This window comes from Ottowia flava (assembly GCF_008017535.1).
Taxonomy (GTDB): domain Bacteria; phylum Pseudomonadota; class Gammaproteobacteria; order Burkholderiales; family Burkholderiaceae_C; genus Ottowia; species Ottowia flava.
In genome coordinates, this window is sequence record NZ_VRUA01000013.1 from 56,751 (window position 1) to 106,552 (window position 49,802).

Consider the following 49,802-nt stretch of genomic DNA (forward strand, 5'->3'; position numbering starts at 1 on the left):
ATGGCTTCGCTCGATAGCGGGCATCCGGCGGACGAGGTATCACGGTTTGCCGAGCCAGAGCCGGCACCTGCTGCGGTAGGTGATTTCGTCCCGCTCGACCAGCCCGAGCCGGCGTTGCTGGGCGCCCCGCGTATCAGTGATGCTGCGCATGTGCCAGTTCCTGATGCGCCTCCGGATGACGCTGAACTGGCGCGCCAGCGCGCCATTCTTGAGCGTCTGCGCACTGGCGACTGGGTGGATTTGCGCGTGCGCGGTCAGTGGCGCCGTGCGCAGCTGAGCTGGAGCAGCGAAAACGGGTCGCTCTTCATGTTCGTCAGCCGTGGCGGGCGCCCGCACAGCATGACCCGGCGTACCTGCGAGAAGCTGATCCGCACACGCCACCTGCGACCCGTGGATGCGGCGGCCGTGGTCGACAAGGCGCTGCGCCGACTGTCCGACAGTCCCTCTGCGGAGCACGAGCACGTTACGGTCTGAGGCGGTGCAGTTCCGCTGGCCGTCACACCGTGACCGCCGCCTCAGCTCTTGTCGGGGCAATGCCAAACGCCCTGGACTGGCTCTGCCAGCAAGGAAGCACGCGATTTTGAAGTCAGGCGCCGAGAGGGCTTTTTTTACTCTTAAAAGAGTAGCTTGTTGCGGCGTATCGGCTTGGGCCGAGCGGTGATTTGATTCATATTTCGGGCGTCACTTTCGCAGCCGCTACCATGGACGCATGAGCACACTGCCCGACACCATCGACATTGAAACCGGCGCCGATCCGCGCGCCAGCATCATCGTGCTGCACGGCCTGGGCGCCAGCGGGCACGACTTCGAGCCCTTCGCGCAAGAGATCGACCTCGCCGCCGTCGGCCCGGTGCGCTGGGTGTTTCCGCACGCGCCGCAGATTCCCGTGACGCTCAACGGCGGCTACGTGATGCCAGCCTGGTACGACATCCACACCGACTGGTCGCAGGAAGACGAAGCGGGCCTGCGCCGATCACAAGCGCTGGTCGACGGCCTACTGGCGCGCGAACAGGCGCGCGGCGTGCCAGCACGTCGCACCGTCCTGGCGGGCTTCTCGCAAGGCTGCGCGATGGCTTTGCTGACGGGCTTGCGCTATGGCCAGCGTCTGGCCGGCGTGGCGGGCATGTCCGGCTACCTGCCGCTGGCGCGCCAGCTGGCGACGGAGCGCAGCGCCGCCAATGCCGACGTACCGATCTGGCTGGCCCATGGCACGCAGGACGAGATGATCGCGCTGCCGCGCGCCGAGGCCTCGCGCGACGCCCTGCAGGTGCTGGGCTACGCCGTCGAATGGCACAGCTACCCCATGGGCCATTCGGTCTGCATGGAAGAGGTGGTCGACTTGCAGCGCTGGCTGCTGAAAGTGCTGGCGGCCGGAAGCCGAACCCGGGGCGCCGCTGCCGCCGCTGTCTGACAGACACGGCACGGGCGCTGGGCCATCATGCGGCCCCATGCGCACGCTCTGGAAATACCTCAAACCCCAATCCCGCCTGGTCGCGTTGGCCCTGCTGCTGGCGGCGATCAGCCAGGTGCTGGCGCTGGTAGACCCGATCATCTTCGGCAAGCTGATCGACGAGTACGCGACGAAGAAGGGCATACGGCCTGACGACGAGCTGGTGCGCGGCGCGTTGGGCCTGCTGGGCATTGCGGTTGCGGTGGCGCTGGGTTCGCGCGCGGCGCGGGCGCTGCAGGACTACGTCACGCGCATGGTCGTGCAGCGCTTTGGCACGCAGCTGTTCAACGACGGCCTGCGCCAGACCATGCGCCTGAACTTTCAGGAGTACGAGGACGCGCGTACCGGGGAAACCCTGGCGCTGCTGATGCGCCTGCGCACCGACACCGAGCGGCTGATCAACTCGATGATCAACGTGCTGTTCGCGTCCGTCATCGGCCTGGCGTTTCTGCTGTGGTACGCGGTGACCAAAAGCTGGTTGCTGGTGCCGGTATTCCTGATCGGGCTGGTGGTGCTGGGCGGGCTCTCGGGGCTGCTCAGCCGGCAGATTCGCAGCCAGCAGCGCTCCATCAACCGCGAAACCACGCGCAACGCCGGCTTCATCACCGAATCGCTGCGCAACGTGGCGCTGATCAAGAGCCTGGGCCTCACCTTCCGCGAAGTGCGGCGCATGCACGCCAAGACCGAGGAGATCTTTGCGCTGGAGATGGCCAAGGTCAAACGCATCCGCTGGCTGAGCTTCTTGCAGGGCGCGACGCTCAGCCTGCTCAAGCTGTCGGTGCTGTTCGTGCTGCTGTGGTTGATTTTCCGCAACGTGCTGAGCACAGGCGAACTGATTGCCATGCAGTTCATCTCGGTCGCCATCCTCGGGCCGCTGCAGGAGTTGGGCACCATCATCCTCGCCTGGCGCGAAGCCAGCGCTTCACTGACCAATTACGACGAATTGATGGCCAAGCCGGTTGAGCGCCGCCCGTCCGACGCCGTGCCGTTGGGGCCGATTGAGACGCTGCGCTTCGACAACGTGGTGTTTCGCCACCGCGGTGCGACGGAAAACTCCATCGACGGCGTGAGTTTTTCAGCGAAGCTGGGCGACACGCTGGCTTTCGTCGGCCCGTCGGGTTCGGGCAAATCGACGCTGGTCAAGCTGTTGCTGGGGCTGTACCGGCCCGATGCCGGCGCCATCCTGTTCAACGACATCGACGCGCGCCGCATTCGCTACAACGAGGCGCGGCGCCAGGTCGGATACGTGACGCAGGAGACTACGCTTTTCGCCGGCACGGTGCGTGAAAACCTGCTTTTCGTACGACCGGATGCCACCGACGCCGAAATGCAAGCCGCGCTGGCGCAGGCCCAGGCCGCTGGCCTGGTGGCGCGCCTGCCGCAGGGGCTGGAGACGATGATTGGGGAGTCGGGCTACAAGCTGTCGGGCGGCGAGCGCCAGCGCCTGTCCATCGCGCGGGCGCTGCTGCGACAGCCCCGGCTGCTCATTTTTGACGAAGCGACGTCGGCGCTGGATTCGCTGACCGAGCAGCAGGTGACCGACACCGTGCGCGAGGTGTCGCGCGGCAGCCAGCAGATCGGCATCCTGATCGCGCACCGGTTATCGACCATCCTGCACGCCAGCGTCATCTACGTGCTGGAGCGCGGGCGCATCGTGGAGCAGGGCACGCACGACGCGCTGCTGGCGCACAAGGGCCTGTACTACGCCATGTGGCGCCAGCAGATCGGTGAACGCGAAAGCGGCGCCATGCTGGAAGAGCGCCAGCGCAAGGCTGAAAAGGCGCAACTGCAGGAAGCGCAGGCAGCGTTGGGCGGGGCCGACCCGCTGCCATGACCGCGGCTCGCGCGGGCAGTTAGTGCGCCGGCTTCACCGGTGCTTCACGCACCAGACGGAAGCCGACCAGCACGTAGCGTGTGCTGGTGCTGTTCCAGTTGCGAAAGGCGGTGCGCGCATACAGCGGCCAGCTGTGCCAGGACCCGCCACGGCGCACCTTGACGTCGCCATCATCGGGGCCGGTGGGGTCGCTGGCTGGCGACTGGGCATAGTAGTCGTCCCCATACCAGTCGGAACACCACTCCCATACGTTGCCAATCATGTCGTACAGCCCCCAGGCGTTGGGCTGGAAGCTGCCAACCGGCGCGGTGAAGGCGAAGCCGTCGCTTCCCGAGCCAGCCTGTTCGCGCCACCGTGGCCAGCGCAGCGCGGTCTCGCTGTCGAAAGTGTTGGCGGTGCGCAGCACCTCCGCGGGATCGTCGCCCCCCTGGAACCGGGTGCGGGTGCCGGCGCGGGCCGCGTATTCCCATTCGGCTTCGGTCGGCAGGCGGTAGGTCACGCCTTCCTGCTGGCTCAGCCAGCGCGCCATGGCCACGGCGTCGTTCCAGCTGACGTTCACCACCGGATGTTGGTCGGTCTGCGCAAAGCCCGGGTTTTCCCACGAGTACCGTGGGTCGCGCCCCTCGAACAGGTCGGCACGTTCGGTGTTGGGCGGGTTGTAGTCGGGGTTAAAGCCGTAGCCGCCGGTGCCGTCGCGCACCGATTCGGGCACGTAGCCCGATTGGCGCAAGAACTCGCGGAACTGGCCCACGGTGACCTCGTGGGTGCCCATCCAGAAATCGCGCGTGATGCGCACGCTATGCACCGGTGCCTCGTCCTTGAACTCGCCCAGGCGCTTGGCATCCGCGTGCGGGAAGGCCTTGGACAGGGCCGAGGGAGATTCGTCGCTGCCCATCAGGAATTCGCCCGCCGGAATATGCGCGAACGCGATGCCGACGCGGTCGGTCGCGGTGCGCTGCGAAGGGGCAGCCTCAGGCGCGGCCGTTGGCGTTGATGTGCCACAGGCCGCCAGCAAGGTCGCGCTGAGCAGCGCAGCGGCCCAGGCACGACGGTGGGCAAGTTGGGTAGCGCGAGGTCGGCGCACGGAATCAGTGACGGTGGTCGGCATAGCGGGCGATGCTCTCAGGGGCAAGGGTAGGGTGTCAACGCGTTCGTGCCTCCAGGTCACGGGACAAGGCGCGCGCTGACCATGGTGCGCTTCATCAGCTGGCGAGGAACAGCGCCGGGTCGACCGACGCGCGGTTGAGGGTGATGGTCCAGTGCAGGTGCGGGCCAGTCACGCGGCCGGTCGCGCCCACGTCGCCCACGCGGTCGCCCACGGCCAGGCGGTCGCCGTTCTTCACGCGGATGCGGCTCAGGTGGCACATCATCGACAGCAGGCCGCCGCCGTGGTCCAGCCAGACGGTGTTGCCGTTGAAGAAGTAGTTGCCGGCGTCGATGACGGTGGCGGGCATGGGCGCGATGACGGCGGTGCCGGTCGGCGCGGCAATGTCCATGCCACTGTGTGGGTTGCGCGGCTGGCCGTTGAAAAAGCGCCGCAGCCCGAACGAGCTGGAACGCCGTCCCGGCGTCGGTTGGCGCATCTGCAGCGGCACGGTGGGTGGCGCGCTCAGCGTGGCGATGACGCCTTGCTGGTGGGCGCGCTCGCGTTCGTGGCGCGCCAGGTCTTCGGGAGACAGATCCACCGTGCGCGGGGATACCTTCAGGTGTTGTTCGGTATAGCGCTTGGGCTCAATGGTGTAGGCGAGTTCGCGTTCGCGACCATCGGCGCTGCGCAGGCGGATGCGTCCCGTGCCGGGTTCAGCCGAGAGCGCGATGCCCACCAGCGCGGTCCATCCGGCGGGGCCGCCCAGCACCAGCACGGGAACGTCGCCATTGAATGCGGCAGGGCGCTCGGGCGCGGCGCCCAAGGCGACATGCGCGACGCCGCCCGGCACGGCGGATTCGCGCGGCCAAGGTAAGTCGGTAGAAGCAGCCGGCTGCGCGACGGCCCAGCGCGGCGCCAGCGTCGCCAGACCCGGGACGAAGATCATGAGGCGACGGCTCAAGTGATGCGCGACAGGCTGTGGATCAGGCATGAAAAGTGAAGTTGACGCATGCCAGACCAGCGCAGGCAGCTACCAATAGTGTAGTGAATTGCGGGCCGAGCGCCACCCTTTGCAGCACTTTCGAACAGGGGGTGGAGTTTGTTACCCCCGTTGATGTGAGTCAAATAGTACACAGCGACATCGGTCGATACTGTGGCCAACATCTGAAAACCTTGGACTACAGCATTGCCATGGACTACCTGCACTGGGTGCCCGAATTGGACACCGGCATCTCCGAGATCGACACGCAGCACCGACGCATCGTCGACTACATCAACAAGTTGCAGGAGCTGCGCCAGTCGCACGACCGCGAAGGCCTGTCCGAAGTGATCGCCGAGATGGTGGACTACACCATGTCGCATTTCGCCTTCGAAGAAGCGCTGATCGAAAACGCGGGTTACATGTTTGCCGGGCCGCATAAGAAGGTGCACGAGCTGTTCACCCGCAAGGTGGCCGAGATGCAAAGCCGCTTCGATGGTGGCGAGGACGTGGCGGCAGAACTGCACGGCATGCTTTCGCGCTGGCTGTTCAACCACATCCGCAACGAAGACCACGGCTACATCGACTCGGTCAAGGCGTACCAGCGCATGGCCGCGGGCCCTGGCTCGGCGCAGGAGCGCCTCAAGGCCGAGGTGCTGGCCCAATTGCGTGAGGAGCAAGGGCGGCGCAAGGGCTGGCTCGCGCGCCTGTTTGGCTGACATGTGGTTGCACGGCGCGGTTCTTCGGCGCCTGGGAAGGGCGGTCGGGCGCTTCGGCACGCCAGGCGCGGCCGGCATCTTGCTCAGCTGGCCGCTTCCAGCCCGCTGACGAAATGCCGCGCCATGCAGGCCGCCGCGCGTTCCGCATCACGCGAAGACAGCGCCTGCATCAGTTCCTCGTGTTCGGCCAGCGAGGCCTCCAGTCGGCCATCCTTCTGCAGGGAATGCTGGCGGTGCAGCTTCATCACCTTGCGCAGGTCCTGCACGATCTGCAGGCGCCATCTGTTGTCGGACAGCTCCAGCAAGCGCAAATGAAAGGCCTCATTCAGCGGAAAGAAACGCGCGGCGTCGCCCACCGCTGAGCGCAGTTCCGCGTGCAGCGTGGCCAATTCGGCCAGCTCGGCGTCGCTGGCGCGCTGGGCCACCACGCGCGCGGCGTCGGTTTCCAGCAGCGCCAGCAAATGGTAGACATCGGCCAGGTCCTTGGCCGAGCTTTCGGCAACATAGGCACCACGGCGCACTTTCATGGTCACCAGGCCCTCGGTCGCCAGCACCTTCAGTGCCTCGCGCAGCGGCGTGCGGCTGATGCCCAGTTGCTCGGCGATCTTCAGCTCGTCGATCCAGTCGCCGGGCAACAGCTCGCGGCTGTAAATGCGCTGGCGAAGGCGCTCGGCCACGGCTTCGTAGAGCGGGCGCGGGGCGAGCTGAGCGGCAAGGGTCATCGATCCGAACGAGAAAATTTTTGGGAATTGTAAGTCTGTTGCGTGATTTTAAATTAATAATTACAGACATTGAGTTGGTGCGCCGCTGTGCGTGCTTGTCCGTGTTCCGGTAGCTTGTCGGAAAGCCCCGAGTGTGGTGTGCGCCGATGCGCTACCTGTGCAGGGCGGCCGGATCGCCGGGCGCACAATCTCCGCTAGGCTGGCGCCGCGCACCCTCTCACCTTGATCACTGTCAGAAAGACCAGACACCATGAGCCAAGAGCACCCGTCATTCCGTCCCGCTACCCTGGCCGACTGGGACAAGGCCGCGCAGAAGTCGGCGCCGGGCGGCAACGTCGAAGCGCTCAACTGGGTCACGCCGGACGGCATCACGGTCAAGCCGCTGTACACGGCGGCGGACACCGAAAACCTGCCTTACGCCAACACGCTGCCGGGTTTCGAGCCCTTCCTGCGCGGCCCGCAAGCCACCATGTACGCGGTGCGGCCGTGGACGATTCGCCAGTACGCGGGCTTCTCCACGGCGGAAGAATCCAACGCCTTCTACCGCAAGGCGCTGGCCGCGGGCGGGCAGGGCGTGTCGGTCGCGTTCGATTTGGCGACGCACCGTGGCTACGACAGCGACCACCCGCGAGTGACGGGCGACGTGGGCAAGGCCGGCGTGGCGATCGACAGCGTGGAGGACATGAAGATCCTGTTCGACGGCATCCCGCTGGACAAGGTCAGTGTGTCGATGACCATGAACGGCGCCGTGCTGCCGATCCTGGCGGGCTACGTGGTCGCGGCCGAAGAGCAGGGCGTGAAGCAGGACCAGCTGAGCGGGACCATCCAGAACGACATCCTCAAGGAGTTCATGGTCCGCAACACCTACATCTACCCGCCCGAGCCGTCGATGAAGATCATCGGCGACATCATCGAGTACACGTCGCAGCACATGCCGAAGTTCAACTCGATCAGCATCAGCGGCTACCACATGCAGGAAGCCGGCGCCAACCAGGCGCTGGAGATGGCCTTCACCCTGGCCGACGGCAAGGAGTACGTGAAGACCGCGCTAGCCAAGGGCATGGACGTGGACGCCTTCGCCGGCCGCCTGTCCTTCTTCTGGGCGGTGGGCATGAACTTCTACCTGGAGATCGCCAAGATGCGCGCCGCGCGCCTGCTGTGGTGCCGGATCATGAAGGAGTTCAACCCCAAGAACCCCAAGAGCCTGATGCTGCGCACGCACAGCCAGACCAGCGGCTGGAGCCTGACCGAGCAGGACCCCTACAACAACGTGGTGCGCACCACCATCGAGGCCATGGCGGCGGTGTTTGGCGGCACCCAATCGCTGCACACCAACTCGCTGGACGAAGCGATTGCGCTGCCGACCGAGTTCAGCGCGCGCATCGCCCGCAACACGCAGCTGATCATCCAGGAAGAGACGCACATCACCAACGTGGTTGACCCGTGGGCCGGCAGCTACATGATGGAAAAGCTGACGCAGGACATGGCCGACGCGGCCTGGGCCATCATTGAAGAAGTCGACGCCATGGGCGGCATGACCAAGGCCGTGGACAGCGGCTGGGCCAAGCTGAAGATCGAAGCCGCCGCGGCCGAAAAGCAGGCGCGCATCGATTCGGGCAAGGACGTGATCGTCGGCGTCAACAAGTACAAGCTGGCCAAGGAAGAACCGGTTGAAATCCTGGAAGTCGATAACGTCAAGGTGCGCGAATCGCAGATCGCGCGCCTGGGCGCCATCAAGCAAAAACGCGATCAAGCCAAGGTGGACAAAGCGCTGGCAGCTATCGGAAAGATAGCTTCCGGCGAGCAGGACGGCAATCTGCTCGGCGCTGCCATCGAGGCCATTCGTGCCCGCGCCACCGTGGGCGAGGTGAGTGACGCCATGGAAAAGAGTTTTGGCCGCCATCGCGCGGATACGCAGAAAGTCACCGGCGTCTACGCCGCGGCCTACGACTCGGCCGAAGGCTGGGAAAAGCTGAAGGGTGAGATCAACGCCTTTGCCGAAGCCGAAGGCCGCCGCCCGCGCGTGATGATCGCCAAGCTGGGCCAGGACGGCCACGACCGCGGCGCCAAGGTTGTCGCCACGGCGTTTGCCGACCTGGGCTTTGACGTGGACATCGGCAGCCTGTTCCAGACGCCCGAAGAATGCGCGCGCCAGGCGATCGAAAACGACGTGCACGCCGTCGGCGTCAGCACCCTGGCCGCCGGCCACAAAACGCTGGTGCCCGCCATCATTGCCGAGCTGAAGAAGCAGGGCGCCGACGACATCGTCGTGTTCGTCGGTGGCGTGATTCCGCGTCAGGATTACGACTATTTGTACGAAGCCGGGGTCAAAGGCATCTACGGCCCCGGCACGCCGATCCCCGAATCGGCCAAGGACGTGCTGACGCAGATTCAGAAGTCGCAAGGCGTGAAGGCTTGAGCGCGGGATCAACGCCATGTGGACACGGGCCGTCGTGATCGGTTGGCTGGTGCTGGTGGGGCTGATGTTGTTCACCCCACTGGGCAGCTTCTGGCTGTACGCCGTGCTGTCGCCGAACCTGCTGGCCAATGTGATCGCCTGGGGCTTCGCGCTCGTGCCCTTCATTCTTTTGCTCAGGCACATCGCGGCCAAGCTTTGCGCCCTGCGCCAACTTGGCCGCAGCATCCGCGTCTGAGCGGCTCGTTTCACCTATGGACATTCAAGAACGCATCCAGGCCCTGGTTGCGCCCGATTCCCCCGCCCAGCAACGCCGCGCCATGGCCAAGGCCATCACGCTGCTGGAATCGACCCGTGCCGACCACCGCGCGCAGGCCGATGCGCTGCTGAACGCGCTTTTGCCGCACACCGGTAAGTGCCTGCGCCTCGGCATCAGCGGCGTGCCGGGTGTGGGCAAATCCACCTTCATCGAGTCGCTGGGCGTGTTCCTGATCGAGCAAGGCCTGCGCGTGGCCGTGCTGGCGATCGACCCGTCCAGCACGCTGTCGGGCGGCTCCATTCTGGGCGACAAGACGCGCATGGAGCGCCTGTCGGTGCTGGACGGCGCCTACATCCGCCCCAGCCCCAGCAGCGGCAACCTGGGCGGCGTGGCCGAGAAGACGCGCGAGGCCATGCTGGTGTGCGAGGCCGCGGGCTACGACGTGGTGATCGTCGAAACCGTGGGCGTCGGCCAGAGCGAGATCGCCGTGCACGGCATGACCGACATGTTCGTGCTGCTGCAGCTGCCCAACGCCGGCGACGACTTGCAGGCCATCAAGAAAGGCGTGATGGAAATCGCCGACCTGGTGGTGATCAACAAGGCCGACATCGACCCCGACGCCGCCACGCGCGCGCGCGCGCAAATCCATTCCGCGCTGCGCCTGCTCGGCATGCACGGGCACCCGGATCACGCGACGCTGGACACGGTGTGGCAGCCCAAGGTGATCCAGATCAGCGGCCTCTTGGGGCAGGGGCTGGACCAGTTCTGGGCCGCCGTCACCGAGTTCGAACGCCTGGGCCGCGCCAACGGCCGCTTGGAAGCGCGCCGCCAGCAGCAGGCCATCCGCTGGATGTGGGAGCGCATTGAGGCGGGCTTGAAAGCCGCCTTCCGTCACCACCCGGCGGTGCGCGACGCGCTGCCGGCCACCACGCAGGCCGTACTAGGCGGCCAACTGGCGCCGTCCAGCGCGGCGCGCCAGTTGCTCGGCCTGGCCGGCACGCTGACGGCGGAGCCCAGCGCGTGACGGACATGGCACTATCGCTACAGGATCAGGAGCGCGTTGCGCAGTCCCAGGGCTGGCGCGAGCGTCGAATCGAGGTCCTGGATACCGCGGCGGGCAAGGTCGTCGTCAAGGGCCAGCGCGCGCCGCGCCACCCTGCGCGCTACCGCGTGCTGAACGCGCTGGCCGGCCTGCTGCGTGCGCCCTGGCTCAAGGCCGCACCGATGCACGGCGGTGCCCGTGCCCAAGCGGTCGAAGCGTCCCGCCTGCGCGCGCTGCGTGCCGCCGGTGCACCGGTGCCCGAGCTGCTGCACGTGGCGGGCGACCACCTCGTCATGCAATGGCTGGGCGACGAACACCTGGGGCTGCTGCTGCAGCACCAGCATCCGCACGCGTTGGCGCTGTGGCGCGACGCTGCCGACGCACTGCTGCGCCTCCACGCGGCCGGGCAATACCTGAGCCAAGGCTTTGCGCGCAACATGATCGTGGACGCCCGCGCCGATCCGCCGCGCCTGGCCGGCGTGATCGACTTCGAGGACGACCCGCTGGAAGTGATGACGCTGCCCGAAGCGCAGGCGCGCGACTGGCTGGCGTTTTTGCAAAGCACGCTGTGGACGCTGCCGCTTGCGCCCGCGCAGATCGACGCCTGGCTGGCGGACGTGATGCGCGCCGAGCGGCCTGAGGTCCGCGCCGAATTCCTTCATGCCTGCCGCCAGCTGGGCGGCCTGCGCCACCTGCCGTCCAGCCGCCGCTTTGGGCGCGACACCGTGGCGCTGCAGGCCGTGGCGGCCGCGGCGCACCGTCACGCGCGGCTGGCCCACACCGATTCAACCGTTTAACGAGCGAAATGAGAGACCATGAAACCCATTCTTGAACAACTGGAACAGAAGCGCGCTGCGGCGCGCCTGGGCGGCGGTGAAAAGCGCATCGAGGCGCAGCACAGCAAGGGCAAGCTCACGGCGCGCGAGCGCATCGAGGTGCTGCTGGACGTGGGCAGCTTTGAAGAGTGGGACATGTTCGTGGAACACCGCTGCCACGACTTCGGCATGGACAAGACGCATATCCCGGGCGACGGCGTGGTCACCGGCTACGGCACGATCAACGGGCGTCTGGTGTTCGTGTTCAGCCAGGACTTCACCGTGTTCGGCGGCGCGCTGTCCGAAGCGCACGCCGAGAAGATCTGCAAAGTGATGGACCAGGCCATGAAGGTCGGCGCGCCCGTGATCGGCCTGAACGATTCGGGCGGCGCGCGCATCCAGGAAGGCGTGGCCAGCCTGGGCGGTTACGCCGACGTGTTCCAGAAGAACGTGCTGGCCAGCGGCGTGATCCCGCAGATCAGCATGATTATGGGCCCTTGCGCGGGGGGCGCCGTGTATTCGCCCGCCATGACCGACTTCATCTTCATGGTCAAGGACACGAGCTACATGTTCGTGACCGGCCCCGAAGTGGTGAAGACCGTGACGCACGAAACCGTGACGGCCGAAGAACTCGGCGGCGCGCTGACCCACACCGGCCGCAGCGGCGTGGCCGACCTGGCGTTTGAAAACGACGTCGAAGCGCTGCTGATGCTGCGCCGCTTTTTTAACTATGTGCCCGCCAGCAACCGCGAAAAAGCGCCGCACCGCCCCACGCAAGACCCGGCCGACCGCGCCGACATGAGCCTGGACACACTGGTGCCAGACAACCCCAACCTGCCGTACGACATCAAGGAGGCCATCCTGAAGGTGGTGGACGACGCCGAGTTCTTCGAGCTGCAGCCCGACTACGCCGCCAACATCGTGATCGGCATGGCGCGCATGGACGGCCAGGTGGTCGGCGTGGTCGCCAACCAGCCGCTGGTGTTGGCCGGTTGTCTGGACATCAAGAGCAGCATCAAGGCCGCGCGCTTCGTGCGCTTCTGCGACGCCTTCAACATCCCGCTGATCACCTTCGTCGACGTGCCCGGCTTCATGCCCGGCACCAGCCAGGAATACGGGGGCATCATCAAGCACGGCGCCAAGCTGCTGTACGCGTACGCCGAAGCCACGGTGCCCAAGGTCACCGTCATCACGCGCAAGGCCTACGGCGGCGCGTACGACGTGATGAGCTCCAAGCACTTGCGCGGCGACGTCAACCTGGCCTGGCCCAACGCCGAAATCGCCGTGATGGGCGCCAAGGGCGCGGTGGAGATCATCTTCCGCGAAGAAAAGAAAGACCCCGAAAAGCTCGCCGCGCGCGAAGCCGAATACAAGGCCCGCTTCGCCAATCCCTTCGTCGCCGGCGCGCGTGGCTTCATCGACGACGTGGTGCTGCCGCACGAAACGCGCAAGCGCATCTGCCGCAGCCTGGCCATGCTCAAAGACAAGAAGCTGGACAACCCGTGGCGCAAGCACGGGAACATTCCGCTGTGAAGCACATCGTCAGCCGGGACTTCGTTGCCCCGCGCGCGTGGGGCAGCCTGCCGATTGCCATTCTGAATGGCACCACCGTCAAGCTGCACTGGACCGACCAGCCCTACCGGTGGCATGTCAACGATGGCGAGGAAGTGTTTGCCGTAATGGACGGCCAGGTGCGTATGCACTACCGCGAAGGCGGACGCGAGCATTCGATCCTGCTCCAAGCAGGCGACATTTTTTATGCAGATACAGGGACCGAGCATGTGGCGCACCCGGTAGGAGAGGCGCGCATCCTCGTCATTGAAAAAGAAGGAAGTGTGTGATGTTTACCAAGATCCCGGTTGCCAACCGCGGCGAAAGCGGCCGCGCAGCGGGCGTTTCGACAATTCGCCTGCCTCAGCCCGCGCAACGCGCTGCAACACGCAACCCCCACGCTTAAGGAGCCAGAAAATGTTCACCAAAATCCTGATTGCGAACCGGGGTGAGATTGCGTGTAGGGTCATCGCCACCGCCAAGAAAATGGGCATTGCCACCGTGGCGGTGTATTCCGACGCCGACCGCGATGCGCGTTTCGTGCAGATGGCCGACGAGGCCGTGCGCCTGGGGCCGCCGCCTTCGCGCGAGTCCTACCTGTTGGCCGACAAGATCATCGAAGCGGCCAAGCAGACCGGCGCGCAGGCGATCCACCCCGGCTACGGCTTTCTCTCCGAAAACGAAGCCTTCGCCAAACGCTGCGAAGACGAAGGCATCGCCTTCATCGGCCCCAAGGCGCATTCGATCGCCGCCATGGGCGACAAGATCGCGTCCAAGAAGCTGGCGAACGAGGCCAAGGTCAACACCATCCCCGGTTACAACGACCCGATCCCCGACGCCGATAAGGCCGTGGCCATCGCCAAGGACATCGGCTACCCGGTCATGATCAAGGCCAGCGCCGGCGGCGGCGGCAAGGGCCTGCGCGTGGCCTTCAACGACAAGGAAGCGTTCGAAGGCTTCACCGCCTGCCAGAACGAGGCGCGCAACAGCTTTGGTGACGACCGCATCTTCATCGAGAAGTTTGTCGAGCAGCCGCGCCACATCGAGATCCAGGTGCTGGGCGACAGCCACGGCAACGTGGTCTACCTGAACGAGCGCGAATGCTCGATCCAGCGCCGTCACCAGAAGGTGATTGAAGAAGCGCCGTCGCCCTTCATCAGCGACGCCACGCGCAAGGCCATGGGCGAGCAGGCCGTCGCCCTGGCCAAGGCGGTGAAGTACCAGTCCGCCGGCACCGTCGAATTCGTGGTCGGCAAGGACCAGGACTTCTACTTCCTCGAGATGAACACCCGCCTGCAGGTCGAGCACCCGGTGACCGAGCTGATCACCGGGCTGGACCTGGTCGAGCAGATGATCCGCGTGGCTGCGGGCGAAAAGCTGGCCTTCACGCAGGCCGACGTCCAGCGCGAGGGCTGGGCCATCGAGTGCCGCATCAACGCCGAAGACCCGTTCCGCAACTTCCTGCCGTCCACCGGCCGCCTGGTGCGCTTTGAGCCGCCCGAGCAGAACCTGTTCCAGGGTCAGGCGACCACCGACGTCGGCGTGCGCGTCGACACCGGCGTGGTCGACGGCGGCGAGATCCCGATGTACTACGACTCGATGATCGCCAAGCTCATCGTGCACGGCAAGGACCGCAACGACGCTATTGCTCGCATGCGCGAAGCGCTCAACGGCTTCGTCATCCGCGGCGTGCAAAGCAACATCCCGTTCCAGGCCGCGCTGCTGGCGCACCCCAAGTTCGTCAGCGGCGACTTCAACACCGGCTTCATTGCCGAGCACTACGCCGACGGCTTCCGCGCCGAAGACGTGCCACACGACGATCCGGACTTTTTGGTCGCGCTGGTGGCGCGCCTGCACATGTGGTACCGCAACCGGGCGCAGGGCTTGCAAGGCCAGTTCTGGGAAGGCTTCAAGCGCTTGCCCCGACGCGACTTCAGCGTCTGCGTGCTGGGCACGCAGGGTGCCAACCGCTACGTCAATGTGACACTGGGCGAGGTGGCGCTGGGTCAACCCACCGACATCACTGTGCACCGCGAACAGGGCGATCGCGCCTACGCGATCAGCATCGACCGCTTCGTGGGCGACGCGCGCGTGACGGGCACCGTCAACGGCCAGCCCTTCACCGTCCAGATGGAGCGCGGCCACACCCGCAATCCGCTGGTCACCCGCGTCATTCACAACGGCACGCAGCTGGACGCCATCGTCATGCACCCGCGCACGGCCGAGCTGCACCAGCTCATGCCCTACAAGGCGCCGCCCGACATGAGCAAGTACGTCCTGTCGCCCATGCCCGGCCTGCTGGTGCAGGTCGCCGTCAAGCCCGGCCAGGAAGTCAAGGCTGGCGAACGCGTCGCCGTGATCGAAGCCATGAAGATGGAAAACGTGCTGTTCGCCAGCGCCGACGGCGTGGTGAAAGACGTGAAGGCCGAGCAGGGCGCCAGCCTGACGGTGGATCAGCCGATCGTGGAGTTCGAGTAATGCGGCGGCGGCCTTCCCTGCTGGCTGGGGCCGGCCGTGCGCGTGCGCTCGTGTGCGCTGTGGTCTGCGCGGCGGGCGGCGCTTCATCGACCGTGGCGCAGGCACAGGCTGGCGGGTCGCTGCCGCTGTACCGCTGCACGTCGCCTGACGGTCAGTCCAGCCGGCTTAGCCGTAAGCCGTGCGCGGACAGTGACCGGAGCGTGGTGCGGCACGCCGTTGCCGGACGGGCAGCGCCGGCGCCGGAAGCCCGACCCGCCGCGGCACCGTTGAACGCCGGCCCGTCCGAGTCCGCCGATGCATCGCACTCGGCCCGCACACGCGTGCGGGCGCGCGCAGGTCGGCGACGCTGACGAGCCGTTTGTGCTCGTCGTGCTGACGGATTTCGCTTCTCGATTCCTTGGTCCACTGGCTCAAACTCCCCATCCACGCCACCCCCGGCGCCAAGCGCACCGAGGCGGCGGGCGCGCATGGCGACGCATTGCGCGTGCGCCTGGGCGCGCCGCCGGTGGACGGCAAGGCCAATGCAGCGCTGATCGCCTGGGCGGCCCAAGCCTTTGGCGTGTCCAAGGCGCGGGTCGAGCTGCTGCACGGCGCGGCCGGGCGGCAAAAAGTGCTGGCGATCGCTTTCGATTCCCATGCCGATCTGGCCTGTGCGCAGGCGCTGGTGGCGGTGTGGATGGCGTCAGAAGGCTAAGGCGTTTGCTATGAATAGAGAAGCTGGTTGCGCAGGTGGTTGCAAGGCTGGAGGCCAAAAATGCTTGGAATGTGCGTGGCGCGCTGTCGCACCCTTGCGTCACGCCGCTGCCCAGGCGACACACCCAACCGCGCCCACCGTATCGCCTGCGCATGCGCTGCGCCGCCGCGCGCTGGCGCAGGCCACGGTCGGCATCGGCGGGTGGGCTGCGCTGGGCGCGACCGGGTTGGGCACAACGCCCGCCTGGGCACAGCGCATGCCCGCGCCTAGTGCTCCAGCCACGCCGATCACCTGGCCCGCCGCCGACCCCGTCCTCGCCGCGCGCCACCAGCGCGCCTTTGCCGGCATGGCCGCGCGCATCGACGCGCAGCTGGCCGACGTGCAAAGCGTGGTCGCCGTGCAGCGCGGCCATCTGGCATTCGAGTACTACCGTCGCCCTGGCGTGGCGGCGGACAGCCTGCAGGACACGCAGTCCGTCACCAAAAGCGTGCTGGCCTTGCTGTTCGGCTGCGCGCTGGCCGATGGCGCGGTGCGCGGCACGAACGAGCTGGTGGCGCCGCGCCTGCCCGACATGCTGCGCATCAGCGACGAGCCGCGCCTGCGCCAGTTGCGGTTTGAACACCTCTTGACCATGACGGCCGGTTGGGCGGGCGACCAGACCGCGCAGCGCGACCGCGACGACGACCTGCGCCAGATCGTGCGCCGCCCCTTTGTTGCCGCGCCTGGCGCGCGCTTTGCGTACGACAACGGCACGGCCAACCTGTTGGCGTTGGCGCTGGCCCGCGCTGTGGGCCGCCCGCTGGCCGACTACGCGCGCGACCGGCTGTTCGCGCCCCTGGGCATCAACCGATTTGATTGGCGCCGCGGCGCGCAGGGCCACGCGCTGGGCGCTTTGGGCCTGTGGCTGCCCACGCGCGCCATGGCCCGCCTGGGCGAGCTGGTCCAGGCCGAAGGCCGCTGGGCCGGGCGCGCGCTGCTGCCCGCCGACTACGTGCGCCGAGCGACCGAGCGGCGCAACGCCGGCGGCGCGCCGCTGTTCGCTGCCTACGGCTACCTGTGGTGGGTGGCCAGCACCGCCGCGCCGCGCGGCGCCAGCGGCCGCACCGCCATGGCCAACGGCTACGGCGGTCAATGGATCTACGTCTACCCGCCGCTGCAACTGGTCGTGGCCGCCACTTCGCGCCGCACGCCCGAGAGCATGGCGCGCGGCCAGGCCGCCACGCTGATCCGCAGTGACATCCTCAACGCGGTGCGCAGGAGCGGTGCGTGATGGTTCAGGGTGCTATGTATTCGGTAGCTGTCTGCGCAGGTGGTTGTAGGTATGCGGGCCAATTTTTCTTGAAACTCCATCCACCGAAGCCCTGCGCCACAATGCCCTGATGCACACCCCGCCAGCCGCTGCAGCGACTAGCCCGCAAGCGCCGAGCGCCCCCGCACCGATCGCCATGACTGCCCCCACCCCCAACGCACCGCCCCCGACCATGCCCGCCCACACCGCGCTGCTCGTCATCGACGTGCAGTACGGCTTCATGCCCGGCGGCGGCCTGCCCGTGGCCGACGGCGACGCCGTCGTGCCCGTCATCAACCGGCTGGTGCCGCACTTTGCCAACGTCGTCATCACGCAGGACTGGCACCCGGCCGACCACATTTCGTTCGCCGCCAACCACCCGGGCCGACAGCCCTTCGACACCGTCACGCTGCCCTACGGCCCGCAGGTGCTGTGGCCCACGCACTGCGTGCAAGGCACGCGCGACGCCGCGTTGCATGACGAGCTGCGCGCGCCCCACGCCCAGCTCGTCATCCGCAAGGGTTTTCACCGCGACGTCGACAGCTATTCCACCTTCACCGAAGCCGACCGCACCACCACCACGGGCCTCGCCGCCTACCTGCACGCGCGCGGCATCACCCACGTCGTGCTGTGCGGCCTGGCCACCGACTTCTGCGTTGCCTGGTCCGCGCTGGACGCGCGCGCCGCTGGCCTGCACGCCACCGTGGTCGAAGACGCCTGCCGCGCCATCGAGCTGAACGGCTCGCTGGCCCAGGCTTGGGCCGACATGGGCGCCGCCGGCGTGGTGCGCACCACGTCAGCCGCGTTGTTGAAGATTTGAACTGAATCGGCCGCCAGCCCTACAACCACCAGCGCACCCAGCTCCTGTTTTTGTAGTTTTCACTCGCTTCCAAGGAACCCCATGACCCGCCCCTTCAAAGTCCTCGGCATCCAGCAAATCGCCATCGGCGGCCCCGACAAACTCAAGCTGCAAACGCTGTGGGTCGACATGCTCGGCCTGGAAAAAACCGGCACCTTCCAGAGCGAGCGCGAAAACGTCGACGAAGACATCTGCGCCATCGGCACCGGCCCCTTCAAGGTCGAAGTGGACTTGATGCAACCCATCGACCCCGACAAGAAACCCGCCGTCCACACCACCCCGCTCAACCACATCGGCCTGTGGATCGACGATCTGCCCAAGGCCGTCGAATGGCTGACGTCAAAAGGCGTGCGCTTCGCCCCCGGCGGCATCCGCAAAGGCGCGGCGGGTTACGACATCACCTTCCTGCACCCCAAGGCCAACGACGAGTTTCCGATTGCGGGGGAGGGGGTGCTGATTGAGTTGGTGCAGGCGCCGGCCGAAGTGGTGGAGGCGTTTGGGAAGTTGGTGAACGGCGGCTGATTCGGAATCACGGATTCGCAGCGACCACGCACATCCCACCGGAGCGCGCAGCCGTGTCGCAGCAGCCCTTCAGCGCGATGTACGCCCCGGCGCTGGCGGGATGGGTCACATGGCACTGCGTTGAGCTAGCGCGGCTGTCGCCAGGGCTTGTCCGCTCCCGCATTCTTGTCTAAGGTGCGTTGACCGACGAACGAAATCACCTATGAAACTCGCGACCATCCTTGCCGTTGCCGGAACCCTCGGAGCCCTGGTACTTTTGATCGCAGGTCATGCCGCAGCGGCTGGCTTGCTCGTTGCAGCGTCCTGCCTGATTGAACTGATCTACGGAGCGGTCACGGGCAAGCAACGCAACGAGTAAGCGCCTATGGGCAACTGCGTCCAAGGCCACGGCGTCGCCCCTGGACGTTAGTGCGGTAGCGCACGTAGGGTGGCTCGGTGTCTGCTACAAAGAATATAGCTGTCAGCGCAATACCCACTTGGGCCCTCGCCTGATTTGTCTTGAAATTGAGGGCCGCCGTCAGCTCACGTTGCGCCCGGCGGTCGCACCCAATGTTTCGTACATGAGCTAGTAAAACTACCTATGCTCGGTGCGCCCATCACGCATGAGATAGGTAGCAGTACCAGCTTACCTAACAATGGTCAAACAGCTTTAATGAAACTGTCATCTTTTTGTGTTGGACCCCGCATGACTGTCTCTGAAACTGTTTCCACGATTCAAACCCGCACGCGCGACGATGGCTTCCTCGGCACCTCGCGCAACGGCAACTTGAAGGACACCGTTCAGGATCTGAAGAACCTGTCGCCCGCCGAGCGCGGTGAAGCGCTCAGCATGTTCACGGACGATGACCTGAAGGAAATTGCCAACGACGTGAATGCCGGCGGCATTTTCGGCGCCAGCGGCTTGTCCAATGACGAGAAGCGCGATCTGTTCGACACCATGGCGGACGGGGCCAGCGGTAAGGACCTGGCCCATCTCGCCAGCGCTTTTGATAGCCGTGAGGACACGCAACTGCTGGCCGAATCCGTGGCGAGCAAAGGCAGCAACGAGGCCAAGCAGGCCTACATCCAGGAGATGTCGGCGCGGACGGCGGATAACGATTCCGGCTTTTCGTCGCAGTTCCTCAGCGGCTCAACAACGGATAACAGCGACAAGGACGCGAAGGCGGTGTTGACTGTGCTCAACAGCTTTGACACGGCTACGCCGGAAGGTCGCGCCGCGTTTGACCAGGCCATCAAAGACATGCCCCAGGACGCGCTGAAGAGCGTGGCCAAGGCGGGTGTGAACGAGACGACGTTTACCGCCATTGATTACAGCGGTGGTGCAAACGGGTCTCCCGGGGTGGCGCACACTACCGTCAGCTATAGGACAGATGGTCTCAATGCCTTGTTGGACAAGGTGGCGGGCAGCAGCGACCCGCAAGTGAAGGGCAAGGTATTCGAGGCGGCAGCCGACGCGGTGTCAGGCATGCGTGAGAACGCGGGCGTTCACCTGGGCATGTCGTCGATCGGCACGGACCAGAAGATCGCCGATGTGGTTGGTCGAATGACCACCGTCATGAACAGCGATCCACGCGGGATTACCGATCAACTGAACAAGTCTGACGCCTATGGCCTTGGCCTCAGCACCTACGTGGCCGAGGTCATGCGTTCGGACCCGAAGGCGGGCGCGGAAATCCTGGGCAAGCAACTTGCGCAACTGCAGGGCGCTGGCACAGGCCTGTCGCCGACCGAGTTCTTCGAGCAGCAGTCACCCGGCACCAACGGCACCCCGTACTACAAGAACGCTGAAACCCTGGGTTACTACGCAGGTGCACTGCGTGCGGGTATCGATTCGTTGAACAAGGACACGACCGAAACCGGGACCATGGTCAAGGGGGTGCTGGGTGCCGCCATCAGCGCGGCCAGCTTGGGTCGGGCTGGCGGTACGGTTTCTGGTTTGACCGGCGCAGTGGTGGATCAGGTTGTGGCGCAAGCGAACGGCAGCCGCACCGAAACCGCCCGTGTGCTGGAACAATTGGCGATCCCAGTGGACGCCAATGGCGACCGGTACCAAGGCCCGGCGACGGCGACATTTGACAGCAAGGCTGCCAAGGTTCGTGCGCAATGAGTCTGACGCGACGAGACACTGCCGCCACCATGGCGGCCATCATGCTCAGCCCGACGGCAGCCTTTTCCCGAACCATGAAAGATTTGAAATTGCTTCGGATTCCCGGCGTTCAGGCCTTTACCTACCGAGACGAAAGCACGCTGCCTTTGAATCAGGCAACGACCCAACTGGCGGACGCGTTCCGCGCCAGAGGCGCGGGTCAGAGCGTGGATGGTGAGACGCTGGCCGCGGACGCGACGACCAGTGACGATGCGATCGCGCGATCCGTCGACGCGGCGCTGGGCAAAGAGTGGAAGCGCAGCACGGGCTTCACCAGCGCCAACCCTCATATCCACCTGATGGTGTGGGAGCGGACCACGGCACCCAGGCGCTTTTACGCAATTGCCGCCTTCGACGCCGTGCACACGGCAACTGCGGACGGGCGCAAGTACCGGCCTCTGGAATCGGTGTTCACGCGCGAGCGCTGACGCCGTCGGGGGCCGAATCGAGCCACGCAGCAGCGCGCGCTTGATGGCGATGCCGCCGCCGCCACGTCGCCAAGCCCGCTAACGCGGCGCGCGAGGTGCCGCCGCCCTGTTGGCCACCAAAGTGGCCGTTTCGCTCGCGCCCACCTCTTTCAAGAATCCCCACACCGCCTGCATGCGTGCCAAGTGCTTCGCCTCGGCCGGCATGCTCATCCAGAAGGTGCGGGTGAATTCGGCCTCGCCAGGCAGCACGCGGGCCAGGATGGGGTCGCGGTCGGCCAGAAAGGCGGGCAGCACGGCCAGGCCGGCGCCGGCGCGCACGGCTTCGTACTGCGCGGTGACGCTGGTGCTGCGCAGGGCAAAGCGCTCGGGCGGGTAAAGCTGATCCAGAAACTGCAACTCCTTGGTGAAGAGCAGGTCGTCCACGTAGCTGATGAAGGCGTGGTGGCGCAAGTCCTCGCGCTTGGCGACGAGGGGGCGGCGGGCCAGGTATTCGCGCTGGCCGTACAGGCGCAGGGTGTAGTCGGCCAGTTTGGTGACGATGACGGAGCCGCGCTTGGGCCGCTCCAGCGAGATGACGATGTCGGCTTCGCGCCGGCTCAGGTGCAGCATGCGGGGCAGGGCGAGCAGGTCGATCGACAGGCCGGGGTGTTGCAGCGTCAGCCGCGCCAGGTGCGGCGCCAATATCTGGGTGCCAAAGCCCTCGGTGGCGCCCACGCGCACCAGGCCGGACGGGCCGCTGGCGGCGGCGTTGGCAGGGGCCGCGCGTTCCACACCCTGCACGGCGCCGGCCATGGCTTCGACGGCGGGCAGCAGCTGGCGGCCGGCTTCGGTCAGGCGGTGGCCGGTGGCTTCGCGGGCGAACAGGGGTGTGCCCATCTGCTTTTCCAGCGCATGGATGCGGCGCGCGACGGTGGTGTGTTCCACGCCGGTGCGGCGTGCGGCGGCGGCCAGGGTGCCGGTGTGGGCCAGTTCCAGAAAGTAGCGCAGGTTGTCCCAGTCCATGGCAAGCGTCCTTGATGTGCAAATTTGCAAAGCCAACGTGCGTCATTGTCTATTGCCCTGTGAATTTTGCACGGCTACCATGGGGCATTCGTTGACCACCCACTGACAGGAGACAAATTCGCCATGGACGCATCCACCACCAACGTACAGGCCCCCACCGTCAAGCTGCTGATCGGCGGCAAGATGGTCGAATCCAAGACCACGCAATGGCGCGACGTGGTCAACCCCGCCACGCAGCAAGTGCTGGCGCGCGTGCCCTTTGCCACGGCGGACGAGATCAACGCCGCTGTCGCTTCCGCCAAGGAAGCCTTCAAGACCTGGAAGAAAACGCCCATCGGCACCCGCGCGCGCATCTTCCTGAAGCTCCAGCAGCTGATCCGCGAAAACATGGGCGAGTTGGCCGCGCTGCTGACGGCCGAGCAGGGCAAGACGCTGCCCGACGCCGAAGGCGATGTGTTCCGCGGCCTTGAAGTCGTGGAGCACGCCGCCAACATCGGCACGCTGCAGCTGGGCGACCTGGCCAACAACGTGGCCAACGGCGTCGACACCTATTCGATCATGCAGCCGCTGGGCGTATGCGCAGGCATCACGCCGTTCAACTTCCCGGCCATGATTCCGCTGTGGATGTTCCCGATGGCCATCGCTACCGGCAACACTTTCGTGCTGAAGCCGTCCGAGCAGGACCCGATGGTCACCATGCGCCTGTGCGAACTGGCGCTGGAAGCGGGCATCCCCGCTGGCGTGCTGAATGTGATCCACGGCGGTGAAGACGCCGTGAACGCGATTTGTGACCACGCCGACATCAAGGCGATCAGCTTCGTCGGCTCGACCAAGGTCGGCACCCACGTCTACAACCGAGCCAGCCTGAACGGCAAGCGCGTGCAATGCATGATGGGCGCGAAGAACCACGCCATCGTCATGCCCGACTCCAACAAGGAGCAGACGCTGAACGCCTTGGCCGGTGCCGCTTTCGGCGCGGCCGGTCAGCGCTGCATGGCGCTGTCGGTGGTGGTGCTGGTGGGCGAGGCGCAGAAGTGGATTCCCGAACTGGTCGAGAAGGCCAAGACGCTCAAGGTGAGCGCTGGCACCGAAGCCGGCACCGACGTGGGCCCGCTGGTCAGCTGCGCGGCGCTGGACCGCGTGACCGGCTTGATCGAGCGCGGCGTGGCCGAAGGCGCCAAGCTGGAGCTGGACGGCCGCCAACCGACGGTGAAGGGCTTCGAGAAAGGCAACTTCGTCGGCCCGACGATCTTCAGCGGTGTGAAGCCCGGCATGAGCGTGTACGAGCAGGAGATCTTCGGCCCGGTGCTGTGCATCGTGGCGGCCGACGACATCGACCAGGCGATCGAATTCATCAACGCCAACCCCAACGGCAACGGCACAGCGATCTTCACGCAGTCGGGCGCCGCGGCACGCAAGTTCCAGGAAGACATCGACGTGGGCCAGGTCGGCATCAACGTGCCGATCCCGGTGCCGGTCCCGCTGTTCTCGTTCACAGGCAGCCGCGCGTCCAAGCTGGGCGACCTGGGCCCTTACGGCAAGCAGGTCGTGCTGTTCTACACGCAGACCAAGACCGTCACGGCGCGCTGGTTTGACGACAGCACGACCAGCCACGGCGTGAACACCACTATCAGCCTGAAGTAAGTGACACCCCCTGAGTCGCCTGTGGCGCCTTCCCCCTCTCTCTGTGCGCTGCGCACTTCGGGAGGGGGACGCAGCCAGCGCGGCGGGGCGGCCCTTGCGCGGCCGCCTGAGTTGGCGTTGCGCCAGTGCTTGGCACAGCACGCTGGCCAACGCAAGGCAGAGCGCTCGCAGTGACTGGCCGTTACCTCGTCGTTGCCTTGGCACTGTACGGAAGCGCCGTTGCTTGGGCGCAGGCGGGTGCCGATTGCCGCCCCGGCGGCAGCGTGGCCGAGTCCAACGCCTGCGCGGTACGCGACTACCAGCAGGCCGACACGGACCTGCAAATTCTGTACGGCGACGTGATGCGCGCACTGTCGGCCCACGAGCGGCCCGCGCTGCGACAGGGCCAGTCGGCCTGGCAGCGCACGCGCGTGGCACAGTGCAAGACCGCGCAGCGCGCGGCCGAAGCTCTACCCGAATGGCCACGGCTTTACCACGAGTGCCTGACCACGCAGACGAGGGGCCGCCGCGCCGGGCTGATGCATTGGCTGCAGCACGGTGAGGCGCCGCCATCCTGACCACAACCAAGACGATTTCGAGGAGACACCAGCATGGACTTTGAACTGAGCGAAGACCAGCGCGCCTTTGCCGACACCGCGCGCGCCTTTGCCGAGGCCGAGCTGGCGCCGCACGCTGCGAAGTGGGACGCCGAAAGCATCTTCCCGCGCGAAGCGATCGCCAAGGCGGGCGAGTTGGGCTTTTGTGGCCTGTACGCGCCCGAGAGCGCAGGCGGCCTGGCGCTGCCGAGGCTGGACGCCACGCTGGTCTTTGAAGAGCTGGCGGCGGTCGATCCGAGCACCACCGCCTTCATCACCATCCACAACATGGCGACCTGGATGCTGGGCACCTGGGCCACCGATGAAGTGCGCGCCGAGTGGGGCGAGCCACTCATCAGCGGCCAGAAGCTGGCCAGCTACTGCCTGACGGAGCCCGGCAGCGGCTCCGACGCCGCGTCCATCAAGACGCGCGCCGAGTTGGTGGGCCACGAATACGTGATCAACGGCGGCAAGGCCTTCATCAGCGGCGCGGGCAGCACCGACGTGCTGGTGCTGATGGCCCGCACGGGCGACGCTGGCTCGGGCGCGGGCGGCATTAGCGCCTTCGCCGTGCCGGCCAACCTGCCGGGCATTCACTACGGCAAGAAAGAAGAAAAAATGGGCTGGAACAGCCAGCCCACGCGCCAGATCAGCTTTGACAACGTGCGCATCCCCGCCAACCACCTGCTGGGCAACGAGGGCGAGGGCTTTCGCATCGCCATGAAGGGGCTGGACGGCGGGCGCATCAACATCGCCACCTGCTCGGTGGGCGCGGCGCAGGGCGCGCTGGGCCACGCGCAGCGCTACATGCAGGAGCGCAAACAGTTCGGCAAGACGCTGGCCAGCTTTCAGGCGCTGCAGTTCAAGCTTGCCGACATGGCAACCGAACTGGTCGCTGCCCGCCAGATGGTGCGGCTGGCCGCCAGCAAGCTGGACGCCGGCCACCCCGACGCGGCCACGTACTGCGCCATGGCCAAGCGGTTTGCCACCGACGCGGGCTTCAACGTCATCAACGACGCGCTGCAGCTGCACGGCGGTTACGGCTACATCCGCGAATACCCGCTAGAGCGCCTGTTGCGCGATGCGCGCGTGCACCAGATCCTCGAGGGAACGAACGAAATCATGCGTGTCATTGTGGCGCGCAAGCTGCTGGAACTGGACACCGCAGGCACGATCCGCTGAGTCGGCGCCTTTCCAACAGACCTACAAACCAAGGAGAAAAGAGATGAAAGTGGCATTCATTGGCCTGGGCAACATGGGCGGCCCGATGGCGCTGAACCTGCACAAGGCTGGATTCGAGGTGCGAGCGTTCGACCTGTCCAGCGCCGCGTGCGACGCCCTGCGGAAGGATGGGGTGGCGATTGCGTCGTCGGCCGAAGACGCGGTGACTGGCGCCCAAGTGGTGGTCAGTATGCTGCCCGCCAGCCAGCACGTGGAAGGGCTGTACCTGGGCAGCGACGGCAAAGCCGGCCTGCTTGAAATGCTGCCGACCGGCACGCTGGTGATCGACAGCAGCACCATCGCTGCCGCCACTTCGCGCAAGGTCGCGCAAGCCGCCGCGAAGCGTGGTGTGGTGGTCATCGACGCGCCGGTATCTGGTGGTACGGGCGGCGCCATTGCCGGCACGCTGACCTTTATGGTGGGCGGTGGGGCGGCCGACCTGGAGCGCGCCCGTCCGGTACTGGACAAGATGGGCAGCAACATCTTTCACGCCGGTGATGCCGGTGCGGGCCAGACCGCCAAGATCTGCAACAACATGCTGCTCGGGATTTTGATGATCGGCACGTCCGAGGCCATCGCGCTGGGCATCGCCAATGGGCTCGACCCCAAGGTGCTGTCCGAGATCATGCGTCGCAGCTCCGGCGGCAACTGGGCGCTCGAGAAGTACAACCCGCTGCCCGGTGTGATGGAGACGGCACCGGCCTCCAAAGGCTACGCAGGCGGCTTCGGTACCGACCTGATGCTGAAGGACCTCGGCCTGTCGCAGGAGAATGCCGCGGCCGTGCGCGCCTCCACCCCGCTGGGCGGTATGGCTCGCAACCTCTACGCCGCACACAGTCTGGCGGGGCAGGGCGGGCTCGATTTCTCCAGCGTCATTCAGATGTTTCAGAAGAAGCCTTGATGCTGCAACCCGCAGAAGCGGCCCTCGGTCGATGAGGGAGCGCGGCGCTTCTGCGGCGTGTGGTACGCCGCCCCTGCGCCGGGACGGCGCCGTGGCGCTGACGATTAGAGGAATGTACGGATGAACGACACCACCGGGCGCGAGCCCGACACACGCGGCTGCAAGGCCTTTTTAGCGGTGGGGTGCCATGTCTGAGCGCCCGGATCCCCAGACGCAGGATGTCATGCAGGATTGCGTGCTGTTCAGCGAGATCATCACCGCTTGCGGGCGGCGCTTTGGCCACGCCACGCTCAATTCGCTGCCCACGCTCAACGCGCTGTCGCTCCCGATGATCGACAAACTTGGGCCCAAGCTCGCGGATTGGGCCAAGGACCGGGGCATCGTCGGCGTGGTGCTCGACGCAGTCGGCAACAAGGCCTTCTGTGCGGGTGGCGATCTGCAGTTACTGTACGCGTCGATGCGCGAAACGCCGCCGGGTCAGATCCCGCTAAACGCCGCGCGCTTTTTCGAGCGCGAATACCGGCTCGACTACCAAATCCACACCTACCCGAAACCCGTGCTGTGCTGGGGCAACGGCATCGTGATGGGTGGCGGCATCGGCCTACTGGCCGGCGCGTCGCACCGCGTGGGCACCTTGTCGACGCGCCTGGCGATGCCGGAGATTTCCATCGGCCTGTACCCCGACGTGGGCGGCAGCTGGTTCCTGCGACGCTCGCCCGGACGCACCGGCCTGTTTCTGGCGCTGACCGGTGCGTCTATCAACGCGGCCGATGCGCGCTTTGCTGGCCTGGTCGATTTTGTGGTCGCGCAGGACGACAAGGCACAGGTGCTGGCCGATCTCGCTAAGGCGCAATGGTCCGATGTTGCCGACGTCAACTCCGCGCGCCTCAGCCACGTGCTGGTGCGCCATTCTGTCCCCGAAGCGGCCTTGCCGCCGTCCAACCTGCGCAAGCACTTTGACGCGATCGAAGCCATCATTGGCCACGACCAGCTGGCCGACATTGCGCGGCGTCTGCAGGCGTTGACAGCGCACGAAGATCCGTGGCTGTCCAATGCGGCCAAGACCTTCGTCAAGGGTTCGCCCACCTCGGCGGGGCTGTCCTTCGCGCTGTGGCGGCGCGTGCTGCACCTATCGATGGCCGATGTCTTGCGGCTGGAATACCATGTCTCCGTCGCTTGTGCACGGTTTGGCGACTTTGCTGAAGGCATCCGCGCCCTCATCATCGACAAGGATCGCAATCCTCAATGGCGCCCTGCCACCCTGGCCGAGGTGAGCGACGACTACATTCAATCCTTCCTGCAGCCGCCACATCCGCTGGCCGACCTACTGTAAGCCGGAGCCCATTGCCCATGACACCCGACTCATTGCAACGCCTGTTCGAAGACTGGACCCGCCACTGGATGCTACCGCAGCAGACGCCTGGCGAGGGCGCCGCGCCTGGCGCGCTGGCGAGCGACCCGCGCTTCAAGGACCCGGCCTGGACGGCCACACCTTACGGCCGTTTCCTGCTGAAGTGGTACGAGGCCGCTGGCCAGACTGCGCAGCATGTCGGTGAGTTGGGCAACCAGTTGCCTGCGCACCAGAAGAACTTGTGGAACTTCTACGTGCAGTATGCGGTGGACGCGCTGTCGCCGTCCAACTACTTCCTGACCAACCCGCAAGCCTTGCAGAAGGCGCTGGACACGCAGGGCAAGAGCGTGCTGACCGGCCTGACGCGCGCGCTGGAAGACCTGCAGAACAACGCGCTGCCCGCGTCGACCGACGCATCGGCCTTCACGGTCGGCGGCAACCTGGCCAACACGGCCGGCGCCGTGGTGTTCCAGAACGAGGTGTTCCAGCTGCTCCAGTACCAGCCGCTCACGGCGAAGGTCAGCGCCGTGCCGGTGGTGGTTGTGCCGCCTTGCGTGAACAAGTACTACGCGTTCGATCTGAACGAGCAGAAGTCCTTCGTCAAGTACCTGGTGGAGCAGGGCATGCAAGTCTTCATGGTGTCCTGGCGCAACCCGCACGCTGGCACCACCCAGGCGGGCTGGGAAGAGTACATCTACGACGGTGTGCACAAGGCGATCAAGGTGACCTGCGACGTCGCCAGCTCGCCCAGAACCAACCTGCTGGCCTGGTGCATCGGTGGCGCGTTGTCATTCTCGGCGCTGTCCGTGATGACGGCGGCCGAGAAGAAGCGCATTGCCTCGGCCACCTTCCTCACCACGCTGGTCGACTATTCGGACCACGGCGACGTGGGCATCTTCATCGATCCACCGCAGGTCGCCGCCATGGAGCCGCGCCTGCGCATGAAGGGCGTGATGCCCGGCCAGGATTTGGCCAAGGCCATGGCCATGCTGCACGCCAAGGATTCGATCTGGCACTTCTACGTGTCCAACTACCTTCTGGGCGACAACATCCCGCCTTTCGACGTGCTGTACTGGAACAGCGACACGGCCAACGTGCCAGCCAACCTGTACCAGTACTACGTTGAGAACATGTACCTCAAGAACCTGATGCGCGAGCCCGGCGCGCTGCAACTGCGCGGCCGCAAGTCCGACCCTGGCAACCTTGATATGCCGTGCTGCTTCGTGTCGGCGACCGAGGACCACATCGTCCCCTGGAAGACTACGCTGCTCGGGTTGGACCTGGTGTCGGGCCCCGCCGAATTCCTGCTGACCGAAGGCGGCCACGTCTCCGGCACCGTGATCAACCACCCGGCCAAGTCGCGCAAGAGCTACTGGTTCAACGGCCCGCGCACGACCGACCCTGAGGCCTGGCAGGCCGGCGCTGAAAAGCACCAGGGCAGCTGGTGGCCAGAATGGCAGCGCTGGGTCGCCCAGTTCAGCGGCAAGCAGGTGGCCGCACCCCAGGCGCTGGGCAGCGCCGACTGGCCGGTGATTGAAGCCGCGCCTGGTTCCTACGTGCTGGAAATAGTGCCGCAAGGCTGAGTGCGGAACGATGCGCCGCGACCCTGATAACGCCACCGATTCCGTTCCCCGCACGGCCATCGAGATCGCGTCCAGCACTGCGTCCCGCGAGGGCCTGCCCGACATTGCCGTCTGCGATTTCGCGCTGCCCGTTCCCGGCGCGCCCGAGGTATCCATCCACGTGCGCAACAAGCGCCTACCGGGTAAACCGGTCAATGACCAGAAGGTGGTGGTCTTCGTGCACGGCGCCAGCTACGCCGGCAGCGTGGTGTTTGACCATCCGATGTTCGGCGGCGGCTCGTGGCTGGACTACATGGCCGTGCACGGTTTTGACGCCTATGTGTTCGACATCCGCGGCTACGGCCGCTCGTCGCGCCCGCCCGAATTCACCAGCGGCGCCGGCGCACGCAGTCCCTACGCCAAGACCGCGGATGCCTTGCATGACCTCGCGGCTGTGGTCGACTTCGTGCGCCAGCGCAGCGGTGCGGCCCAGGTCAACCTGATCGGTTGGTCCTGGGGTACGTCGATCGCCGGCGGCTTCGCGGCCGAGTACGGGGAACTGGTTCGAAATCTGGTCATGGTGGCGCCGCTGTGGACGATCCGTAACACGCCGGTGGTGGCTTTGTCGCGCTGGATGATGGCGGCTATGCCCACACCCGCGCTGGGCACGGTCGATTTCCTGGGCGCCTTCCGCAATGTGCCCAAGGCCGAGGCGCGCAAGCGCTGGGTGCGCGGCCTGGAGGACACGTTGGCTGAGCAAATCATGCCCGCGGCCGAGTTTGACGCCTGGTGGCAGGCCTTGTCCGCGGTGCAGTGCACGCCAGGAGCCGAGAACGATACCGTGCGCGTGCCCAACGGTGTGATGGCCGACCTGATCGATATCTGGGGCGCCGGAGGCGCGACCTACACCCCTGAACGTATTCGCGCGCCCACGCAACTGCTATGGGGCGAGTGGGACGTGGACACGCCTTTGTCCATGGCGCAGGACGTGTTCGACCGGCTGCGCGGCGCGTCGTACAAGCGTCTGGAGGTGCTGGCGCGCGGTACCCATTCGATGGCGCTGGAGCTCAATCGCGTCGACTTGTACCGGCGCGCGCGCGAGTTCTTGGAGACGCGCTTCAACTGAAACCGGCCTGCGTCGACCGCGCGCGGCGACCGCCAGGTGCGTCGAGTGACCTTTTGCTTCCAAAAGAGGAGCTGGTCTCTCAATATCCACTAGGGCCAGGGCCCGATTTCTTTTGGAATTCACCAATTGGCCCTGCGCACCGCGTGACGCATCCAACCCAGCGCGTGCGCGAGCGCGAGCATACCTGCAGCACGCGACTAGCAAACAACAAAGAGCCACGACCTCAGGCCGTGGCGGGCGGTCGGAGTGAGTCATGCTAGGGGCGCGAGCGGCCTGATGGCTGGGCTGCTCACCATGCTCAGGCAGCGGTCGCTACCTCATTGCGCAACGTTTTGGCTGCGGCCACCATCTGCTCCAACGCGGGGATCACTTCGTGCCAATTTCGCGTCTTCAGCCCGCAGTCGGGGTTGACCCACAGCCGCTCGGGCGGAATGCGTTCGGCCGCCTTTTTCATCAGCCCGACGATGTGCTGTTGCGTGGGGATGTTGGGCGAATGGATGTCGTACACGCCCGGGCCGATCTGGTTCGGGTATTTGAAGTCGTTGAATGCGTCCAACAGCTCCATGTCCGAACGCGAGGTCTCGATGGTGATCACGTCCGCGTCCATGTCGGCGATCGACGCGATGATGTCGTTGAACTCGGAATAGCACATGTGCGTGTGGATCTGCGTCTCGTCGCGCACGCCGTTCGCCGTGATGCGGAAGCACTCGATTGCCCAGTCCAGGTAGGTTTTCCAGTCGGCTCGGCGCAGGGGCAGGCCCTCACGCAGCGCTGCTTCGTCGATCTGGATCACGCGGACGCCGGCGCGCTCCAGGTCCAGCACCTCATCGCGGATCGCCAGCGCCAGCTGCTTGCACGATGCCGCGCGCGGCTGATCGTCGCGCACGAAGGACCAGTTCAGGATCGTCACCGGGCCCGTCAGCATGCCCTTCATGGGTTTGGACGTCAGCGACTGTGCAAAGGTGGTCCACGCCACCGTCATCGGCTGCGGGCGGCTGATGTCACCGAACAGGATCGGCGGCTTCACGCAGCGCGAGCCGTACGACTGCACCCAGCCGAACTGGCTGAAGGCATAGCCTTCGAGCTGCTCACCGAAGTACTCGACCATGTCGTTGCGCTCGGCCTCGCCGTGCACCAGCACGTCCAGGCCCAGCGTTTCCTGCTCGCGCACGCTGCGTTCGATCTCGGCGTGCATGGCGCGCTGGTAGCCCGCAGCGTCCAGCCGCCCCGCCTTGAATTCGCTGCGCGCCTGGCGGATCTCGCTGGTTTGCGGGAAGGAGCCGATGGTGGTGGTCGGGAAGGCCGGCAGCTTCAACAGTGCGGCCTGCTTGGCGGCGCGCTGCGCGTAGGCACTTTCGCGAAGGCCCAGCTGAGCGTCGATGCGCGCGACGGCGGCTTTCACGGCCGGGTTGTGCACGCGCGGCGAGGCGCGGCGCGCGGCCAGCGCGGCCTGGTTGGTGGCCAGTTCCTGGGCGACGGCGTCGCGGCCTTCGTTGATGGCGCGCGCCAGCACGGCCAGCTCGTCCAGCTTCTGTCGGGCAAAGGCCAGCCAGGAGCGCACATTGGCGTCCAGCCGCTCTTCGCTGGCCAGATCGACCGGCACGTGCAGCAGCGAGCACGACGGCGCCAGCCACAGCCGATCACCCAGACGCTCGGCCAGCGGCTCCAGCCAGTCCAGCGTGGCGGCGAGGTCGGTCTTCCAGATGTTGCGGCCGTTGACCACGCCTAGGGACAACACCTTGTGCGCGGGCAGCAGGCCCAGCAGCGGCAGCACGTCTTCGCGGCCATTGATGGCGTCCACGTGCAGGCCTGCCACCGGCAGGTTGGCGGCAAGGTGGGCGTTGTCCTTCAGTTGCCCGAAATAGGTGGCGAGCAGCAGCTTGGGCTTGCAGATCTTGAGGTGGTGGTAGGCCGTGTTGAAGGCGTGGCGCCAGTCGGCGTCCAGCTCGGTGACGAGCAGCGGCTCGTCGATCTGCACCCATTCCACGCCTTCGGCGGCCAGGCGGTCCAGCAGCTGCGCGTACACCGGCAGCAGCTGCTCCAGCAGAGCCAGCTTCTCGGCGCCATCCTTGGCCTTGCCCAGCGCCAGGTAGGTCACCGGCCCGACGATGACGGGCTTGGCCTTCACGCCCTGGGCGCGCGCTTCGGCCAGCTGCGCCAGCAGCCGCTCGGGGTTCAGCGCAAAGCGCGTCTGCGCGGTGAATTCGGGGACGATGTAGTGGTAGTTGGTGTCGAACCACTTGGTCATCTCGCCAGCGGCCACGCCGCCGTCGCCGTGCTTCTCGGCGTGAGCGCCGCCGCAGCAGGCGGCTTCTGCGACGGCCGCCGAGCGTCCGCGCGCCACGCGGAAGTAGTTGTCCAGCTCGGCGCCCTGAAAGCCCTGCACCCGCTCCGGCAGGTTGCCCAGCGTGAAGCTCATGTCGAGCACCTGGTCGTAGTACGAGAAATCGCCCACCGGCACCAGGCCCAGCGCGGCCTGATCGGCCCAGTGGCGCGCCCGCAGATCGGCGCCGGTGGCCAGCAGATCGGCCTGCGAGCTTTGGCCCCTCCAGTAGGCTTCCAGGGCGAATTTGAGTTCACGGCGCGCGCCGATGCGCGGGTAGCCGAGGTTGTGCGTGATGACCATGAAATGCTCTGCGTATAGGAGGAAAGACAGGCATGGTAGGCAGCGCAATGCGTGAAGTAAAATGGTCAATTCTCAACATTCAATGAATTTGGCTCATACATGATCGAGCGCATGCACCTGGCCATCGTGCAGGAGGTCGACCGGTGCGGCTCGCTCACCGCCGCGGCCGAAGTGCTGTGTCTCACGCAATCGGCGCTCAGCCACTCGATCCGCAAACTTGAAGATCAGCTGGGCACGCCGATCTGGACGCGCGACGGCCGCAGCCTGCGGCTGACCCAGGGCGGGCAGTACCTGCTGGGCGTGGCCAAGCGCGTGCTGCCCCAGCTCGCGCTGGCCGAGGAGCGGCTCGCGCAGTTTGCGCAGGGCGCGCGCGGCACGCTGCGCATCGGCATGGAATGCCATCCCTGCTACCAGTGGCTGCTGAAAGTGGTGGCGCCGTACCTGGCGGCGTGGCCCGACGTCGACGTGGACGTCAAGCAGAAGTTCCAGTTTGGCGGCATTGGCGCGCTGATCGGCTACGAGATCGACCTGCTGGTCACGCCCGATCCGCTGTACAAGCCCGGTCTGCATTTCGAGCCGGTGTTCGACTACGAGCAGGTGCTGGTCGTGGGCGCGAACCATCGCCTGGCGCGGGTGGCGTACGTCAAGCCGCGGCAGCTGCAGGACGAGGTGCTGATCACCTACCCGGTTGAGGCGGATCGGCTCGACGTGTTCAACCAGTTCCTCACGCCTGCGGGGGTGGCGCCGCGGCGCCACAAGACGATTGAGACCACTGACATCATGTTGCAGATGGTGGCCAGCGGGCGCGGCGTGGCGGCGCTGCCGCGCTGGCTGGTGCAGGAATACGCCGCCCAACTGGGCGTGGTGCCTGTGCGCCTGGGCGCGCGCGGCGTGGCCAAGCAGATCCACCTGGGCGCGCGTGAGGGCGAGCTGGACATCGACTACCTGCGTGCCTTCATCGCACTGGCGCGCGCGCTGCCTGCCGTGCCCGCTTGAAAAAGCATAGCTGGCGGCGCCGATTCCGCGCCAATTTCAGATTAAAACCGCCTGAAATCGCCGCCAATCCGGCGCGGCCAGCTCACTTTTTGGAAGTAGGAGCGAACGCGTAGGGCACGAACCGGCTCTGGTTCTCGTCCACTTCGAGTGCGCGTCCGATGAACGGAAACGCGCGCTGCGGGCAGTCGGTGCGTTCGCACACCTTGCAGCCCATGCCGATCGGCGTGGCGGCGTCCGGGTCGCGCAGATCCAGCCCCTTGGAATAGACCAGGCGCGGCGCATGGCGGATGTCGCAGCCCAGGCCCACCGAGAACGTCTTGCCGCGTGCGCCGTAGCCCGGCCGCCCCTGAGCCACCGTGCGCGCAATCCACAGGTAGGTGCGCCCGTCGGGCATGCGCGCCATCTGCGGCACGATGCGCCCGGGCTGCGCGAAGGCTTCGTACACGTTCCACAGCGGGCAGGTGCCGCCCACGCGCGAGAAGTGAAAGTGCGTGGCCGACTGGCGCTTGGAGATGTTGCCCGCGCGGTCCACCCGCACGAAGAAGAACGGCACGCCGGGCGCGCCCGGCCGCTGCAGCGTGGACAGCCGGTGGCACACGGTTTCAAACCCCACGCCGAAGCGCTGCGCGAGCAGCTCGATGTCGTAGCGCAGCGCCTCGGCCGCCTGCCAGAAATCGCCGTAGGGCAGCAGCAGCGCGCCCGCCACGTAGTTCGCCAGGCCCACGCGGGCCAGATGGCGCGAAGCCGCGTCCTCGTCGAAGGGCGGCACGTCGATCAGCGCGTCGATCGGCTCGCGCATCTCCAGCAGCGCGAGCTGCGTGGCCAGCTGGAAGGCGCGCTGGCCTTCATTGAGCTCACCCGACAGTGCCAGCGTGCGCGCGGAGGCGTCGAACTGGCGCTTGCCGGTGTCGGCGTCGGTGGTGTGCAGCAGCGTGACGCCGTGGCGCGTGCGCAGGCGCTCCGCCAGCCACGCGGCCAACGGCCCATGGCCGCGTGCTTGCAGGGCGAGCGCCTCCGCCGCGCGATCAAGCCCGTCGAAGTGGTTCTGGTAGGCAAAGAAAAAGTCGCGCACCGCTTCAAACGGCATCGCTGCGGGCGCCGCGGCGTCGGAGCGCTCGTCGCCCAGCTTCAGCGCCATGGCTTCGACCCGCGCGGCCGTCGCCACGTTGCGCCGATGCAGTTGCACCAGCGCGCGCGCCAGCGTGGGCATTTGCGTGGCGACTTCCTTCAGCTCGGGCAGGGTGACGGGTTCGGCGGCGTCGGCCAGCGCCTCCTGCATGGCCGCAACCAGGCGCGCTTCTTCGTCTTCCGAGAACTGCTGCACGTCCACGCCGAGCGCGCGGCTGATCTTGAGCAGCACCGCCACCGTGAGCGGGCGCTGGTTCTGCTCGATCTGGTTCAGGTAGCTCGGCGACAGACCCAGCGCCTGCGCCATGGCGATCTGCGACAGGCCGCGCTCGGCGCGCAGGCGGCGCAGTTTGACGCCCATGAACGTCTTCTTCATGGCGTGCTGCGCTTGTGGGGGTGATTCGCAAAATTTGCAAATTCGCGGCAATGGGTTCGCAAGGATTCGCCCTTTCAGTCCTTCTCTGGGGTGGGTATTTTGCGTAAATTGCGAATCATGATAAGCCCCCGCGGAACCACCGAATTGCACGAACTCGTGCTGCCCGCCATGGCCAATCACCACGGCACGCTGTTCGCGGGCGAAGGCCTGCAACGAATGGCCAAGGCCGCGTTTCTGGCCGCCCGCAGCCTGGCGCAGTGCGAGGTGGTGATGGCCGGCGTGACCGGCATCGACTTCACCTCGCCCGTGCCGGTGGGCCACCGGCTGACGCTGCGCGCGTGGGTCAGCCGCGTCGGCCGCAGTTCGATGACGGTGTGCGTCACCGGGCTGGCCGATGCGCCCGGCGTGCCGTGCGAAGAAGTGTTCAAGGGGGTGTTCGACATGGTCGCCGTGAATGGCCACGGCCGCCCCCAAGCCATCGATCCACGTTATCTGAATCAGAAGACCCGCTCATGACCACCGCCACTGCCAACCCTGTTGCGGCCGATGCCGCGCCCGCCTTCCAACCCAAGAAATCCGTGGCCTTATCCGGCGTCACCGCCGGTAACACCGCGCTGTGCACCGTGGGCCGCACCGGCAACGATCTGCACTACCGCGGCTACGACATCCTCGACATGGCCGAGGTATGCGAGTTTGAGGAAATCGCTCACCTGCTGGTGCACGGCAAGCTGCCCACGCGCGCCGAGCTAAAGGCCTACAAGGCCAAGCTCAAGGCCTTGCGCGGCCTGCCCGGCAGCGTCAAGGCGGCGCTGGAGCACCTGCCGGCCGCCAGCCACCCGATGGACGTGATGCGCACGGGGGTGTCGGCCCTGGGCTGCGCGCTGCCCGAGAAGGACGACCACAACCTGCCCGGCGCGCGCGACATCGCCGACCGGCTGATGGCCAGCCTGGGCAGCATGCTGCTGTACTGGTACCACTTCAGCAATTCGGGCCGCCGCATCGAGGTGGAGACAGACGACGACACCATCGGCGGCCACTTCCTGCACCTGTTGCACGGTGCGGCGCCCTCGCACAGCTGGGTGCGCGCCATGCACACCTCGCTGAACCTCTACGCCGAGCATGAATTCAACGCCAGCACCTTCACCGCGCGCGTGATCGCCGGCACCGGCAGCGACATGTATTCGAGCATCGCCGGCGCCATCGGCGCGCTGCGCGGGCCCAAGCACGGCGGCGCGAACGAGGTCGCCTTCGAGATCCAGAAGCGCTACGACAACCCGGCCGAGGCCGAAGCCGACATCCGTCGCCGCGTCGACGCCAAGGAGGTGGTGATCGGCTTTGGCCACCCCGTCTACACCGTGAGCGACCCGCGCAACGTGGTGATCAAAGGCGTGGCCAAGCAGCTGTCGGATGAAGCCGGCAGCACCAAGATGTACGACATTGCCGAGCGGCTGGAGAGCGTGATGTGGGAAGTGAAGAAGATGTTCCCCAACCTCGACTGGTTCAGCGCCGTCAGCTACCACATGATGGGCGTGCCCACGGCCATGTTCACGCCGTTGTTCGTGATCGCGCGCACCAGCGGCTGGGCCGCGCACGTGATCGAGCAGCGCCAGGACAACAAGATCATCCGACCCAGCGCCAACTACACCGGGCCGGAAGACCAGCAGTTCGTGCCCATCGACGCGCGCGCCTGAAGAAAATCATAGCTGGCCGCGCCCGTTCCACGCCGATTTCAGGTCGAATGTGCTTGAAACCTGCGGTGGACAATCTCGGCCGGCTATTCAAAGCATAGCTCCCGTGATGACGAACACCGCCCACCGCAAACCCCTTCCCGGCACGTCCCTGCAGTACTTCGACGCGCGCGAGGCCGTCGATGCCCTTCAACCCGGGGCCTGGGCGAAGCTGCCCTACACAGCGCGTGTGCACGCCGAAAACCTGGTGCGCCGCGCCGACCCGGCGCAACTGAGCGCCTACCTGGGCCAGCTCATCGAGCGCAAGCGCGAGATCGACTTTCCGTGGTTCCCCGTGCGCGTGGTGTGCCACGACATCCTGGGCCAGACCGCGCTGGTGGACTTGGCCGGGTTGCGCGACGCGATTGCGAAGGAGGGTGGCGACCCGGCCGCCGTGAACCCTGTCGTTCCGGTGCAGCTCATCGTGGACCATTCGCTGGCCGTGGAGTGCGGCGGCTTCGACCCCGATGCCTTTCGCAAGAACCGCGCCATCGAGGACCGCCGCAACGAGGACCGCTTCCACTTCATCGAATGGACCAAGAAGGCGTTTGCCAACGTCGACGTGATCCCCGCGGGCAACGGGATCATGCACCAGATCAACCTGGAAAAAATGTCGCCTGTCGTGAACGTGCAGGACGATGAACACGGAAAGTTGGCCTTCCCCGACACCTGCGTCGGCACCGACAGCCACACGCCGCACGTCGATGCGCTGGGTGTCATCGCCGTGGGCGTGGGAGGCCTGGAGGCCGAAAACGTGATGCTGGGCCGCGCCTCGTGGATGCGCCTGCCCGACATCGTGGGCGTCGAGCTCACGGGCCGCCGCCAGGCCGGCATCACCGCCACCGACATCGTGCTGGCGCTGACCGAATTCCTGCGCAAGGAAAAGGTGGTCGGCGCGTACGTCGAGTTCTTCGGCGAAGGCGCGAGCAGCCTGTCGATCGGCGACCGCGCCACCATCTCCAACATGTGTCCCGAGTACGGCGCCACCGCGGCGCTGTTCTACATCGACGAGCAGACCACCGCCTACCTGCGCCTCACCGGCCGCGAGGAAGCGCAGGTGCAACTGGTCGAAACCTATGCCAAGACCGCCGGCTTCTGGGCCGACGACCTGCGCAGCGCGCAGTACGAGCGCGTGTTGACGTTCGACCTCTACAGCGTGGTGCGCAACATGGCCGGCCCGAGCAACCCGCACCGTCGCCTGCCGACCTCGGCCCTGGTCGACCGCGGCATCGCCGGCGCCGTCCAACTCGAAATGGCCCGCGCCGAAGAGGCCGAAGGCCTGCTGCCCGATGGCGCCGTGATTATCGCGGCCATCACCAGCTGCACCAACACTTCCAACCCGCGCAACGTGATCGCCGCCGCGCTGCTGGCGCGCAACGCCAATGCGCGCGGCCTCATGCGCAAGCCCTGGGTGAAATCGTCGCTGGCGCCCGGCTCGAAGGCGGTGGAGCTGTACCTGGAAGAAGCCGAGCTGCTGTGCGATCTGGAAAAGCTGGGCTTTGGCATAGTGGGCTTCGCCTGCACCACCTGCAACGGCATGAGCGGCGCGCTCGACCCGAAGATCCAGCAGGAGATCATCGACCGCGGTCTGTACGCGACGGCGGTGCTCTCGGGCAACCGCAACTTCGACGGCCGTATCCACCCCTACGCCAAGCAGACTTTCCTGGCGTCGCCGCCGCTGGTGGTGGCCTACGCCATCGCTGGCACGGTGCGCTTCGATATCGAGCAGGATGTGCTGGGCATCGACCTGCAGGGCAACCCAGTGCGGCTGAAGGACATCTGGCCCAGTGACGAGGAAATCGACGCCATCGTGGCCAAAGCGGTGAAGCCCGAGCAGTTCCGCGCCGTCTACGAGCCGATGTTCGCCCTTCGCGCGGACAACGGCGAGCGCGTGGCGCCGCAGTACGACTGGCGCCCGCAGTCCACCTACATCCGCCGACCGCCCTACTGGGACACTGAGGGCGTGGGCGCACTGGCCGCCAACCCGCGCACGCTCAAGGGCATGCGCCCGCTGGCGCTGCTGCCGGACAACATCACGACCGATCACCTGTCGCCCTCCAATGCCATTCTGGCCAACAGCGCCGCGGGCGAGTACCTGGCCAAGATGGGCCTGCCGGAAGAAGACTTCAACTCCTACGCCACGCACCGCGGCGACCACCTGACGGCCATGCGTGCCACCTTTGCCAACCCGCAGCTCGTCAACGAAATGGCCGTGGTCGATGGGCAGGTGAAGAAGGGCTCGCTGACCCGCATCGAGCCCGAGCGGCAGGTCGTGCGCATGTGGGAGGCCATCGAGACCTACCTGAACCGCAATCAGCCGCTGATCATCATTGCTGGCGCCGACTACGGCCAGGGGTCGAGTCGCGACTGGGCCGCCAAGGGCGTGCGCCTGGCCGGAGTGGAAGTGGTGGTGGCCGAAGGCTTCGAGCGCATCCACCGCACCAACCTGATCGGCATGGGCGTGCTGCCGCTGGAGTTCCCGATGGGTGTGAACCGCAAGACCTTGGCACTCGACGGCAGCGAGACCTACGACGTCAGCGGCACGCCCACGCCGGGCGGCATGCTGAACCTGGTGGTGCACCGCAAGAACGGCGAGACATTCGAGGTGTCCGTGCGCTGCCGCCTGGACACCGCCGAAGAAGTGCAGGTCTATGAAGCTGGCGGCGTGCTGCAACGCTTTGCGCAGGATTTTCTGGCCGCCAATGCGCCGGTCGCCGCGTAAGGAATACCATAGATATCCGCCTGTGGCCCTAGAGCACCTTGCGCAGACAGCTAGCAAAACATGAGCAAAGCACCGCAGATCAAGATTCCCGCCACCTACCTGCGTGGCGGCACCAGCAAGGGCGTGTTCTTCCGCCTGCAAGACCTGCCCGAAGCCGCGCAGCAACCCGGCGCGGCGCGCGACGCGCTGCTGATGCGCGTGATCGGCAGCCCCGACCCCTACGGCAAACAGATTGACGGCATGGGCGCCGCCACGTCCAGCACCAGCAAGACCGTGATCATTGCCCAGAGCAGCCAGCCCGACCACGACGTCGATTACCTCTTTGGCCAAGTCGCCGTCGACAAGCCGTTCGTGGACTGGTCGGGCAACTGCGGCAACCTGTCGGCCGCGGTCGGCCCCTTCGCCATCAGCAACGGCTTCATCCCGGCCGATCGCATCCCGCAGAACGGCCACTGCACGGTGCGCATCTGGCAGGCCAACATCGGCAAGACCATCGTGTCGCATGTGCCGATCACCGATGGGCAGGTGCAGGAGACCGGCGACTTTGAGCTCGACGGCGTGACGTTCCCCGCGGCCGAGGTGCAACTGGAATTTCTCGACCCCGCGGATGAAGGTGAAGGCGATGGCGGGGGCACCATGTTCCCTACCGGGCATGTGGTCGACACCCTGGACGTGCCCGGCGTCGGCAGCTTCCAGGCCACGCTGATCAACGCCGGCATTCCCACCATCTTCCTGAACGCCAAGGACATCGGCTACACCGGGACCGAACTGCAACCCGTCATCAACGGCGACAAGGCGGCGCTGGAGCGCTTCGAGACCATCCGCGCCTGGGGCGCCGTGAAGATGGGTCTGATCCAGGACACTGCCGAAGCCGCGACGCGCCAGCACACGCCAAAAATCGCTTTCGTCGCGCCGCCGCAGGACTATGTGGCCTCCAGCGGCAAGCCGGTGAAGGCGGCTGACGTCGACCTGCTGGTGCGCGCGCTCTCCATGGGCCAACTGCACCACGCCATGATGGGCACGGCGGCCGTGGCCATCGGCACGGCAGCAGCCATACCCGGCACGCTGGTCAATCTGGCGGCCGGCGGTGGTGAACGCCAGGCGGTGCGCTTCGGCCACCCCTCGGGCACCCTGCGCGTGGGCGCGGAAGCCTCGCAGGAAGGCGGCCAGTGGGTGGTGAAGAAAGCACTGATGAGCCGCAGCGCGCGCGTGCTGATGGAAGGCGCGGTGCGCGTCCCGGGCGACGTGCTGCGCTGAAGATTTCAAGCGAAAACACGCGCTGGTCCTAGTACCACTTGCGCGGACAGCTAGCAATTTGAGAGTACACGGATATGAACACCAAGCAAACTCTGAAGACCCTGGTCGAGGCCCGCAGCGGCCTGCTCGTTCCGGGCGCGTTCAACGCGCTGTCGGCCAAGGTGATCGCCGACCTGGGCTTTCAGGCCATCTACATCACCGGCGCGGGCGTGACCAACATGTGGTTTGGCATACCGGACCAGGGCTTCATGGGCCTGGCCGAGATCGCCGACCACACGGCCCGGATCCGCGACGCGGTGGACGTGCCGCTGATCGTTGACGCCGACACCGGCTTTGGCAACGCGCTGAACGTGGTGCACACCGTGCGCACGCTGGAGCGCGCCGGCGCCGACTGCATCCAGCTCGAAGACCAGGTCGCGCCCAAGCGCTGTGGCCACTTCAACGGCAAGGAAGTCATTGGCACCGACGAGGCCGTAAGCAAGATCAAGGCCGCAGTCGACGCGCGGCGCGACAGCGGCCTGATGATCATGGCGCGCACCGACGCCGCCGCCGCGCTGGGTTTTGAAGCCGCGGTGGAGCGTGCGCAGAGATTCGCCGAAGCCGGCGCCGACATCCTGTTTGTCGAAGCCGTGACCAAGGCCGAAGAAGTGTGCGCCCTGCCGCAGCGCCTGAAGCAGCCGCAGCTGATGAACATGGTGATCGGCGGCAAGACGCCGATCTTCAACGCCGAGCAGTTGGGCGAACTGGGCTTTGGCATCGTGCTGTACGCCAACGCCGCGCTGCAAGGCGCCATCGCCGGCATGCAAAAAGCCTTGACTGCCCTGCGCGACGACAAGGAAGTGCAGGAGAGCAGCGGCCTGGTGACGCCGTTCGCCGAGCGCCAGCGCCTGGTCGGCAAACCCGAATGGGATGCGCTGGAGGCACGCTACGCTTGATTCCTCCATTGGGTAGGGACGGTGGATTGGTACCGTCATATCAAGATGAAAATCGACTCCAGCCCTTGTCCAGTCTGCGCAGCCAGCTAGCATTTTGATGGCGTCCTGGCGCGCCTTGCGTCAGGCGCAAGCGGCGATGGCTCGGTCCTCATGTTCGCCAGCGCTGGGCGCCTGAGAAGCTTCAAGGTGCAGCCAACGGTCCACCAGCGCGTCCACCCGCGCTTGGGCTTGTGCGACCGATTTGGCCAGCGCTTCGCCGCCATGTTCCTGGTGCTCCACCGCGATGTGCGCGAGCCCATCGATACCGAGAAAGCCCAGCGCCGTCGCCACCGCCGGGTCCAGGTGGTTCATGTGGGCCATCTCGCCACCGGCGTCGAAGCCGTCGCCGCCTCGCGCGCTCAGCAGCACAGTTCGGCGCGGCCGATCGGCCAGCAGCGGCACGTAGGGCGAATCGGCGCGGGCCGGCTCGTAGGCGAAGGTTTCGCCGATGCGCACGATCTGGTCGATCCAGGCCTTGAAGGCCGCTGGCGGCCCGAAGTTGTACATGGGCACACCCAGCACCAGCACGTCGGCGCGGCGCAGCTCGTCGATCAGCGCGTCGCTTTCGGCGAGCCTGCGGCGCTGCGCCGTTGTTCGGTCTGCGCGCGGGGTGAAGGCGGCAGCCACCCAGTCGGATGACACGTGGGCGGGCGGCGTCTGGCCCACGTCGCGCACGATGACCGTGTCGCCCGGTCGCGCCGCGCGCCAGCGCTCGACAAAGCGGTGGGTCAGGGCGCGCGTGTGCGAGCCGTGGGCGTGGGTGCCGGCGCGGCCTGGACGGGCGCTGGCGTCGAGGTGAAGTACAGTCGTCATGGATGAGTTCCTTTTCAATCAAGTGAAGGTGACTCGACTGTAGAAACCCAAAAATCCTGAGACAAACGATATTTTCTGCACGGAATGGAAAAACCAAATTCATCTATCCACGCACCACCGAGCGAGGTACACCGTGCCCGGCGCTTGCCATCACTGCCGGCCCTGCGCGCGTTCGAGGCGACGGCACGTTTGGGCAGCGCGCAACTGGCAGCGCAGGAACTGTCGGTCACGCCCACCGCCATCAGCCACCAGCTGCGCGCGCTGGAGCAGTGGCTGGGCACGGCGCTGTTCGTGCGCCAGCCGCGCCGGTTGGTGCCCACGCCCGCCGCGCACGAATTGCGCCAGGTCACCAGCGACGCCTTCGATCGCATCGCCTGGACCACCGACAAGCTGCGCGCGCATCCGCAGCGGCGCACGCTCACGCTGTCGACCACGCCCGCCATCGCGCGTCTGCTGCTGACGCACACCGCCGCGCTGCGCGCTGCGCGGCCGGGGCTGGATTTGCGCATCCACGCCACACACGAGCCGGTGCCGCTGGACGGCGTGATCGCCGACATGGCCATCCGTTACGGCGGCGGCCAGTGGCCGGGGCTCGTGGCCGAACACTTGGTCGACAACCGCTTCGTGCCCGCGTGCAGCCCGGCGCTCAAGCTGCGCCAGCGGTCCAGCCTGCCGCGCCACACGCTGCTGCATTTCCTGCCGCTGGGGGCGCGCAGCTCACCGTCGGACTGGGCGGTGTGGCAGCGCGCGGCGCAGGTGCCGGGGCTGGACGTGGGCGCTGGCCCGGTGTTCCACGACGAGACGCACGTCATCGCCGCGGCGCTGGCGGGGCAGGGCGTGGGCCTGATGAGCCAGGCGCTGATCGTGCGTGAACTGGCCGAAGGCCGCCTGGTGCGGCCGTTCGGGCCCGACCTGCCAGGGCAGCCGTTTCACCTGGTTTTTCCTGAGGCGCGGCGGGGCGATGCGGACGTGCTGGCCGTGCGCGACTGGGTGCTGGGTGCGGCGGCCGCCGAACTGGCGCCGCGTTGATTGGCGGGCGGCCTTGGCTTCGAGGCGGCGCCGTTAAAGCTGCGACTTCAGCGGCAGCACGAAGCGCTCGATCAGCTTTTCCTTCAGCGGGCGGGCGGCCCAGGTTTCGTAGGTGTAGGCGCGGGTCTTGGCCAAATCGCCCTCGAACTCGCGCGTCATCTTGGCGGCGAAGTCGCGGTCGTACACGTTCAGGCTGGCCTCGTCGTTCAGTCGGAACGAGCGCACGTCGAAGTTGGTGGACCCCACCGACACCATTTCGTTGTCCACGATCAGCAGCTTGTTGTGCATCATGGTCGGCTCGTACTCGTGGATGGCGATGCCGGCCTGCAGCAGCGGGCCCCACGAGGCCTTGGACGCCAGGCGAACCGCGTCCGAATCGATGTGCTCGCCCGGCACGATGATGCGGATGCGCACGCCGCGCTCGCGCGCCGCCAGCAGCGCCTTCGTGACCAATTCGTCGGGCACGAAGTAGGCGGCTTCCAGGTCAATGGATTGCGCTGACGCCGCGATCGCCATCAGCACCATCAGGTGCATGCTTTCGCTGCCCCCAGCGGGCGAGGCGATGAACAGGTGCGCGTCCATGTCGCCCGTGCGTTCCTGGGCCGGAAAGTAATCCGGCCCGTTGAGGACTTCGCCCGTGGTCTTGATCCAGTTGTCGTTGAAGGCCGCCTGAAACTGCGCCACCGCCGGGCCGGTCAGCTGGAAGTGCATGTCACGCCAGTGGTCGGGGTCTTCGGCGCTGCCTTCCCATTGGTCGGCAATGCCCACGCCGCCGGTGAACGCCACCTTGCCGTCCACCACCAGCAGCTTGCGGTGGGTGCGGTTGTTCATGCGCGAGATGTTGTACCAGTGCAGCGGGCGGTAGCGGTGCACGCGCACACCCGCGTCCTCCATGGCCTTGAGCAACTTGTCTTCCATCTTGAGGCTGCCCATCCAGTCCAGCATGACCGAGACCTTGACGCCGGCGCGCGCCCGCTCGGCCAGCGCCTCGCTCATCTTCTCGCCGATGTCGCCCGACCAGTAGATGTAGGTCTCGAAGGTGATGGTTTTCTGCGCCGCCTGGATCGCGGCCAGCATCGCCGGGAAGATTTCCTTGCCGTTCTGCAGGTCCTTGACCAGGTTGCCCGGCACGATGGCCGGGCCGAGCATGACGCCCATCTCGCGTCGGAACTGCGGGTCCGCCACGGCGTAGCGGTGTTCGATCTTGCGCTCGAGCTTTTTTTCGGGCGTGGCGAAATTCATCGCCAGCGCCGTCGCGATCAGCGTGACGACCGCGGTGATGACAATGGTCCAGAACATGCGTGGGCGGCGGATTCTCAAGGTCTGAGCAGCGTAGGGGATGCCCCATGCGCTGCGCGTAGGACGGAGGCGCGGGCGCGCTGCGGCCGAAGCAGAAAAAAAAAGCCCGGACGGGCCGGGCAGGGTGGGGCTCGTTCGGGGTGTTGCCTTACTCGATCTTCACGCCGGCGTCGCGCACGATCTTTTCCCACAGGTGGTAGTCGGTGTTCAGCTGCTTGCCAAAGGCGTCGGCGCTCATCGCTTGCGGCTCGGCGCCTTGGTCGTGGATGGCTTTCTGCATCTCGGGCGTGGCCAGCAGCTTGTTGACGGCGGCGTTCATGGTTTCCACCTGCGCCTTGGGCGTGCCTGCGGGCATCAGCAGGCCGTACCAGGTGCTGATGTCAAAGCCCTTGTAGCCGCTTTCGGCGATCGTCGGCACGTCGGGCAGCGACGTGGACCGCTTGGCCGAGGTCACCGCCAGCGGGCGCAGCTTGCCCGCCTTGATCTGGCCCATGGCCGACGGCACGCTCGACACCAGCAGGTCGACGTTGCCGGCCAGCGCATCCAGCATCGCAGGGTTGGAGCCCTTGTACGGCACGTGGCGCAGCTTCACGCCCGCGGCCTTCTCGAACTGGTCGCCCGACAGGTGGATGGTGGTGCCGTTGCCGGGCGAGCCATAGGTGATGGTGTCCGGCGCGGCCTTCGCCGCGGCGACCACGTCGGCCAGAGTCTTGTACTTGCTGTTCACGCTCGTGGCGATGATCACCGGCGTCCAGGCGACGTGCGCCACGGCGACGAAGTCCTTGGTGGGGTTCCAGGGCAGGTTCTTGTAGATCCAGGGGCCGACGACCAGGTTGTCTTTCTGGCCCATCACCATGTCGTAGCCGTCAGGCTTGCCCTTGGCGGCTTCGGTGATGCCCAGCGTGCCGCCCGCACCTGCGCGGTTGTCCGGCACGATGTTCCACTTGTTCGCCTCGGTCAGCTTCTGCGCCACCAGGCGGCCCAGGATGTCGGTGCCCCCGCCCGGCGGGAACGGGATGACCATGCGGATCGGCTTGTCGGGATAGCTCTGGGCGTGGGCAGCGGTGGCCAGCAGGCCGATGGCCAGCAGAGAAGTGAATGTGCGCAACATCTTGGGTGAACAGCGGTTGGAGGTTGAATGAATGCAAACCATCTTAGCGCCGGACTGCTGTATCCGGCATGAGGCCTGACCCCAAGACGCACCGCGCCGATGGTCGCTGTGGCAGAGGTGGACGGGTTACGGCGCCGCGCCACCATTTGACATGCGAATCGGGGTTTTGGCCAAGCCTGATCAGCGCAGCCAGCTATGCAAAACGCAGCGATTATGGCTGCGCCGAGGTGCGCACCCCACTGTGGGGCACCGCATCGGTCTTCGCCGCGAAGCGGAGCGCCTCACGCAGCAGATCGCGATCGAGTTCGTAAGGCGGCTGCTGCGACGATACCGGCAGGGCGAACCAGTGCGGCAGCGGCGACGCCACGGCCAACTCCACCGCCTTGCGGTGCGAGGCATCGCGCGCCAAAGGTGAATCGGCCAGAGCCTGCCAAAGCACATCCAACTGCGCCAGCGCCAAAGACGGCGCCCCGGCGCGGACCGAACCCACCGTTCGCCAGGCGTTGACGGCCCCCACTTCGAGGAACGCGATCAAGCGTCCAAGGTCGTGGAAGCCCGTGGCCTCGCCGATAAGCGCGAAAAAAAAGTGCGGCCCGTCGATCGACGTGTGCAGCGCTGACACACAAGCCTGCGCCAACGCTTCGATCTTGGGCGCTTCGGCCTGAAGCCGCACGCCGAAGAAGGCCGGGCCGAAGAAGGCTTCAAAGGCGACTTCGGTGGCGCCTGCCAGGTACGTCTGCAGCGCGGCTGGGCTGGGCGGACGGTCACGCTCCCACGCCCAGGCGCTTTCCCAGGCGCCATGCTTGGCGAACTGACCAAGCTGGGGTGCGCCTTGAAACGCGGGGTGATCGAGCATGGCAGGGGCAGGGCGATGAGTTGAATGGGTGTAGTTGCCGGCGGCTTTCAGGTACTGCGCCAGATTCGGCTTGAACACAGGTGGGGCAGGCGCAGCCAGCTATGAATTTCAGAGTTTCAGGCGGGTGGTTGCGCGTCACATTGTCCGGTCTTTGGGGGCGCTCTCAGGCTGCCCGCCCGATCCAGGCAAGCCCGCGCCCAGCCCCAGGGATTCGTGGTCAGCGGGTTCGTCCCGCGGTGAGGCTGACTGGCCTTGGCGCCAGCCCACACCATGCGACGCGGGCAGTAGGCCGCTATGACAGATCGAAGGAAGGCTTCAAGGCGCCTGCCGCCTAAGCAGAAGCGTCAGGCCGAGCCCCCGGCGCGAGCCTTGCGCCAACCATGGAAATCGGAGAAGGCTTCGCCCTGGCGCTCGCGCTTCCAAGCGTCGAAATCCGCGTCCATCTGCCCGATATGCTGGTCACGCCACTGGCGGTACTCGGCATCAACGCCTTGGGGGTGATGCGCACTGTCCTGCTCGTGCCGGCGCGCGTCTTGCGAGAGATCTTGGTTTGGATGCGTTCCCATGACGGCCCCCTGAATGAAAGAGGAGCAGGATAGCCCGCGACATGGGAGCCAACCGTAACGCTTGGTCACCGTGGCTGAAACTGTTATCTGACCCTAATTTTTTAAACGGCGTCACCGCCGTGTCTCCTCTGCGGCCTTCTCTCTTTTCTCCATCCGAAGGTGAAGGCGGCCACAAAGCTGTGCACAAGAGTATAGGTACGCCAATTTGTTACGCTCCTCCAGACTGTTCAAGTGAGACTCCGAAGCAGTCTTTTGCTCTGAGAGGCGCGTTGCCAACTGCGCGACCGGCGACGCCGAGAAGCTAGCCTCCAGAGGGTGGTGCGCGAAGTGATTGCGAATTCGACGGATTAGGTTGAGGTCGTCGTAGTCTCCCTTCGAGATGAATCCGAATGCGCGAGCCACAGCGATGCGCTGATTGAAACTTGACAGTGGCCCAACGGCCTGAAACAGGTCTTCCGCTACCTTTAGGTCGACCACGAGGGACTGCAAGTAGACGCCGAGGTAGTTCTCAACGAAGCCGCCTACCAAGACTGCCGCACCACGATCTGACTCCTTGTGGAATGAGTCGATCATCTTGTTCCAGTCGAACAGGTGCAGATCATGCGGCTTGGCCATATGCGCTGTCTAACGAATCGAAGCAAACCGCCCGCCGAAGGCGGGGAGGCTGGACTGCCGGGTTAGGCGCGACGTGTGCACCGACGCTGCGCGCGGCACCAAATTGGGCTGAACACCAAAAACCATAGCTGGCTGCGCACGCTGGATGAGCGCTGAGGCGTGATTTGATACTGGATTTGGCATAAAAAACCTGGGGTGCACTTAACGCCTGAATTAAGCCGCGCCGCGAAACGGAGTCGGCTTGAATGAATTATTAGGCGGGTTCTGTGCCAAGGTCTGGATCTTTGTTTTCTTCAATTCTGGCACTTAGGATGACATCTGAGCCAAAGACCATGTGAGCAGATCGTTGAAGATCTTCGAGATTTTCTGGGGTAAATTTTTAGTTGTTGAAAGAGTCATGGACAAGCTCATGCCGAAGCTTGAAAGTCCGCTTCAGTCCATCAAAGTCTAGGTGGGTCCAGCTAACCACGTCATCTGGTTGATCCTTCAGGCGAATTTGCAGGTTAAGGATCGCAGTCCAAAACCCCCCTGACGGGAGAAAATAGGAGAATACTTTGTCAATGCGATCAGTATTTTGGAACGATTGAGACGAGGAAACTATCTCCAAGGGGTGAATGTTGTGATCAAATAGATTGATAAGATCAATAACGTCGAATTTTTCAGGGTGCAACGTCTTTAGATGCGGCTTAAAGAAATCCTGCGAGCAGTACCGGAAGCTGAAGTCCAGTATGTCTCGATAATATACTTCTATTGCTGAGACTGTTGAAATTATCGCGGAACGGCTCACTAGGCAAATTATCTTTTCGTCAATCTCATCCGAAAGTAGAAGCTCTCCAGCTGATTGACAAAGGCTATAGTTGTCAAAGAAGTTGCTGAAAGGCCTCGCTATCCTGGATGCGCGATTAGCACGTGCTTTAAGAATTTTGTCTACATCCATGCGCAATCCTATGTGGTTCTAAAATCGCCTAAGGATGGTGTTCAAAACCCCGGTCAAGCCCGAATGGCGTGAGCGGTGTGCGGCAGGAACAATGGCGTC

Annotated in this window: 44 protein-coding genes (1 of these 44 only partly in view); 33 read left to right on the forward strand and 11 right to left on the reverse strand. The window is 65.8% G+C overall.

The features are described from left to right. From FVQ98_RS13455 to FVQ98_RS13465, 3 genes are all read left to right on the forward strand, one after another. A protein-coding gene (locus FVQ98_RS13455) for a DUF1631 family protein (protein WP_147913964.1) crosses the window boundary here: on the forward strand, positions 1-474 show its final stretch. Its footprint begins 2,190 nt before the window's first position; only the last 474 of its 2,664 coding nucleotides appear in the window; the start codon falls outside the window, past its left edge; it ends in the stop codon at positions 472-474. Between the two features lie 235 nt (positions 475-709). Then, positions 710-1,411, forward strand: coding sequence for an alpha/beta hydrolase (locus tag FVQ98_RS13460; RefSeq protein WP_147913965.1), 702 nt, complete (start codon positions 710-712; stop codon positions 1,409-1,411). Positions 1,412-1,448: 37 nt separating this feature from the next. Beyond that, on the forward strand, positions 1,449-3,284 hold the full coding sequence (locus tag FVQ98_RS13465; RefSeq protein ID WP_147913966.1) for an ABC transporter ATP-binding protein: 1,836 nt from the start codon (positions 1,449-1,451) through the stop codon (positions 3,282-3,284). A 19-nt stretch (positions 3,285-3,303) separates the two neighbouring features. Here FVQ98_RS13465 and FVQ98_RS13470 read toward each other — a convergent pair whose 3' ends face one another. Together FVQ98_RS13470 and FVQ98_RS13475 are read right to left on the reverse strand one after the other, a co-directional pair. Beyond that, complete coding sequence (locus tag FVQ98_RS13470) at positions 3,304-4,368, reverse strand: formylglycine-generating enzyme family protein (protein WP_370512962.1); 1,065 nt, start codon at positions 4,366-4,368, stop codon at positions 3,304-3,306. Between the two features lie 118 nt (positions 4,369-4,486). After that, positions 4,487-5,317, reverse strand: coding sequence for a peptidoglycan DD-metalloendopeptidase family protein (locus FVQ98_RS13475; RefSeq protein WP_147913968.1), 831 nt, complete (start codon positions 5,315-5,317; stop codon positions 4,487-4,489). A gap of 227 nt (positions 5,318-5,544) precedes the next feature. Here FVQ98_RS13475 and FVQ98_RS13480 point away from each other — a divergent pair, with 227 nt between their 5' ends. Further along, positions 5,545-6,069: a bacteriohemerythrin gene (locus FVQ98_RS13480; RefSeq protein WP_255507775.1), complete on the forward strand. Its 525-nt coding sequence runs from the start codon at positions 5,545-5,547 to the stop codon at positions 6,067-6,069. A gap of 83 nt (positions 6,070-6,152) precedes the next feature. On the opposite strand, the gene FVQ98_RS13485 is transcribed toward FVQ98_RS13480, so the two are convergent. Continuing rightward, a complete protein-coding gene (locus FVQ98_RS13485) occupies positions 6,153-6,791 on the reverse strand; it encodes a GntR family transcriptional regulator (protein ID WP_147913969.1) in 639 nt (212 codons plus the stop codon). A 250-nt stretch (positions 6,792-7,041) separates the two neighbouring features. On the opposite strand from FVQ98_RS13485, the gene scpA reads away from it, so the two are divergent. From scpA to FVQ98_RS13550, 14 genes are all read left to right on the forward strand, one after another. Continuing rightward, complete coding sequence (gene scpA, locus FVQ98_RS13490) at positions 7,042-9,210, forward strand: methylmalonyl-CoA mutase (protein ID WP_147913970.1); 2,169 nt, start codon at positions 7,042-7,044, stop codon at positions 9,208-9,210. 16 nt (positions 9,211-9,226) lie between these two features. After that, complete coding sequence (locus FVQ98_RS13495) at positions 9,227-9,445, forward strand: hypothetical protein (RefSeq protein WP_147913971.1); 219 nt, start codon at positions 9,227-9,229, stop codon at positions 9,443-9,445. A gap of 16 nt (positions 9,446-9,461) precedes the next feature. Then, positions 9,462-10,490: a methylmalonyl Co-A mutase-associated GTPase MeaB gene (meaB, locus tag FVQ98_RS13500; protein WP_147913972.1), complete on the forward strand. Its 1,029-nt coding sequence runs from the start codon at positions 9,462-9,464 to the stop codon at positions 10,488-10,490. 5 nt (positions 10,491-10,495) lie between these two features. Continuing rightward, positions 10,496-11,305, forward strand: a complete 810-nt coding sequence (locus FVQ98_RS13505) for a BUD32 family EKC/KEOPS complex subunit (protein WP_187265732.1) — start codon at positions 10,496-10,498, stop codon at positions 11,303-11,305. A gap of 18 nt (positions 11,306-11,323) precedes the next feature. Continuing rightward, complete coding sequence (locus FVQ98_RS13510; protein WP_147913974.1) at positions 11,324-12,856, forward strand: acyl-CoA carboxylase subunit beta; 1,533 nt, start codon at positions 11,324-11,326, stop codon at positions 12,854-12,856. Then, complete coding sequence (locus FVQ98_RS13515; protein ID WP_147913975.1) at positions 12,853-13,164, forward strand: cupin domain-containing protein; 312 nt, start codon at positions 12,853-12,855, stop codon at positions 13,162-13,164. Before FVQ98_RS13510 ends, FVQ98_RS13515 begins: the two co-directional genes overlap by 4 nt. 127 nt (positions 13,165-13,291) lie before the next feature. Then, complete coding sequence (locus FVQ98_RS13520; protein WP_147913976.1) at positions 13,292-15,352, forward strand: acetyl-CoA carboxylase biotin carboxylase subunit; 2,061 nt, start codon at positions 13,292-13,294, stop codon at positions 15,350-15,352. A 397-nt stretch (positions 15,353-15,749) separates the two neighbouring features. Continuing rightward, the gene (locus FVQ98_RS13525) at positions 15,750-16,046 is read left to right on the forward strand and encodes a DUF167 domain-containing protein (RefSeq protein WP_147913977.1); all 297 of its coding nucleotides are present in this window, start codon (positions 15,750-15,752) and stop codon (positions 16,044-16,046) included. A 94-nt stretch (positions 16,047-16,140) separates the two neighbouring features. Next, the gene (locus FVQ98_RS13530; RefSeq protein WP_187265733.1) at positions 16,141-17,316 is read left to right on the forward strand and encodes a serine hydrolase domain-containing protein; all 1,176 of its coding nucleotides are present in this window, start codon (positions 16,141-16,143) and stop codon (positions 17,314-17,316) included. Between the two features lie 175 nt (positions 17,317-17,491). Continuing rightward, the gene (pncA, locus tag FVQ98_RS13535) at positions 17,492-18,154 is read left to right on the forward strand and encodes a bifunctional nicotinamidase/pyrazinamidase (protein ID WP_255507776.1); all 663 of its coding nucleotides are present in this window, start codon (positions 17,492-17,494) and stop codon (positions 18,152-18,154) included. Between the two features lie 81 nt (positions 18,155-18,235). Beyond that, on the forward strand, positions 18,236-18,715 hold the full coding sequence (locus tag FVQ98_RS13540; protein ID WP_147913979.1) for a VOC family protein: 480 nt from the start codon (positions 18,236-18,238) through the stop codon (positions 18,713-18,715). Positions 18,716-18,917: 202 nt separating this feature from the next. Beyond that, on the forward strand, positions 18,918-19,073 hold the full coding sequence (locus FVQ98_RS19705) for a hypothetical protein (protein WP_187265734.1): 156 nt from the start codon (positions 18,918-18,920) through the stop codon (positions 19,071-19,073). 327 nt (positions 19,074-19,400) lie between these two features. Next, entirely contained in the window at positions 19,401-20,822 is a 1,422-nt protein-coding gene (locus tag FVQ98_RS13545) for a hypothetical protein (RefSeq protein WP_147913980.1), read from the forward strand. 29 nt (positions 20,823-20,851) lie between these two features. Further along, positions 20,852-21,289 carry a hypothetical protein gene (locus FVQ98_RS13550; RefSeq protein ID WP_147913981.1) on the forward strand — a complete coding sequence of 146 codons (438 nt, stop codon included), beginning with the start codon at positions 20,852-20,854 and terminating at the stop codon, positions 21,287-21,289. A 78-nt stretch (positions 21,290-21,367) separates the two neighbouring features. On the opposite strand, the gene FVQ98_RS13555 is transcribed toward FVQ98_RS13550, so the two are convergent. Then, positions 21,368-22,291, reverse strand: coding sequence for a LysR family transcriptional regulator (locus FVQ98_RS13555; RefSeq protein ID WP_147913982.1), 924 nt, complete (start codon positions 22,289-22,291; stop codon positions 21,368-21,370). Between the two features lie 123 nt (positions 22,292-22,414). Here FVQ98_RS13555 and FVQ98_RS13560 point away from each other — a divergent pair, with 123 nt between their 5' ends. The 7 genes from FVQ98_RS13560 to FVQ98_RS13590 all read left to right on the forward strand — a co-directional run bounded on the left by FVQ98_RS13560 (position 22,415) and on the right by FVQ98_RS13590 (position 30,671). Next, positions 22,415-23,935, forward strand: a complete 1,521-nt coding sequence (locus FVQ98_RS13560; RefSeq protein WP_147913983.1) for a CoA-acylating methylmalonate-semialdehyde dehydrogenase — start codon at positions 22,415-22,417, stop codon at positions 23,933-23,935. A 197-nt stretch (positions 23,936-24,132) separates the two neighbouring features. Then, positions 24,133-24,492, forward strand: coding sequence for a lysozyme inhibitor LprI family protein (locus tag FVQ98_RS13565; protein ID WP_370512963.1), 360 nt, complete (start codon positions 24,133-24,135; stop codon positions 24,490-24,492). Positions 24,493-24,525: 33 nt separating this feature from the next. Beyond that, positions 24,526-25,692 carry an acyl-CoA dehydrogenase family protein gene (locus FVQ98_RS13570; protein ID WP_147913985.1) on the forward strand — a complete coding sequence of 389 codons (1,167 nt, stop codon included), beginning with the start codon at positions 24,526-24,528 and terminating at the stop codon, positions 25,690-25,692. Between the two features lie 43 nt (positions 25,693-25,735). After that, positions 25,736-26,632: a 3-hydroxyisobutyrate dehydrogenase gene (gene mmsB / locus FVQ98_RS13575; protein WP_147913986.1), complete on the forward strand. Its 897-nt coding sequence runs from the start codon at positions 25,736-25,738 to the stop codon at positions 26,630-26,632. Positions 26,633-26,855: 223 nt separating this feature from the next. After that, positions 26,856-27,965: an enoyl-CoA hydratase/isomerase family protein gene (locus FVQ98_RS13580; protein ID WP_147914012.1), complete on the forward strand. Its 1,110-nt coding sequence runs from the start codon at positions 26,856-26,858 to the stop codon at positions 27,963-27,965. Between the two features lie 17 nt (positions 27,966-27,982). After that, the gene (locus FVQ98_RS13585) at positions 27,983-29,566 is read left to right on the forward strand and encodes a PHA/PHB synthase family protein (RefSeq protein WP_187265735.1); all 1,584 of its coding nucleotides are present in this window, start codon (positions 27,983-27,985) and stop codon (positions 29,564-29,566) included. 10 nt (positions 29,567-29,576) lie between these two features. Continuing rightward, positions 29,577-30,671, forward strand: coding sequence for an alpha/beta hydrolase (locus tag FVQ98_RS13590; RefSeq protein WP_147913988.1), 1,095 nt, complete (start codon positions 29,577-29,579; stop codon positions 30,669-30,671). 298 nt (positions 30,672-30,969) lie between these two features. Here FVQ98_RS13590 and metE read toward each other — a convergent pair whose 3' ends face one another. Beyond that, complete coding sequence (gene metE / locus FVQ98_RS13595; RefSeq protein WP_147913989.1) at positions 30,970-33,297, reverse strand: 5-methyltetrahydropteroyltriglutamate--homocysteine S-methyltransferase; 2,328 nt, start codon at positions 33,295-33,297, stop codon at positions 30,970-30,972. A 99-nt stretch (positions 33,298-33,396) separates the two neighbouring features. Here metE and FVQ98_RS13600 point away from each other — a divergent pair, with 99 nt between their 5' ends. Further along, entirely contained in the window at positions 33,397-34,293 is an 897-nt protein-coding gene (locus FVQ98_RS13600) for a LysR family transcriptional regulator (RefSeq protein ID WP_147913990.1), read from the forward strand. Between the two features lie 82 nt (positions 34,294-34,375). Here FVQ98_RS13600 and FVQ98_RS13605 read toward each other — a convergent pair whose 3' ends face one another. Next, on the reverse strand, positions 34,376-35,797 hold the full coding sequence (locus tag FVQ98_RS13605) for a short-chain fatty acyl-CoA regulator family protein (RefSeq protein ID WP_147913991.1): 1,422 nt from the start codon (positions 35,795-35,797) through the stop codon (positions 34,376-34,378). A gap of 117 nt (positions 35,798-35,914) precedes the next feature. On the opposite strand from FVQ98_RS13605, the gene FVQ98_RS13610 reads away from it, so the two are divergent. The 5 genes from FVQ98_RS13610 (at position 35,915) to FVQ98_RS13630 (ending at position 42,438) form a co-directional block, all read left to right on the forward strand. Beyond that, complete coding sequence (locus FVQ98_RS13610) at positions 35,915-36,313, forward strand: acyl-CoA thioesterase (RefSeq protein ID WP_147913992.1); 399 nt, start codon at positions 35,915-35,917, stop codon at positions 36,311-36,313. Then, positions 36,310-37,488 (forward strand): bifunctional 2-methylcitrate synthase/citrate synthase, encoded by a 1,179-nt coding sequence (prpC, locus tag FVQ98_RS13615; protein WP_147913993.1) that lies wholly within the window; start codon positions 36,310-36,312, stop codon positions 37,486-37,488. The genes FVQ98_RS13610 and prpC overlap by 4 nt, the downstream gene beginning before the upstream one ends. A gap of 106 nt (positions 37,489-37,594) precedes the next feature. Next, the gene (acnD, locus tag FVQ98_RS13620) at positions 37,595-40,246 is read left to right on the forward strand and encodes a Fe/S-dependent 2-methylisocitrate dehydratase AcnD (RefSeq protein WP_147913994.1); all 2,652 of its coding nucleotides are present in this window, start codon (positions 37,595-37,597) and stop codon (positions 40,244-40,246) included. Positions 40,247-40,306: 60 nt separating this feature from the next. Beyond that, entirely contained in the window at positions 40,307-41,503 is a 1,197-nt protein-coding gene (gene prpF / locus FVQ98_RS13625; protein WP_147913995.1) for a 2-methylaconitate cis-trans isomerase PrpF, read from the forward strand. A 74-nt stretch (positions 41,504-41,577) separates the two neighbouring features. After that, positions 41,578-42,438 carry an isocitrate lyase/PEP mutase family protein gene (locus FVQ98_RS13630; RefSeq protein ID WP_147913996.1) on the forward strand — a complete coding sequence of 287 codons (861 nt, stop codon included), beginning with the start codon at positions 41,578-41,580 and terminating at the stop codon, positions 42,436-42,438. Between the two features lie 120 nt (positions 42,439-42,558). Here FVQ98_RS13630 and FVQ98_RS13635 read toward each other — a convergent pair whose 3' ends face one another. Next, entirely contained in the window at positions 42,559-43,290 is a 732-nt protein-coding gene (locus FVQ98_RS13635; RefSeq protein WP_147913997.1) for an FMN-dependent NADH-azoreductase, read from the reverse strand. A gap of 144 nt (positions 43,291-43,434) precedes the next feature. On the opposite strand from FVQ98_RS13635, the gene FVQ98_RS13640 reads away from it, so the two are divergent. Then, a complete protein-coding gene (locus FVQ98_RS13640; protein ID WP_255507778.1) occupies positions 43,435-44,319 on the forward strand; it encodes a LysR substrate-binding domain-containing protein in 885 nt (294 codons plus the stop codon). A 33-nt stretch (positions 44,320-44,352) separates the two neighbouring features. Here the strand turns inward: FVQ98_RS13640 and FVQ98_RS13645 are convergent, their stop codons facing one another. The 3 genes from FVQ98_RS13645 to FVQ98_RS13655 form a co-directional block, all read right to left on the reverse strand. Continuing rightward, the gene (locus tag FVQ98_RS13645) at positions 44,353-45,618 is read right to left on the reverse strand and encodes a phospholipase D-like domain-containing protein (protein ID WP_147913998.1); all 1,266 of its coding nucleotides are present in this window, start codon (positions 45,616-45,618) and stop codon (positions 44,353-44,355) included. 148 nt (positions 45,619-45,766) lie between these two features. Then, the gene (locus tag FVQ98_RS13650; protein WP_147913999.1) at positions 45,767-46,729 is read right to left on the reverse strand and encodes a Bug family tripartite tricarboxylate transporter substrate binding protein; all 963 of its coding nucleotides are present in this window, start codon (positions 46,727-46,729) and stop codon (positions 45,767-45,769) included. A 211-nt stretch (positions 46,730-46,940) separates the two neighbouring features. Beyond that, positions 46,941-47,663 (reverse strand): hypothetical protein, encoded by a 723-nt coding sequence (locus FVQ98_RS13655; protein ID WP_147914000.1) that lies wholly within the window; start codon positions 47,661-47,663, stop codon positions 46,941-46,943. A 302-nt stretch (positions 47,664-47,965) separates the two neighbouring features. On the opposite strand from FVQ98_RS13655, the gene FVQ98_RS19710 reads away from it, so the two are divergent. Further along, positions 47,966-48,184 carry a hypothetical protein gene (locus tag FVQ98_RS19710; RefSeq protein WP_187265737.1) on the forward strand — a complete coding sequence of 73 codons (219 nt, stop codon included), beginning with the start codon at positions 47,966-47,968 and terminating at the stop codon, positions 48,182-48,184. A 78-nt stretch (positions 48,185-48,262) separates the two neighbouring features. Here FVQ98_RS19710 and FVQ98_RS13665 read toward each other — a convergent pair whose 3' ends face one another. Continuing rightward, positions 48,263-48,766 carry an MltR family transcriptional regulator gene (locus tag FVQ98_RS13665; protein WP_147914002.1) on the reverse strand — a complete coding sequence of 168 codons (504 nt, stop codon included), beginning with the start codon at positions 48,764-48,766 and terminating at the stop codon, positions 48,263-48,265. Positions 48,767-49,802 lie beyond the last annotated feature (1,036 nt).

Bases quoted from the DNA above. Each gene is read 5' to 3' on its own strand.
- FVQ98_RS13460 (WP_147913965.1), top strand. From the start codon at position 710: ATGAGCACACTGCCCGACACCATCGACATTGAAACCGGCGCCGATCCG.
- FVQ98_RS13465 (WP_147913966.1), top strand. From the start codon at position 1,449: ATGCGCACGCTCTGGAAATACCTCAAACCCCAATCCCGCCTGGTCGCG.
- FVQ98_RS13475 (WP_147913968.1), bottom strand. From the start codon at position 5,317: ATGATCTTCGTCCCGGGTCTGGCGACGCTGGCGCCGCGCTGGGCCGTC.
- FVQ98_RS13485 (WP_147913969.1), bottom strand. From the start codon at position 6,791: ATGACCCTTGCCGCTCAGCTCGCCCCGCGCCCGCTCTACGAAGCCGTG.
- scpA (WP_147913970.1), top strand. From the start codon at position 7,042: ATGAGCCAAGAGCACCCGTCATTCCGTCCCGCTACCCTGGCCGACTGG.
- FVQ98_RS13495 (WP_147913971.1), top strand. From the start codon at position 9,227: ATGTGGACACGGGCCGTCGTGATCGGTTGGCTGGTGCTGGTGGGGCTG.
- meaB (WP_147913972.1), top strand. From the start codon at position 9,462: ATGGACATTCAAGAACGCATCCAGGCCCTGGTTGCGCCCGATTCCCCC.
- FVQ98_RS13505 (WP_187265732.1), top strand. From the start codon at position 10,496: ATGGCACTATCGCTACAGGATCAGGAGCGCGTTGCGCAGTCCCAGGGC.
- FVQ98_RS13510 (WP_147913974.1), top strand. From the start codon at position 11,324: ATGAAACCCATTCTTGAACAACTGGAACAGAAGCGCGCTGCGGCGCGC.
- FVQ98_RS13520 (WP_147913976.1), top strand. From the start codon at position 13,292: ATGTTCACCAAAATCCTGATTGCGAACCGGGGTGAGATTGCGTGTAGG.
- pncA (WP_255507776.1), top strand. From the start codon at position 17,492: ATGACTGCCCCCACCCCCAACGCACCGCCCCCGACCATGCCCGCCCAC.
- FVQ98_RS13540 (WP_147913979.1), top strand. From the start codon at position 18,236: ATGACCCGCCCCTTCAAAGTCCTCGGCATCCAGCAAATCGCCATCGGC.
- FVQ98_RS19705 (WP_187265734.1), top strand. From the start codon at position 18,918: ATGAAACTCGCGACCATCCTTGCCGTTGCCGGAACCCTCGGAGCCCTG.
- FVQ98_RS13545 (WP_147913980.1), top strand. From the start codon at position 19,401: ATGACTGTCTCTGAAACTGTTTCCACGATTCAAACCCGCACGCGCGAC.
- FVQ98_RS13550 (WP_147913981.1), top strand. From the start codon at position 20,852: ATGGCGGCCATCATGCTCAGCCCGACGGCAGCCTTTTCCCGAACCATG.
- FVQ98_RS13555 (WP_147913982.1), bottom strand. From the start codon at position 22,291: ATGGACTGGGACAACCTGCGCTACTTTCTGGAACTGGCCCACACCGGC.
- FVQ98_RS13560 (WP_147913983.1), top strand. From the start codon at position 22,415: ATGGACGCATCCACCACCAACGTACAGGCCCCCACCGTCAAGCTGCTG.
- FVQ98_RS13570 (WP_147913985.1), top strand. From the start codon at position 24,526: ATGGACTTTGAACTGAGCGAAGACCAGCGCGCCTTTGCCGACACCGCG.
- mmsB (WP_147913986.1), top strand. From the start codon at position 25,736: ATGAAAGTGGCATTCATTGGCCTGGGCAACATGGGCGGCCCGATGGCG.
- FVQ98_RS13580 (WP_147914012.1), top strand. From the start codon at position 26,856: ATGCAGGATTGCGTGCTGTTCAGCGAGATCATCACCGCTTGCGGGCGG.
- FVQ98_RS13585 (WP_187265735.1), top strand. From the start codon at position 27,983: ATGACACCCGACTCATTGCAACGCCTGTTCGAAGACTGGACCCGCCAC.
- FVQ98_RS13590 (WP_147913988.1), top strand. From the start codon at position 29,577: ATGCGCCGCGACCCTGATAACGCCACCGATTCCGTTCCCCGCACGGCC.
- metE (WP_147913989.1), bottom strand. From the start codon at position 33,297: ATGGTCATCACGCACAACCTCGGCTACCCGCGCATCGGCGCGCGCCGT.
- FVQ98_RS13600 (WP_147913990.1), top strand. From the start codon at position 33,397: ATGATCGAGCGCATGCACCTGGCCATCGTGCAGGAGGTCGACCGGTGC.
- FVQ98_RS13605 (WP_147913991.1), bottom strand. From the start codon at position 35,797: ATGAAGAAGACGTTCATGGGCGTCAAACTGCGCCGCCTGCGCGCCGAG.
- FVQ98_RS13610 (WP_147913992.1), top strand. From the start codon at position 35,915: ATGATAAGCCCCCGCGGAACCACCGAATTGCACGAACTCGTGCTGCCC.
- prpC (WP_147913993.1), top strand. From the start codon at position 36,310: ATGACCACCGCCACTGCCAACCCTGTTGCGGCCGATGCCGCGCCCGCC.
- acnD (WP_147913994.1), top strand. From the start codon at position 37,595: ATGACGAACACCGCCCACCGCAAACCCCTTCCCGGCACGTCCCTGCAG.
- prpF (WP_147913995.1), top strand. From the start codon at position 40,307: ATGAGCAAAGCACCGCAGATCAAGATTCCCGCCACCTACCTGCGTGGC.
- FVQ98_RS13630 (WP_147913996.1), top strand. From the start codon at position 41,578: ATGAACACCAAGCAAACTCTGAAGACCCTGGTCGAGGCCCGCAGCGGC.
- FVQ98_RS13635 (WP_147913997.1), bottom strand. From the start codon at position 43,290: ATGACGACTGTACTTCACCTCGACGCCAGCGCCCGTCCAGGCCGCGCC.
- FVQ98_RS13645 (WP_147913998.1), bottom strand. From the start codon at position 45,618: ATGTTCTGGACCATTGTCATCACCGCGGTCGTCACGCTGATCGCGACG.
- FVQ98_RS13650 (WP_147913999.1), bottom strand. From the start codon at position 46,729: ATGTTGCGCACATTCACTTCTCTGCTGGCCATCGGCCTGCTGGCCACC.
- FVQ98_RS19710 (WP_187265737.1), top strand. From the start codon at position 47,966: ATGGAAATCGGAGAAGGCTTCGCCCTGGCGCTCGCGCTTCCAAGCGTC.
- FVQ98_RS13665 (WP_147914002.1), bottom strand. From the start codon at position 48,766: ATGGCCAAGCCGCATGATCTGCACCTGTTCGACTGGAACAAGATGATC.